We start from the raw sequence: 55324 nt of genomic DNA on the forward strand, positions 1-55324 counted from the left end.
CAGCGCGGTTCCCGCGCCCGCCAGCGCCGACAGCGCGAGGCCCGCGAGGATGAGGATCAGAAGGTTTGCGTTGCGCCCTGCCACCGCGAGCAGCACGAAGACGGACGCGAACGCCGCCGCGATCGCCGCCACCGGCAGCGCAAATGAAAGCGCATCGGCCAGCCCCGTCGCGATCACCACAACCGCACCGAAAGCCGCCGCCTGAGGCGCGCCGAACAGTGCGGGCGAGGCGAGCGGATTGCGCAACAGCCCTTGCAGCGCTGCGCCGGAAAGCCCGAGGATCGCGCCGATGGCCAGCGCCAGCACCGCGCGCGGTAGGCGGATTTCCTGCACGATGATGCGTTGCGGCTCGGTGCCCGCGCCGAACAGCGCGGCCGTAACCGTGTCGGGCGAAAGCGCGACCGGCCCCGCGCCGAGCGAGAGCACGGCGAGCACCGCCGCCAGCGCGATCAGCGCCAGCGTCGCCGCCGGCCACTTGCGGCGCGGCGCGGGCGCGGTCGCCGTTACGGCTGAATCCGTATGGGGAACCTGTAAAATGACATCCTCCGCCGACCCGCCGTCGCACGTTCGCGTTACAGCGCCGGCCGGTCTCCTGGCTCGCGGGTCGTCGCCGCCATCGCCTTCCCGAACGCATGCGTTCAGTGGCTTCGATTTCGGCTCGCCGCTTACAGTTGCGGGGGCAGCCGCGGAATTGGGATCGAGCGTCCCCCACCGCGTTCCCGTTTCACCCGCTTTCGCGGGCACCGGCGCTTGATGCGGCCTATCATAAAGGGAAAGCGACCGCAATGCGATGGGCTTCGCGTCGCGCGCAGGCGGCGGTTACGCGAGCCGCATAGGGCTTGAGCGCGGCACGGCGGCGCTGGTCCAGTGCCGGACGCCATGGCCGAGGATCTCCGCGCATGGCACTGGCGGCATGCCCGGCGGCACGTCCTGCCCGAGAAAGGCGAGCGCCTGCCACAAGAGGCCGCTATCGGCGGGCGTGGGCAACTCCTGCGCGTGCGTTTGCTTGGAGAGCTTGCTGCCATCGGCGTTAAGCGCGAGCGGCAGATGCATATAGCGCGGCGTCGGCAGGCCGAGCAGCCGTTGTAGCACGATCTGCCGCGCCGTGTTGTCGAGGAGATCCGCACCCCGCACGACATCGGTCACGCGCTGAAAGGCGTCGTCCACGACCACGGCAAGCTGATAGGCGAAAAGCCCGTCGCGGCGCCGCACCACGAAATCGCCCACTGTCTCGGCGACATCCTCTCGCTGTGAGCCGAACACGCGATCCGCGAACTCCACGGTGCCGGGGGGCACTCGGATCCGCACGGCGGCATCCGCGCGCGGAGCGGTGAAGGCGCGGCATGTGCCGGGATAGACCGCGCTTCCAAGGCGCGCTAGGTCTGCGCGTGAGCAATTGCACCAGAACATGTGCCCGCTCGCCCGCAGCGCGTCGAGCGCCTCGGCATAAGCATCGAGCCGCGTCGACTGGAACAGCACCTCGCCGTCCCACTCAAAACCATAAGCGGCGAGCTGATCGAGGATGCGGCGCGCGGCTCCCGGCATCTCGCGCGGCGGGTCGATATCTTCCATGCGCACGAGCCAGCGACCGCCCGCCGCGCGCGCATCGCAGTAGCTCGCCACCGCCGCAACGAGCGAGCCGAAATGCAAGGGCCCCGTGGGCGACGGTGCGAAGCGGCCGATATAGGTCATGCGTTTTTGTCTCTCACGCCGCGCCGCCGCGCAAGCCTGTGGAGCATTGCAGCCGCGCCGTTCGTCGGGCTTGCCAGCGCGCGCCTTCGACCTATTTTAAAGAGAGCTTCGGTGCCCGTGCAAAATCGGGTGAAACGGGAACGCGGTCGGCGAATTTCGCTCATGCCGCGGCTGCCCCCGCAACTGTAGGCGGATGCTTCGATCAAGAGTCACTGGGCCGGTGCGGTTCGGGAAGGCGGTCGAGGCGATATCCGCAAGCCAGGAGACCGGCCGGAGCCGCGCGTTATCAAAATCGCGCACACGCATTTTCGTATCGGCGGAGGGCCGAAACGGTGCCATGCCATGCGCTAGCCTGCCGCGCCTCGTCGCCGGTCGCTCGCCTGTCATCGCCGTCCGCCGCCTCCGATGACACTCGCAAAGGCCGCGGCATGGAACCGAAAGACACCACCACAAACGAAGGCTTCAAGGGCTTCACCAACGAGGCGTGTCCGTTCCTGCCGTGCCACAAGGGCGTTCGCGGCAAATTCAATTGCCTCTTTTGCTATTGCCCGCTAATCGCCTACGAATGCCCCGGCCCTTACAAGGTCTACACCGACGCGAACGGCATGCGGCGAAAGGATTGCTCCGATTGCACCCTGCCGCATAACGGCCATCGCGGAAGCTGGAACTTCATCCAGAAATGGCTGAAGAAGCCGGAGATCTGGGACGGGCACGATCAGACGCGCGAATTCCGGCTGAAAGCGCCGCCGGTAGAAAACGAAACGGAAGAATGACCGCCGACACGATCCCCGCGCAGGCCGCCGAACTCATCGCCCGCATCGCCTATAACCCCGCGCCCGCCGGGCTGCCACGCCGCGCGCGCTCGCTGATGATCCAGGGCACCGCGTCGGATGTCGGCAAGAGCATGGTCGTCGCGGGGCTGTGCCGGGCTTATGCGCGGCGGGGTCTCGTGGTGCGTCCGTTCAAGGCGCAGAACATGTCGAACAACGCGGCCGTCGCCGCAGACAGCGACCTGCCGCCCGGCCCCGGTGGCGAGATCGTCTATGGCGAAATCGGCCGCGCGCAGGCGATGCAAGCGCGTGCCTCGAAGGCCGCGCCGTCGATCCACATGAACCCGGTGCTCCTGAAGCCGCAGACGGATATCGGCTCGCAGGTGGTGCTGCGCGGACGCGTGCTCGGCAACTGCCCCGCGCGCATTTATCACCACATGCGCCAGCGGATGATGCCCGCCGTGATCGACAGCCTCGACCGGCTGCGCGCGGAAGCCGACCTCGTTATCGTGGAAGGCGCGGGCAGCGGTGCGGAGGTCTATCTTCGCAACTCCGACATTACCAACATGCACCTCGCCGAAGCGGGCGGCCTTCCGGTTGTCATCCTCTCGGACATCGACCGGGGCGGCACGATGGCGGCGATTGTCGGTAGCCACATGCTTCTTTCCGAGGCGGACCGCGCGCGGGTGAAAGGCTACATCGTCAACAAGTTCCGCGGCGATTTCTCGCTGTTCGAGCCGGGCGTGGTGACGATCACGGAAGCGACCGGCTGGCCGTTTCTCGGCGTGCTGCGCTGGTTCGACAGCGCGGAGCGGCTTCCGGCGGAGGATTCGCTGGCGCTGGAACGTCCCGCCGAGGGCGAAGGGCGCGGCGTCAACGTCGCGGTGCCGCGCCTGTCACGCGTGGCGAATTTCGACGACCTCGACCCGCTGGCGGCGGAACCCGGCGTTTCGTTGCGGTGGATTCAGCCGGGCAACCCGATCCCCGCCGATACCGACGTCGTCATACTCCCCGGTTCCAAGGCGACGCGCACCGATCTCGACGTGCTGCGCCGCGAGGGCTGGGACATCGACATCCTCGCGCATGCGCGGCGCGGCGGTCGCGTGATCGGCCTTTGCGCGGGCTTTCAGATGCTCGGCCGCGTGGTGCGCGATCCGCAGGGCATGGAGGGACCGGCTGGCGAGACGGCGGGCCTCGGCCTGCTCGACATCGAAACGGAAATCGGCGGCGAAAAGCGGCTGATCGACATCGACACGACCGACCGCGCGTCGGGCTGCCGCGTCACGGGTTATGAGATGCACATGGGGCGAACGACCGGCGCGGGGCTCGATCAGCCCTGGCTCGTGCTGGAAGACGATCGCGGCGGCGCACGACCCGAGGGTGCGCTCTCGGCGAACGGCCTCATCGCGGGCGCATACGTTCACGGCCTCTTCGGCTCGAACGAGTTCCGCGCGCACTGGCTTCAAAGCGTCGGTGCGGCGGCTTCCGGCCTTGATTTCGACGCGCGCACCGAAGCGGCACTCGAAGCGCTGGCGGACCATGTCGAAAAGAACCTCGACCTCGACGCGTTGCTCGCCCTGGCCGTTTGAATCGCGCTCGTTGCCTTCAAAAATCGGCGCGGACCCTGCGAAGACTTGAGCGGATGAACAAATCCTGATTTCCGCCGCAAACGAAGCCGTTGACCGCGCCGCGCGCCTCGCTTATCTGCTGAGCATGGCAATACGATCCATCATCACGATCCCCGACGCGATCCTGCGCGAAACATCGAAAACCGTCGAGACAGTCGACGACGAGGTGCGCGCGCTCGCCAACGACATGCTTGAAACCATGTACGCCGCGCCGGGCATCGGGCTCGCGGCGGTGCAGATCGGCGTTCTTCGCCGCCTCATCGTGATGGATGCGCAGAAGGGCGACGAGAAGGGCAAGAACCCGGTCGTTCTCATCAACCCCGAAATTCTAACACACGGCGACACGCCGCGCGTGCATGAGGAAGGGTGTCTGTCCATTCCGCAGATGTATGCCGAGGTGGAGCGGCCCGCGCTTGTGCGCGTTCGCTATGTCGACGCCGAGGGCAAGCAGCAGGAGCGGGACTTTTCGGATCTTGAGGCGACGCTCGTGCAGCACGAGATCGACCACCTCGAAGGGCGGCTGTTCATCGATCACCTGTCGCGGCTGAAGCGGACGCTGCTTATCCGCAAATACCACAAGCTGCAACGCGAGCGCGCCAAGGCCGACGTGCTGTAGGGCGCCACGCTTTCGCGCCGACGCGAATCGCCCGCCTCAAGCGCTGTGCCACGCTGCCAGCGTGCGCGCCATGAAGTCCGGCTGTTCCAGCGTGGACAGATGCCCGCAATCCGGCACGACCTCCAGTTTCGCGCCGGGGATCGCATCGGCCATTTCCTTCGCGAGTGCGGGCGGCGTCAGCTCGTCGCCATAACCGACAGCGATGAGCGTCGGGCAGCGGATCGCGCCGAGATAGGGCCGTGAGTCGCGCCGACCCATGATGGCGGTCTGCTGCCGGACAAAGACATCCGCGCCACCTTCAAACATCATGCTTTCGACGACAGCGCGCAAAGCCTGGTCATTGCGGCGGCTTGCATGCACGAAAACCGGAAACAGCAGGCCCGGCAAATCGCCGAACTTGCCGGTTTGCGCCATCTCGATCTGGGTCTTGCGGCGGGCCGTCTGCTCCGGCGTATCGGGGCGCGCCGTTGTGTCGAGCAACGCGAGCTTTGCCACGCGATCCGGCGCACGGCGCATGATCTCGAAAGCGATATAGCCGCCCATCGATAGCCCGGCGAGTGCGAAGCGCGGCGGCGCTGCCGCGAGCACATCGTCGGCCAGGGCGGCGATGGAGTCGCTACGGGTGTGGTTGGCAACCGTGACGGTCGCTCCCTGCCTGAACAGCGCAGGAAGCTGGCTGCCATAGAGCCGCGTGTCGCAGCCGAGGCCGGGAATCAACAGCGCTGGCAAGGCTTCCATGGTGTTCTCCGGTTCCCCTCGTGCGGTCCCGCGAGATTTATGCGGGTGCACGAGCCTGAGGAGTCACGTTGTTCTGTAAACGGTCCCGCTGAAGGAACGGTTTATCAGCGGGCGTCGGCTGCCGACTCCGAGGATTTCCGGGGAAGTTCGCCGTTGCCGTCCTTCACGCGCGAGCGCACCTGGAAGAACAGCGCCTGCCCGATGATGGCCTTGACGGTCTCGGCGTTGAATGGTTTCGCGATGAGGAAGGTCGGCTCCGGCTTCGCGCCGGTGAGCAGAAGTTCCGGGTGCCCCGTTATGAAGATAACCGGCAGTTCGAGTGAGCCGAGGATTTCGTTCACCGCTTCCACCCCCGAACTCCCATCCGCGAGCTGAATATCGGAGAGGATCAGATCCGGCTGCGTTTCGCGCGCGAGCTTGAGCGCGGCGGCGTGCGTGCGTGCTGTGCCCGTCACGTTGTGACCGATGCCCGTCACGATCTCTTCGAGATGCGCGGCGGTCAGCGGTTCGTCCTCGATGATGAGGATGTCGGCCGGGTCGATCTGGCTCGCGATTTCATGATCCGCCGCCGCGATCAGCACGGCGACTTCAGCCGTGTCGATGTCGAGAATTTTCGCGATCGCATCCGCGTCGAAGCCTTCCACCGACAAAAGTAGAAAGGCCTGACGAGGCTTTGGCGTGAGCGTTTGCAGGCCATGGATCGCCTCGGACGTTTCGCTGCTGATCCGGAAGTCGTTGGTGCCTACGGAATTCCAGATCTTCAGGAAAACGCGGTAGAGCGCGATCTTCGGCTCCAGTCCGGTCGGGAACAATGTGGGGTCGTCGACCAGCGCTTCCAGCAGGGCCACAACATAGGCATCTCCGCTCTCCTGCGAACCGGAAAGCGCACGCGCGAACCGCCGGAGCGAAGGCAGATGCGGAGCAATGGATTGCGAAACAGACATATGGCGTTCCCCAAGGATAATTGTCCAGGCGCAGTTGACGTGACTGCAACAAACGCCCGTAGCGGGTGTTCCAGTGCATTGATGATTTGTGAAAATTTACTCCCTGTCCAGAGCGGCCGGTGACTCCTCTCAACAACAAGGAACCATGATGAACGAAAACGATACGAGCGAGCGCGAAGCGAGCGCTCCTCTCCCGCAGTCGCCTCTGAAGGCCGATGAGGCCGGGTTGGTCGTAAAGCTGACCGAGATGCCTGAGGACAAAGGCGCCGCCGACGGGGCCGGCGATTCCGAGCAAAAGCCGCCGCTCGATCCCACATACGATGAAGCGAGGTTCGCGGCCGGTGTGGTGAAGCTCTACGAGAAGCTTCTCGCGGAACCGATCCCCAATGAAATGCTCGCCCTTATCAACAAGATCGAAAAGCAGGAGCGCAATTGAATGGGTAATCCCGCCGATGCAAGCCTGCGGCAGGAATTGGTCAAGTGGATCCCGAACCTGCGCGCCTTCGCGCTATCGCTCACGCAAAGCTCGCAGCATTCGGACGATCTGGTTCAAGATACGCTCGTGAAGGCGCTGTCGAACCTGGACAAGTTTCAGGAAGGCACGAACCTGCGCGCCTGGCTGTTCACGATCCTGCGCAACAGCTTCTACAACGACATCCGCTACAAGAAATATCATCAGACCGCGCCGCTCGACGATGTCGATCCGTCGAACCTCGAAACCCGCGCGACTCAGGAAAAATATATCGAGTTCAAGGACGTGCTGAGAGGGCTGAGCGGCCTCGTGCCAGAGCAGCGCGAGGCGATCATCCTCATCGCGGCGGAGGGGCTTTCCTATGAAGAAGCAGCGGCGGTCTGCAATTGCCCAGTCGGCACGGTCAAAAGCCGCCTCAGTCGGGCACGGCAGCGGCTTGAAGAATACGTGAACGGGGAGAAGGCGATTCCCGCGCAGGTCGATTGACCTCCATGAAGCCACATCGTGTATCTTACGTCGACGGTCGCGCTTCGGCCGCGAAGGAGAGCTTGGGTGTGATGGCTGGCTTTCGCGACATCTTCACATTGTTCCGCGAGAGTCGCCGCGAGGCCGCGCTTCTTGGTGCGGCCGCCAGCGTGCTCATCATCCTTATTACATCCTCCTTCTGGCTATCCCACCGTCTTGAAAGCGATGGGCGCATGGCCGCCGAGCTGAACCGCTATAACGCGAAGCTTGGCCGCGTCGCTCGCACTATGCGCACCGTGGAAAGCAGCCAGCGCGGCTACCTGCTCACGAGAACGGAACAATATTTGCAGCCCTATAACGAGCTGCATTCGCAGCTCATTCCGCAAACCAGAAGACTGATCGAAAGCGCCCCACCGCAGCTCGAACGAGCCGAGCGATTGACGGTGCTGCTCGATCTGATGACGCGCAAGGCCGACGAAATGGCCGGAACCGTTGCCTTGGCAGCAAGCGGGCCGCCGGAGGCCGCCATCGAACGTCTGAAAGAAAACTACGGAATCACACTCTCCGAACAGATCGAAGAGAACATCAACGCCCTACAGGACGAGACTGCAGCGGACCGCGAAGAAATAGAAAACAACGCGACCGAACTCCGCGAGATGAAGACCATAGTCGATGTCATCGGTGGTGTCGCCGTGCTGGGCTTTTCGTTTTTGAGCATGTGGTTTCTGATGAGGTCTAATGCGGCGTTGACGAAAGCCCACAAGGCGCTCGAAAAATCGAACAACGACCTCGAAGATATCGTCATGCATCGCACCGCCGCGTTGCAGCGGGCGAATGATGAAATTCAGCGCTTCGCCTATATCGTGAGCCACGATCTTCGCTCGCCGCTTGTCAATATCATGGGGTTCACGTCGGAGCTTGAAACGCTTCGCAAGGAACTGTTTGAACGGCTGGAGAAGGCGAACGCGCTGGCGGATGCGGACGTTCTCGGCAAGGATTTCGACGAGGCTTTCGGCTTCATCAAAAGCTCGATCGCCAGAATGGACCGGCTCATCAACGCCATCCTGAAGATTTCCCGGCAGGGGAGCCGTCCGCTTCACTCTGAATTGATCGACGCAAAGGCCCTCGTCGAAACCGTCGTTTCGAACGTCGCCCATCAAATACGCGAGAAGGATGGACGTATCACGGTCGGGGATTTGCCGCCGGTCCTGAGCGACCGGATGTCGATGGAGCAGATTTTTTCCAATCTCATCGAGAATGCCATCAAATTCCTTAAAAATGACGGACACGGAGAAATAAAGATAGAAGGCTACTTGCGGGGTGTTGACGTAGTATATTCGGTTTCCGATAATGGCCGGGGCATCGATCCCCGCGATCATCAAAGGATCTTCGAGCTTTTTCGGCGGGCTGGTCCTCAGGATGTGCCCGGCGAAGGAATGGGATTGGCATTCGTGTCCGCGTTGGTGCGGCGACTCGGCGGATCAATCGCCGTCGAATCGGCCTTGGGAATCGGGGCCACTTTCAAGGTGACCCTTCCGGGAACCGCAGCGCAGAACAGGGGGATGGCCGCGTGAACAAGCCTGTTGCAATCGTCATGATCGAAGACGATCATGGTCACGCTCGCCTCATCGAACGGAATATCCGACGGGCCGGCGTAACGAACGAGATCATTCATTTCTCGGATGGGGCGTCCGCGTTCGCCTATTTCAAGCGGATCGAGAGCGAACCGGCCGACCTGAACCCGATCCTCGTATTGCTCGACCTGAACCTGCCGGACATGTCGGGAATCGACATTCTCGAATATCTCAAGAACGACGGTCATCTTCGCGTTGCGCCCGTGATCGTGCTGACAACAACAGATGACCAACTCGAAATCCGGCGGTGTTACGATCTCGGTTGCAACGTCTATATAACCAAGCCCGTCGATTACGAGCAGTTTGCCGTTGCGATACGGCAGCTCGGTCTGTTCTTTTCCGTCATCAAGGTTCCGGACCCGCTGAATGCCTAACAAGAATCCGCGAATCCTGATCATCGACGATGATGAAGGCTTTTGCCGGCTGGTTTCCAATCGTCTGGAACGCAGCGGCTTTTCTGTCGTTTCGGCGTACTCCGCCGCGGCTGGCCTTGAGGAAAACGCGGCGTCCGAGTTCGACGTTATCCTGCTGGATCACGTCCTTCCCGAGCACGACGGTCTGTCGCTTCTCGCGGCGCTTCAATCGCGCTCGAACGCGCCCCCTGTCGTTTATCTTACCGGAACGCAGGATAGCCGTGTCGCGGTCGCGGCACTGAAGGCGGGCGCGGCGGATTATGTCGTAAAAGACCTCCACGGCGATTTCCTGCTGCTGCTGGAAAACGCGATCACCAACGCGATGTTCACGACCGCCCTCAAGCGCGAACGGGAACGGGCCGAAGCCGCCGTCCGCACCGCTCGCGACGAATTCAAGGCGCTGGCCGAGGAACGCGCGCTGCTGCTTCGCGAGGTCAATCACAGGGTCAGCAACAGCCTTCAGCTTATTGCGTCGCTTCTCCATTTTCAGGGAGACGTCAGCGGCAATGCCGACGTGAAGGCCGCGCTGAAAGAGGCGAACGGCCGCGTTCTAGCGGTCGCGCGGGTACATCGCTCGCTTTATACTTCGTTCGACGTGCGATGGGTGACGCTCTCGGAATATCTGGCGAGCCTCATTCGCGATCTGGAGGATGTGTCCGGCGGCGAAAGCTCGAACAGCGTCATTTCGTTCAGCGGCGCGCCGATCCAGATCTCGCCTGACGCGGCCGTCGCGATCGGCATCGTGACCACCGAACTCATTCTCAACGCGCTGAAGCACGCCTATCCGAACGGACGCGGTCAGGTGCGCGTGTTGATCCGCCTGCGCGAGTCGGAAATCGATCTTTTGGTCGAGGACGACGGCGTGGGCACCCAGGATATCCCGCCCGAAAAGAAGAAACGGCGTGGACTTGGCCAGCGTATCATCGCGGGCATGGCCGAAAAGCTCGAAGGCGCGTTGCGATACGAAAAGCTGTCACCAGGCACACGTGCTGTCCTGACCTTTCCCCTCGGCGATCATATTCGTGTTCTGGAAAGCGAAAAGGCGCTGACCTGAGGCGCCGACCCGGATGCAAGACCGGATCGTTAAGTCGGGGCGGCGGGTGACCGAAAAGCGCCGCGACGATAGCGAACGCGGCGGCTCGCTTGTCGTGGCGCTCCCGATCCCGGCGTCACGCAGCACTCATCCGTTCTGGCTCACCCGCGCTTTCAACGCCTCGAATTTCTCGACCTGCTCGGGATTGAGCGAGTAATCCGCCAGCCGCCCCACGAACACCTTGAACATGGCTTCGCCGTCGATATCGAAGAACTGCACGCCGCAGCTTTCCTTGCCCATGAACGGGCGTCGCACGAAGGCGATACAGGCGCAGCGCGACGCCTTGATGTGTCCGCCGATGGGGCTCTTGCCATGCAGGTTGAAGAAGCCGCGTCCGTATTCGCCCTTCGGAAGCGGACCCCGGCATTCGAGAACGAGGTTCTTCGTGTGAACCACAACGGTCACGTCACCCCATTCCGCGAGGTCGTTCATGATGTTGTCGAAGGCCGAGGCGGGCGCGAAGGTACAGTTCGCGCGCGGCAGGAGTTGCATCGCTTCGACCACGCTTACGCCGTGCGCCTCCGCCAGCGCCTCGATGACGCCATCCGGGTTGGTTTCGAGACGCGCGGCGAGTGCCGCCAGCGCTTCCTCTTTCGAGGCAAAGACGGTTTGCGTTTCGGTCATGCGATTTCCTCCGTTGCTGTGACTGTGTGCGGAATGGCGTCGAGCGCGGCGTAAAGGCCGCCGGTCAGGTTAGTGATCCAGAACGTGCCCGCGCGCGTGGCTCGGAAGACGCCTCCATCGACGCGGCCTAGTCCCGCCGCCGTCCAATTGTCGAGGAGCGGCGCGGCCGCGCGCGCGAAACCGGGCGCGATTGCGTCCACAACATCGATGGGGAGCGAGCCCGCTTCCAGCCCCGCCGTGATCGCGGCTTGCGCGGCATAGGCTGGCGGCATTCGCGACGCGCCCGCGATGGGGGCCTGACCCTCCGCCTTCGCGGCCTTGCGTTCATCGATGCTGACGAGATTGCTCCAGCGGACGCCGTGCGCCTGCCCGCCCGCGCCGGGGCCGAACGGAATGCATGGCACGCCGCGCTTTATCCCGCTGTTGTAGCGGTTCCGCTCGTGATCGCCGCGCGCGAAATGCGACTGCGACACCTGTCGAAAACCCTCCGCCACAAGGAACTCCGCAGCCTCGACATACATCTGCGCCTGCTCGCCGACGAGCGCCGCCGGGGGCAGTTTTTCGTCCGCGATGGACTTCGCGAGTGGGCCACCACGAAAGATGTTCAGCGCGTAGAGCGTGACGCCGTCGATGCGACTCGACGCGACGGTTTCGATATCGCGCCGCCAGATTTCGCGCGTTTGACCGGGCAGGCCGTACATCAGATCGCAGACGATGCTGGCGCGGTCGAGCGCGGCGAGGTCGTTCAGGAAGGCGAGCGTCGCCGCGCCGTCGAGCTTGCGTCCGAGACGCCGCCGCACCGCCGTGTCAAACGTCTGGACGCCGAGCGAGACGCGGTTCGCGCCCGCATCGAACGCCGCCACCGCCTTTTCGAGGCCGAAGCCGTAAGCGCGGCCCTCTACCGTAATTTCACACTCGGGATCGAGAGGCAGCAGGCGGCGCACATTGGCGATGAGACGCGCCAGCGGAGCGGAGAGAAGCGCGCTCGGCGTGCCGCCGCCGAGATAGACGGACTCGATGGGCGCGGTCGAAACCAGCGGCGTCGCGGCCATTTCTTCCATTTCGGCGACGACGTCGTTCACGTACGCATCCGAAAGCTCGGGGCGCCAGACGTTCTGGAAAAATCCGCAGAACAGGCAGCGGCTCTGGCAATAAGGCACGTTGATATAGACGGCGGCGGGCTCGGCGCGGGGCGTTGCGAAGGCTCGCGCGACCGCGCTTCCGGCTTCGGCGGGATCGATGGCGACGCTGCCGCGCCAGGGCGGCGAAAACTCCCGGCCCGAAAACGCCTCCGTCAGCGGATCGCGTCCAGCCGGAACAAAGAATGCGTCGATGGTCTTCGGCGCGGACATCGGGTGTCCGCCGGGATGACCGCCCGCGTGGCCCGGCTTGGCCGATTGACCTGCGCCGGTATTGCCAGCATGCGGGTGGCTGGCGTGAGGATGGCTAGCGCCATGGTGAGGGGCCGCGTCGTTGTGCGATGGCTCGGAGCGGCTTGCTATTTCGGCGTGCGGCGGCCTGCGGTGCATATGTCCTTCCCCAACTGTGCCCATCGCTGGCGCGCAGTTGCACAGCCCGCTTCGATCAGTCGAACGGATATGGCACGTGCGAGGCTCCAGCTTAAGTAAAAAAGCTAGACGACGCCGATCAATGTCGCAACAACATTTATTTATATTTCGATTAATTCTAAAAGTTTAACTTAACCTGGCCTCGTATAAAAGAACTTCGCTGATTTTAATTATTATAAGACTCATTCCATGTGAATACATTTGAGAAATATTCTAAATATATTCGACACACTCAAGTAAAAACCGAAATCGACTCGATCTTTCGCCTTGCGCGGCCTGTTTCCTTACCCCAACCTTGCGTCGGGCAATTTGGCACTTGACTGGGGTATGTTATGACATGGGGCAGTAGAGCGGCTTATGCCGCTGCAGTGGCGCTTTCCGCGTCCACTCTTCTTTCGGCGTCCGCATTTTCGCAAGATGAAGCGGGACAACGGGTCCAACTGGACGAGATTTCGATCTTCGCGACCCTCAATCCGATCGCGACATTCGACTATCCGGGGCAGGTCGACATAGTCGATCGCGACCAGATCCAGACCGAGCAGGCCTCTACGGTAGCCGAGACGCTGAAGAACGTCCCCGGCGTGTTCGTGAATGGCGGCGCGCGCATGAGCGGGCAGACGCCCAACATTCGCGGCTTTGATGGAGAGGACGTTCTTATCCTGCTCGACGGTGTGCCGCAGACCTTCCAATCGGGGCATGACGGTCGCCTCTTCGTCGACCCGGACCTCCTGAAGCGCGTTGAAGTGGTCAAGGGTCCGAACTCGTCGCTCTACGGTTCGGGTGCGCTCGGCGGTGTCATCGCAATGACGACGGTCGATGCGAGCGACTTTCTTGACGCGGGCGAAACGGCGGGCGCGCGCGTCAAGGTCGGCTTTCAGACGGCGGACGGCCAGCCGATTCTCACGACCACGGGCTTCGCGCGCACCGAAGACGGCAAGTTCGAAACGCTCGGCAGCTTCACCTATCGGCGCATGGGGTCGATCGAGCTTGGCAACGGCGACGACCTCAGCAACAAGGACAACATCAAGTCCGCGCTCGCGAAAGGCACGGCGCAGGTAACGCCGGACCTGAAAGCGACCGCGACCTGGGTACACTTTGCCGACGACGGCGTTACTCCTGCGAACCCGCAGTCCAACGGCGAAGTCAGTTCGTCGAACGCGCTCGTCAAGCGCGGCATCCTGAGCGATACCGTCTCCGGCAAGCTCAGCTACACCCCCGAAGGCAGTCAGTGGTTCAACGGCAACTTTCTCGCCTACTGGGCACAGAACAAAGTCACGGAGAATTACTACAACAGCACTCGCTATCAGACGCGCGATGTCGAAACGGTTGGCGTTAAGGCCGACAACCGCTCGTGGTTCGAGTTGGCCGACTGGCAAACCAAGGTGACGTTCACCTACGGCGTCGACTACCACAAGGACAAGCAGAAGGGCGCGGACAGCCTTCCCGTGGGCTACCAATATGGTAACACCATCTCCTCGATCCCGAGCGCCGAAGCCGATTACACCGGCTCTTTTGTGCAGGCTGAAATCAAGGTGCTTCGCCCCGCATCCCTTCCGGGCGAGCTTACGCTGACCCCGAGCGCGCGCTTCGACGCGTTTTCGATGGAGGCCAGCGGCGAGGAAGACTTCTCCGACGAGGCGTTCTCGCCGAAGATTGCAGCCGCATACAAGCCGGTGCCGTGGTTCCTGTTGTTCGGCAATTACGGAAGCGCCTTCCGCGCGCCGGACTACAACGAGCTTTACGCCATGGGCAACCACTTCTGCATGGGCCCGTTCTGCAACACGTTCGTACCCAATCCCGACCTCAAGCCGCAAACGGCTGAGACCGGTGAAGTGGGCGCGGGCTTCGAGTTCACCGATGTCGCGGCAAAGGGCGACGCCGTGAAGCTCAAGGGCTCCTACTGGCACATGGACGCGCGCGACTATATCAATCAGGAAATCGTGGGGGCGGGCGTCGGCGGTAACTCTGATATGGGTTGCTTCACGGGCCAAGGCGGCTGCTACACGCGGTTCTTCAACACGGACCACGCCATCTTGTCCGGCGCGGAAATCGCTCTCACCTATGACAGCGCTCGGTTCTTCGGCGGCGTCTCCTGGGCGACGATGACCGGCCGCGATGCAGATACCGACGAATACGTCGGTGCGCTCCAGCCCGACAAGGTGATCCTGACCGCCGGCGTAAAGCTGCCGGAATACTGGACTCGCGTCGGCACGCGCTTCACTTTCGCGGACGAGTTCACAAAAGGCGCCACTCGCGATGCTTATAACCTCGTCGACCTGTTCGCGGTGATCGAGCCGACTGAGGGGCCATTCAAGGGCCTCCGGGTGGATCTCGGCATCGATAACGTCACCGACGAAGCCTATGAACTGGTCGCCGCAGACGTGTACGAGAAGGGCATCAACTTCAAGGGCGCGGTGAGCTGGACCGTGAAGTGGTAGCCATCCGCGAGCAACGATTCACATGAATTAGACCCGGCGGGCCATCCGCCGGGTTTTGTTTTGCAAGGTTTTATTCTCGCGGACTTATATAATGCTCTCCGCATACTCACCGCTTTCAAACAAAACCTATAATAGTTATAAACTATTATTATTGCTTGTCTTTGCTAGCCGGACTATTGTTTTCGAGCGCGCAGGACACTGTCGACGGATGAATGCTGTGAAGACCGTCCCGCGCCAAGCCTATCTCATGACATGAGGGAGAACGGATGCAGTCGGAGGCCACGCCGCGGCGTCTGAATACCGTAAGCCGGATGATCGCCGTCGGGGCGATGCTTCTGATCGCAGCGAGTCCCGCTTTTGCACAGGATGAGGCACAGCAGCAGCCGCAAACGACGCAACTCGATGCGGGGCCAGTCGCCGAAGCACAAGCGCCCCTCGCGACGCCTGAAAGCGATCCGCTTCCGCTCCCGCCGGGCGACAAGCCGACGAGCAAGCAGCTTCCGCACGAACTGTCCCCGCTGGGAATGTTCCATGCCGCCGACGTCGTCGTGAAAACAGTGATGATCGCGCTCATGCTGGCCTCATTTCTCACATGGACGGTGTTCTTCGCGAAGACGGCGGAGCTCTGGGCGGCGCGGCGGGGATTGAAGGCGGCGATCATGAGCATCGATAGCGCGCCAAGCCTCGACGCGGCAGCGGAGGCGGTTGCGCAAACCAAAGGGCCGGGCGCGGTGGCCGTCGCGGAGGCCGTTCGCGAGGTTCAGCGCTCCAGAACGCTCGGCAATCCCGACAAGGACGGCGTCAAGGAGCGCGTCGCATCCAGGCTTTCTCGCGCTGAGGCGCGCGCGAGCCGTCACGTCATGGTCGGGATCGGCATAGTGGCCACAATCGGCTCGGTTGCGCCGTTCGTCGGATTGTTCGGCACCGTCTGGGGCATCATGAACGCCTTCATCGGCATTTCGAAAGCCCAAACCACGAACCTTGCCGTGGTCGCGCCCGGCATCGCCGAAGCACTCCTCGCCACCGCGCTCGGCCTCGTCGCCGCGATCCCGGCTGTGGTCGTTTATAACGCCTTCGCGCGGCAAATCACCGACTACCGCCAGCTTCTCGCCGATGCTTCGGCCGCAGTCGAAAGGCTCGTGAGCTTCGATTTGGATGCAAGATGCACGGCCCGGCCTCGCATCAAGGCGGCGGCGGAGTAGCGCGATGGCCGGTAGTTTTAAGCGGGAGCCGAGCGACGCCGTCGAGGAAAGCCACGAGATCAACGTCACGCCGCTGATCGACGTGATGCTGGTGTTGCTCATCATCTTCATGGTCGCCGCGCCGCTTTCCACGGTGGATGTGCCGGTCGATCTTCCGACATCGAACGCGCAACCCAGGCCGCGCCCGGCCGAGCCGCTCTTCATCACGGTCAAGGCCGACCTAACGCTCGCAATTGGCAACGATCCAGTCCCGCGCGAGGCGATCAAGGCCGCGCTCGACGCCAGGACGAAGGGCGACACCGAGCAGCGCGTCTTCGTGCGCGCGGACAGGAGCGTCGATTACGGCTCGCTGATGGACTCGATGAACCTTCTGCGAAGCGCGGGCTATCTGAAAATCGGGCTCGTCGGACTAGAGGCCGCGCCGCAGGCTGGCGCAGCGGCGGTGGGGAAGCCATGACCACAGCGGATTGGGGCTTCGACGCGACTGGCGGCATGGATGAGGGGCGGCGCGATGCGGTGCGCTGGACTGCTGCCGCCGCCGCAGCAGCAGCGCTCTATGCTGGTGTGACCGTTGCCATCCTCTTGCAGCCTGAAGACGCGGCGCCCGCATTGATCGATCCCGCTGGCGCGGTCATGGTCGAGCTTTCCCCGATCGTGGCCGCCCCTGATACGCCGATGCGCGATGTCGCAACGGGCGCAGAATCGGAAGCTTCGCCCGAACAGGAGGTCAGCGAGCCGAAGCCGAAAGAAAATCAATTGCAGGAAGAAGAAACCAAGCTTCCCGAGTTCGACAAAGCGGAAGCTATCATCGAGCAGGCGCGGCCGGAGCCTCAACCCGAGAAGCCGGTCGAAAAGAAGCCCGTTGAAAAGAAGCCGGAGGAGCAGAAGCCGCAGCGGCAAAAATCGACCGCGCGCGCCGCAGCTGCGCCCCGCCCGAACAAGGCCAGACATGCAGCCTTTAACGCCGCACCGTCCGCAGGCGTCTCTTCTTCGGCCTCCGCCGCCTCGTGGCGCAGTGCGGTCGTCGGCCACCTCAACCGCCACAAGCGCCATCCGGGCGGCGCATCGAACGGTACGGCGTCAGTCGCGTTCGCCATCGACCGGCAAGGCCGCGTACTCTGGGCGCGTCTCACCCGGTCGTCCGGCAGCTCCCAGCTCGACGCGGAGGCTGTCTCTCTCGCGAGGCGCGCGTCTCCCGTGCCCGCGCCACCTGCGGAAATGGCGCGAGGAACGATCACACTCTCGGTTCCGCTCCGTTTCACGCGCTGACCCGTGGAACGGCCGGGAGCGCTCGACCTTATCGGCCTTGACCCACCCCAGGACAAAAAAGGCCATGCAACAGCTCCACCAACTGCCGAGCGGGCTCGCTCGCGATGGAATAGAACACCGTCTGCCCCTCGCGCCGTGTTGCCACGAGCCGGTCTTTCCTTAGCAGCGCGAGATGTTGCGAAACGGTCGACTCCCGCGTCTGAAGGAGGGCCGCCAACTGGCCGACCGACTTTTCGCCATCGATGAGATGGCACATGATGAGAAGTCGCGAACGGTGGCCGAGCGATTGCAGCAGCTCGCTTGCGGCGTCGGCCGCCTTTTCCATGTCGTCAGCCAGCATGATCCCTTTTCCGTTATCTTCGTATATTCGTAGATACGACGTATTGCAATAATAGCACGCCGCGATTAAGCTTTCCAGCAACGAAGAAAGCCGCCACGACGGCGACGCTGACGAGGTTTCGATGAAACAACACTCTCCGCATGGAACGCCGCAGCGCGGGGCGGCGCTGTTCGCGCTCCTCGCCGTGTTGAGCGCGGTTGCCGCGCCTTCCCGCGCCGCCGATACGTTCGACGTCGGCGCGCGCGAGATCGACGACCTGAAGGCCGTCTATGCAACGGTACGCTCCACCGACGAGGTGGCCGCGCGCGTGCGCACTGGTGGCACTGTGGCTTCGCTCTCGATCCAGCGCGGCAGCGAGGTCAAGACGGGCGATGTCATCGCAACGGTAACGGACCAGAAGCTCGCGCTCCGCATCAAGTCGCTCGATGCGCAGATCGTGGGGCTTCGGTCGCGTGCCGAGACGGCGAAGGCCGAGGCTGCGCGTCAGGAGCAACTTGCGCAGCGCGGCTTCGCGGCCGGAGCAAAGCTCGACGAGGCGCGCGCGGTTTCCGAGGTTGCGGCGAACGCGCTCAAATCCGCCGAAGCCGAGCGCAGCGTGCTCATGAAACAGGTCGAGGAAGGCGAGGTGCTGGCACCCGCGCAGGGGCGTGTGCTTACGCTGCCCGTGACAGTCGGCGCTGTGGTGATGCCCGGCGAGACCATCGCCAAGATCGCGGCCAACGCTTATGTGCTGCGCCTTGAACTGCCCGAGCGGCACGCGCGCTTCATGAAAAAAGGCGATCCGGTGCTTGTCGGCGGTCGCGAGCTTTCGGGCGACGACCTTCCCACCGCCAAAGGTACGATCACGCTCGTCTACCCCGAGCTTCAGGACGGGCGCGTGATCGCCGATGCGGCGGCCGATGGCCTCGGCAAATATTTCGTGGGCGAGCGCGTGCTGACGTGGATTTCGGCGGGCAAGAGGCCTTCTATCGTGGTGCCGCCTGCCTTTTTGTTCCGCCGCTTCGGGCTCGATTATGCCCGTGTGGCGCATGGCGATGGCGCAGTCGATGTCGTAGTACAGCCGGGCCATCGCGCGCTGCTTGACGGCGGCGGCGAAGGCGTGGAAGTGCTCGCGGGGCTGAACCCCGGCGACAGGCTGGTGCGGCCATGACGAGCAGCAATAGCACGCGCGATCCGAGCGATCCGAAGCATGTCAGGCTCGGTATTTCGGGCTATCTCACACGCGCCTTCATCAACTCGAAGCTGACGCCGCTCATCCTCCTTGCGGCGCTCACGCTCGGCACACTGGCGCTTGTGGCGCTCCCGCGCGAGGAGGAGCCGCAGATCTCCGTGCCGATGGTCGATATCCAGGTGCGCGCGGACGGTCTCAAGGCGCAGGACGCCGAGCGCCTCGTTACCGAGCCGCTCGAAACCATCGTGAAGGCCATCAACGGCGTCGAGCACGTTTACAGCCAGACCTATGACGACCGCGTGGTTGTGACGGCTCGCTTCCTCGTCGGCACGAAGGCGGACGAAGCGATTCTGCGCGTGCACGAGAAGGTGAGGGCGAACCTCGACCGCATCCCGGTCGGCATCCCCGAGCCGCTGATCGTCGGGCGCGGCATCGACGACGTGGCCATCATGGTGCTGACGCTCTCGCCGACGCCGGAGGCTGCGCCGCGCTGGACGGAGATGGCGCTCTATCATCTCGCCGAGAACCTGCGCATCGAACTCGCCAAGGTGGACGAAGTCGGCCTCACCTATCTCTCGGGCGGCCGGCCGGACCAGATCCGCATCGAGCCCGACCCCGAGCGCCTGTCGCTCTATGGCGTGACGCTTGCGCAGCTCATCGACAAGGTGAAGTCGGCGAACCGCTCGTTCGTGGCCGGGCAAACGCGTGACGGTGGCCGGGCGGTGCCGGTGGTTGCGGGCCAGACGCTGGCCGGCGTGCCGGATGTGGGGCTGCTTCTGCTGACAACGCGCGATGGTCGCCCTGTCTATGTCCGCGACGTGGCGAAGGTCGTGGTAGACGGCAAGCCAGTCGAAGCGCGCTCGTGGCATTACGCGAAGACGGCGGACGGCAAGCTCGAACGGGTGCCGGCCGTTTCCATCGCCATCGCCAAGCGCGCCGGTGCGAATGCCGTGGTCATCGCGGAGCGGCTCGAAAAGAAGCTCGTCGCGCTGAAAGGCTCGGCCCTGCCGCCCGGCATCGACGTGAACATCACGCGCAACTACGGCGCAACGGCGAGCGACAAGGCCGACGAACTGCTGTTCCATCTCGGGCTCGCGACCGTCTCCATCGTGCTGCTCATCGTGTTCGCCATCGGCTGGCGCGAGGGGCTTGTCGTGCTCGTGGTCATCCCGACGACGATCCTGCTGACGATGTTCGCGTCGTGGATCATGGGCTATACCATCAACCGCGTGAGCCTGTTCGCGCTGATCTTCTCCATCGGTATTCTGGTGGATGACGCCATCGTGGTAATCGAGAACATCGCGCGGCACTGGGCGATGCGCGACGGACGAAACCGCATGACGGCGGCCATCGAGGCCGTGGCGGAGGTCGGCAATCCCACCATCATCGCGACGCTGACGGTGGTGGTCGCGCTCCTGCCGATGCTCTTCGTTTCGGGGTTGATGGGGCCGTATATGAGCCCGATCCCGGCGAATGCATCGGCCGCGATGGTGTTCTCGTTCTTTGTCGCGGTGATGGTGACACCGTGGCTGATGATGCGCATCGCGGGCCGCGCGCCGCTGCATGGCGACGACAGCCACGGGGTTGGCGTACGGCAGGGTTTCCTGGCGCGCGCCTATCTTTCCGCAGCCCGGCCGATCCTGAAAACGCGCGGCCGCTCCCTCGGCTTCCTCGTCGCTGTCGGCGTGGCGACAATCGCGGCCTGCTCGCTGTTCTATTTCAAGGCCGTGAGCGTGAAGCTCCTGCCGTTTGACAACAAGTCGGAGGTGCAGGTGGTGCTCGACCTGCCGGAAGGCTCGTCGCTCGAAGATACGGACCGCGCGCTGGCCGACGCGGCTCGGCGCCTTGCATCGCTTCCCGAGCTTGAGACGATCCAGGCCAATGCGGGCAGCGCCGCGCCGTTCAACTTCAACGGCCTCGTGCGCCATTATTATCTGCGGGCCGCGCCGGAACTGGGCGACCTTCAGGTGAACCTCACGCACCGCGACGAGCGCGACCGCACGAGCCACCAGATCGCGCTCGACATACGCGAGCGACTCGCGGGCCTCCCCTTGCCGCAAGGTTCGGCGCTGAAAGTGGTCGAGGTGCCACCCGGACCGCCGGTCATGGCGACGCTGCTTGCCGAAGTCTACGGCCCCACGCCGGAGGCGCGGCGCGAGACGGCGACGAAGCTGAAGGAGCTGTTCAAGAGCGTGCCGTTCATCGTGGACGTGGACGACAGCTTCGGCACGCCGTCCGAGCGGCTGCGCGTCGCCATCGATCAGGACAAGCTCGAATTTTTCCACGTCGAGCAAAAGGATGTCTATGACACGGTGCAGGCCTATCTGTCGGGCGTGACCGTCGGCTATTCGCATCGCGGCGAGGGGCGGCATCCGGTCGAGATCGCGGTGGCGCTGCCGAAACGCGACCTCGCCATCGACCAGCATACGCTGTCGACGCCCGTGCCCGCGAACGCCATTCCCGGCAATCGTAGCGTGGTCGAACTCGGCGATGTGGTACGGCTTGAGCGCGAGCGCGCGTCGTTCCCGATCTTCCGTCACAACAGCAGACCGGCGGAGATGGTTTCGGCGGATCTCGCGGGCAAGTTCGAGGCGCCGATTTACGGTATGCTCGCCGTGCGGGACGCCATCGACCGCGCCGATTGGGGGCCGGGGCAAAAGCCGGTCATCGCGCTTCACGGCCAGCCTGATGACGAGACGAAGCCGACGCTTCTTTGGGACGGCGAGTGGGAAGTGACCTACGTCACCTTCCGCGACATGGGGGCGGCTTTCGGCATCGCGATCCTCGGGATCTACTTCATCGTGGTGGGGCAGTTCGGCTCGTTCAAGCTGCCCCTCGTAATCCTGACGCCCGTGCCGCTGACGCTGATCGGCATCGTGATCGGCCACTGGATGTTCGGCGCGCCGTTCACGGCAACGTCGATGATCGGCTTCATCGCGCTGGCGGGCATCATCGTGCGCAATTCGATCCTGCTGGTGGACTTCATCCGTGAACGTCGTGACGCCGCCACGCCGCTCCGTCAGGTGCTGCTCGAAGCTGGCGCAATCCGCTTCAAGCCGATCCTGCTGACGGCGCTTGCCGCTATGATCGGTGCGGCGGTGATCCTCACCGACCCGATCTTCCAGGGGCTTGCCATCTCGCTGCTGTTTGGGCTGTTGTCATCGACGCTGCTGACAGTTCTCGTGATCCCGGCAATCTACATCGTCCTGCGCGACGACCGGTTGCCCGAACCGGAAGGCGGCTTCCCTTCAAAAAATTGAGGCTGCGTGCCCCCCGCGGCCCGCAGCCTCTCCCTCTACAACTGTTTTCCGGCAGACTGACCGAAGGAGCGTTAAAGCTCCTCCGCGATGCCCCATATCAGCCAATGCTCGGGAATACCTGCGCGCTCCGCGTATTTTTCGAGGAGGTCGATCATGGGTTCATCGATCTCAAGTTTTTTGCCCTCGCTTTTCGCGAGGTGCGCCTGGAGGTTGGAAAGCTCCAAGGCCATAGCTGCCGGCTGCGCGGCAGCGACCCGCAAGAGGCTAAGGCGCACCAGAACGGCTCCGGCTGAGAGTACATCCGGCAAAACATCGCCGTTCCAAACCTTGAGCTCAGGCTGCGCCTTGACCAAACCGCGCCATCCCAGTCTTATGAAAATATCGTCCCACAATGCTTCAGGGATCGGACCCGGATAGCGAACCGGGTTCGCAGCATCCTTCAATGTCGCGATTTGCCACTCACCAGCGACATAGCCTGCAGACAGCGGCCTTTGCCGCAAATGCGGCATCCATCCGGCGGCAGTGGCGCCCTCAATCCAGGCATCAGCATCGATCGCGTATTTGTTAACGCCGGAGCGGGTCGAGTGCACATAAAAGCCGACTTCGTCGGCGAAAGCGGAAATGCGGAGGGACATCTTTTTTTCGCGTGATTGAGCGACCGTGGTCGACATGATTGGGGCTTGTTGAACGCAGTACCGGTTTAGCAGCGGCAAGAAAAAATCCTCAAGTTTAGCGAACACATTCGTGAATTGTTTACTTCTCTTGCATTCTTGGGCGGCGCCGTTTCCTCTCTACTTGCTACATCTTCCGGTTGAGCACTATATTCGCACAATCATCGGCTCTAGGGGGGCAGTAGAGAACAAGGATGACGATTGCTCCATTTTCGGGGGTCGACGTTTCGCCTCTAACGGCGGCGTTGACGAACCTTCCGTTTCAGTCCATCGCCGTGCTTGCGGTAGGTGCCTATATCGTCGTGGCGACATTGAAGGTCCTGTGGGAGTGTCGAACGATCATATTGATGATAACGGTGCTTGGACTTTTGATGGCGAACGGTGATCGAGGGCAGATCCGGCTCGGTGATCTGAGCCAACACAACCTAGCCCAATTATGGGAGAAGTTAACGCGACCATGACGGTTTACCTCCTAGTTTGGCAATTGGTTGTAATGCGTATTGCACAGCTTAAGGTTGCTACCAAAAGTCCTAGTGGCGCGAACTTGACATTTGAGCCCCGGTTGCTTTGAGTTCGTGCTCAAATGTCGGGTTCGGACCACTAGTGGAAAGACCGGACCAGATTTCCGACCAGAAGATTCCAGCCGTCGATCAGTATGAAAAACAACACCTTGAACGGCAAGGAGACGGTCGTCGGAGAAACCATCATCATGCCCATCGCCATCAGCACCGTTGACGCGATGAGGTCGATAACCAGGAACGGCAGCATGATGAGGAAGCCGATTTCGAAGCCGCGTCGAAGCTCGGAGATCATGAAGGCGGGAATCAGCGTTCTGAGGGCGGTCGCCCCTTCGGCGCTTGCCTGAGGAGACATTCCCGCGAAGAGATCGATATCCTTCTGGCGCACGTTAGCCATCATGAACTCCCGAAATGGATCGGTGATCTTCTGAAAAGCCGCATCCTCTGAAAGCTTCTTGTCCATGAAGGGCTTCACGCCCGTTTCCCACGCCTTGTCGAACGTCGGTGACATTGTGAAGGCCGTCATGAACAGCGCGAGGCTCACGAGGATGATATTGGCGGGAGTGGACGGCAAACCGAGGCCGACTCGCAGAAAAGAGAGCGCGATGACGAAGCGAGTGAAGCACGTCACCATGATAAGGATCCCCGGAGCCAGCGACAGCACAGTAATCACGAGCACCAGTTGAATGATGCGCGACGACGTGCCGTCTGCTGTCTCCGGGAACAGCGAGGCGAGACCGCCGAACTGGCCACCAGTCTGCTGAGCGGCTGCGCTGGATGGCGCCAGCACCAGCAGAAGTAGCAGAAGTGCGGCGGTTGCCCACTTGCCTCGCCAAACCATAACAACGCTCATGCCTTCGTCACACCAATGCGAAGGCATGGCGGCCTCTCGATGGCTGATGGCTCCGTGCAATTGCGCCCGCATTTCACTGAACCACAAATGTGAGGATCAGCAGATCAAGGGTTGCGCCGTTACCAACCCTTGAAGCCCGCGTCCTGAGATCATTCTTGAGGAGCTGGAACCCGGTCGGCCCCTCTATCTCGCGAATCGAAACCGTCTTGAGGAACGTCACCAAGTCATCCGAAATCTTGGCGCAAATCTCCGCTGCATCAGCGATGTCCGGCTTGAGCACCACCGCCGCTTCGAGCCGCACCGAGAGGTCCGAGCCGTTCGCCAGATTGGCGACGATGGGCGCCAACACTCTGACCTCATTTCTGATTGTTACCGTCTGGTTTGGCGTCACGCTCGGAGCCGGTTGAAGGGCTCCCGGTTCGAGGAAGCCGAACGCGAATCCCGACGCGGCTGCCACGAGTGCGCCTGCAAGGGCTCCGAGGAGTTTTTTCGGTTGGCGTTGCGTCACGCTCGATCCTCTCGCGGCTAAAATGGCAGAAGCCAGTCGGTAACCTGCTGTCCCCAGGCCGGCTGGGCTACGTCCATGATGCGGCCACGCCCGCCATAGGAGATGCGCGCCTCCGCGATCTTGTCGTAGGAAATGCTGTTGTCGGTTGCGATATCGCGCGGCCGGATGATCCCCGAGATCAGCAGCTCCCTCAGTTCGAAATTCACGCGCACTTCCTGACGGCCTGCGACGATCAGGTTGCCGTTCGGCAGCACCTCCGTCACGACCGCGCCGATCAGAAGGTTGATGCTTTCTGCGCGGGAAATACCGCCCTTTGCGTCGGTGCTGGTAGTCGACTCCACCTTGGGGTCCAACTCGCCGCTGCTCTGTGTGTCCAGATGCTTGTTAAGCCCGGACCAGCTGAGATTGGCCTTGTTGGTGATATCCAGTTCGCGCGTCGAAGATCGCGAGCGACTGTTGTTGTTATCGATCGACGCCTTGTCCTTGATGGATATCTTGACGGTGATAACGTCGCCAACCTTGGTCGCGCGCGGATCCTTGAACAGATCGGCTCCGTTGTCCTGCCACAGCGACGCGCGAGTGACATACGAGGCGGGCGTTGCCGGCATCGTCCCGATCGCCGTATGAGCGGGCACAAGCCCCGCGCCTACGGGTGTAAGGCCCGGCTCCCGTCCAATCTCGTTCATCCGGTTGAAGCATCCACCGAGCATCAAGGTCGTTGCTGCTGCCGCCAGCGTGCAGATTTTCATGATTTATCTTCTTTCTGCCGAGACGGGCTGGCGGTCTTTGCAGCATCCTTCCGGGCGGCCTCATTGCTGACTGTAGCCGCTGGGGCGGGACCGTCCTGCTCCCTGAACGCGCCAATCATCACCGCCACGATACGGGCCGCCTTTTCCGGGGGCATTTCATCCAGAATTGCGCTGGATTTTTTTGTGCTCAGTTTGATCAGCAGAGCCGAGGCGGATTCTTCGTCCATGGCAGCGATCTGAGCCGCAGCCGCGTCGGGCTTCACCTTCGTGTAAAGCTCGACGAGGCTCTGCTCGGCCTTCTTCAGAAAATCATTACGGCGGCCGAGCCACTCCTTGTATTCGTTCGTTTTCTGTTCAAGGAGGGTCGTGCGGCGAGCAAGTTCGTCATCGAGTCTCATCAGTTCAGCTTTCTGACTCAGAAACCGCGCATCCGCCGCCGCATCCGCGATGTTTTCGCAGTAGGACTGCGCGGCTCGCGAATTGGCAGCAGGCGGGGTCGCGGCAGCAGCGGGCATCTTGACCGGTTCGGGTTCCTTCGGCCGGACTTCACCCGCCTTCTTCGCCGCCGAATCGACGGAAGCATCCCATTGGGGTTGCATGTCGGGGGCCACGCGAATCTTGCGCGCCACTCCGCCCTCGTCAGGCCAGCCCCACGCGTATTGCTGAGCAGTTGCCGGAATTGCCGACATCGGCCCTGCTGCGACGAGCGCCACGAAGCAACCTGCGGATCGGACCATGCGTCTCATCATTGCACCACCAGTTCTGCCTGCAGCGCACCAGCCGACTTGATGGCCTGGAGGATGGCGATAATGCCCTGCGGCTTAAGTCCCATGCGATTGAGCCCGGTGACAAGAGACTGAAGATTGGCGCCGTTCAGCACGAACAGCGTTCCATCCGGCTGCTCGGCGTTGACTGCCGTACGATCCTCGATCGCGGTTTCACCACGCGAGAAAGGTGCAGGCTGAACGACTTTCGGCATCTCGGTGACGCGCACCGTTATGTTGCCGTGTGCAACCGCGACGGTGCTGACCTTCACGTCACGGCCGATCACCACGGTGCCGGTGCGTTCGTCGATCACGATCCGCGCTGGAGTGTCCGGCTGAATGGGCAGCTCGCTGATCTCGCTGATGAAACGTGCCGCATCCAGCCTCGGCGGTCGGAGCAATTCGATCGAGCGCAGGTCTTTCGCGCGCGCCGAGCGTCCGCCGTAGGTTGATGTAGTGTAGGAGTTGATCACGTCCGCCGCTCGCGTCGCCGTTGAGAAGTCGGGGTTCAAAAGTTCCAGCGTGAAGGATTTAAAGCGTTCGAGTTCAATCGGTAGACGCCGTTCCACCAGTGCGCCGTTGGCGATGCGCCCGGCTGTCGGGACGCCCTGCGTGAGCTTTTCCGCGCGGCCGCCGGCGGTAAAGCCGGATACGCTGACCTGGCCCTGAGCAGCGGCGTAAATCACGCTGTCCGCGGCCGAAAGCGGCGTCATCAGGAGCGTCCCACCCTCAAGCGACGTTGCGTTACCGAGCGAGGACACAGTCACATCGATCCGGCCGCCCTCCCGGGCAAAGGCGGGCAATTCCCCCGTTACGATGACGGCGGCGGCGTTTTTGGTCTGAACCTGACTGTTGTTCATGAGGTTGTTGCGGATGTTCACGCCCATTCGGTCGAGCATCGACTGGATCGACTGACTGGTGAACGGGGAGCTCCTCAGATTGTCGCCGGTACCATTCAATCCCACCACAATTCCGTAACCCACGAGCTGGTTCGGCCGCACATTCTGGATGACAGCAATATCCTTGATCCGCGTCGTAGCATGCGCGGGCTGGATCAGCAGAAGTGCTATCAGAAGACGTTTCACGGCTCAGTTTACCCGCACGCTGCCGTCTGCCATGACCACACCGTGAATCACGACGCCCGAATCGGGATTGCGCGCGCTGATGGTTTCGCCAACGCTGCCGGATTGCAGCGCCATGGCGAGGCCCGTTATGCGCACTGTGTCGGACTCGTAGACGAGCGACACGGCCTTGCCTTGGCGAACAACCACAGGCTCCCGGATTGCAACCTTCGGAATTGGCAGCCCCGGCAACAAGGTTCGTCGCGAAGTCTTGCCAACTACGCCGCTGGCTTCGGTAATGAAAGCGCTAGCGTTCTCGTTTTCTGACAGTTGCTTCGACGTCAGCATTTCCTCGGTGATGACGTCCCCCGGATACAGCGCGCGCTTTGGCACGGGAACGATTCGCCCGCCCTCCTCCGCCAAGGATGGGGTGGCGAGGAAAAACGGGGCGGCCACTGCCGCAGTGATCATGACGCTTTTCATGATGCTACCCATCAAAGATTATTTTTCGTGAGGACTTGGAACATCTCATCCGCGGCCTGAATGACCTTGGAGTTCATCTCGTAATTGCGCTGGGCCGAGATCAGATTTGTAATCTCCTGAACCGGATCGACGTTCGAGCTTTCGACGTAATACTGCTGGACTGTCGCATAACCTTCGCTACCTGGCACCTGAACCTGAGCGCTTCCGGAGGATATCGTTTCCCGGAAGAGGTTGTTGCCAAGCGCCTCCAGTCCTGCATCGTTCACGAAAGTGGCGATGGTCAGCTGCCCGACCTGCGCCATGACCCCCGTCCCGGGGTCGACATAAACCGTTCCGTCGGTGTTGACCTGGATCGACGTGGTGTTGGTAGGGATCGTGATGCTCGGGATAACCGTGTAACCGTCCGGCGTCACGAGTTGGCCCGACGCGTTCTTGCTGAACGTGCCCGCACGCGTATAAAGCGTCTCGTTGTTCGCGCCGGTGATCTGGAACCACCCACGGCCGTTGAGCGCTAGATCGAGCGAGTTCCCGGTTTTGGTCAGCGAGCCCTGTGTATGCAAGCTTCTGATGGCGACTGGCTGCACGCCAAGGCCGATCTGTGAGGCCTCGGGTATAGCATCGGCGTCGCTTCGGTTAGGAACGCCTGCCGCCCGCTCCGACTGATAAAGCAGATCCGCAAACTCCGCCCGCGAGCGCTTGAAAGCGACCGTGTTGGCATTCGCGATATTGTTCGCGATAACTTCCACATTCGTTTGCTGAGCGACCATGCCGGTCGCAGCTACAGAAAGAGCGCGCATGATGGCCTCGCTAAATCGTCATCCGGGTGAGTTCCTGATAGGCCGAGACGGCCTTGTCGCGCACGGCAAGCGCCGCCTGCAGCGATAGCTCCGCCTTGGAAACGGCCTGCACAACCTCCTGTGTCGAGGCGCGGCCCTGAAGCCCCGCAGCGGCGACGCTTTCGCCAGCCTTGACATCGACGGCCGTCTGCTGCCCAAGCGCGGCCAGCACGCTGGAGAAATCGGTCGTGGCAGCGCCGGCGGAGGCAGTCTTCTTCTCCAGAGCGAACGACGCCGAAGGATCGAAGATGGCGAAAGAGGCAAGCGAAGAAATTGTCATGGTCAAACCTTCAGAATATCGATGGTGAGTGTTTCCAGGTGGCGCACCTGCTTGATAACCTGCAGGTTCGCCTCGTAACTGCGCGTGCCTTCGCGGATGTCCGCGAGTTCCACGAGAACGTTCACATTCGGGAGCTTGACATTGCCCTGAGCGTCGGCTGCCGGATGACCCGGAATGTTTTCAATGCGATAGGGAGACCGGTCCGCATCGACATCGCCGATGATCACCAGTTCCGCCCCCGTTGCGGCATCGAGTTCCTGATCGAAGCTCAGGATCTTGCGGGTATAAGGAAGCGCGCCGGGCGTCTTGCCGGTCGATTCGGAGTTCGCAAGATTCTCCGTCGCGACACGGATACGCTGAGACTGCGCCGAGAGACCAGAACCCGCGATGGCAAGAGAGGCCGACAGATTGTCCATCGTCATTACCCTTTCGCCGCCTGCGAAATCATGCTGTGAAAAGTCTTCACGACCGAAGCGTTCAGCGCGTAATCGCGCATGACTTCGGAACTCTTGAGCATCTCCTGATCGAGATTCACGTCACCGCCCGAGTAGAACGTCTCGCCGCCGGCGGCGTCTTCCTGCGCAGTAGAGCTAATCTGCGAGACTTCCGCCCGGAGGTGCATCGGACTTGTCGACGTCATCTGTAGCCTGATGTCGTGCATCACGGCCTCAAATGGGACGATGTTCGCCGCCTTGTATCCCGGCGTATTTGCGTTAGCGACGTTTTGCGCGAGAACTCGTTCCTTGGCGAAAAGCCATCTGCCCTGAAGGGATGCGATATCGAGTACGTTCGTCATGCAGGAAGCGCCCGTCCGTCGAGAATGGGTTCGACTCAAAAACGCTTTACAACCATTTAAGATAATAGGTTGCATTTCTTATCTGAAACTGTTCATACGTGTGTCGCTCGGTCGAATGGCAGCTTAACCATCTGCAATTTATGGATAATTTTAGCTGATTGGTCACGACTCTCGCGGCCAGGCTGATGCGCAAGCTTGCCGTAACGAGCTGTTAGCTGGGTTGGTCCAAAAAAGAAGCCACGCGGGATTCGGTGCTTCTTTCGCATGCGCGCCAAAGCGTTATGGCTTTGATTGGAATCAGAAGCGGCTCAGCCCGTTGTGCGCGCGATCTACACGCAAGGGGAGAACTTCCCGCGCCGCTTCCGTTCAGCGCTACCCCCCTTTTTTATTGATGTAGATGATGACTTCGGCCACCGCCTTGTAGAATTCGTGCGGAATAGGCTGATCGACGCGCACCGCGTCATGCAGCGATTTCGCGAGAGCCTTGTTCTCCACGACCGGGACATTATTGTCTTCCGCTATGCTTCGTATTCTCAGCGCGAGCTTGTTCTTGCCTTTGGCCAGCGTCTGCGGCGCTCGGTCCTGGCCTCGGACGTAGCGCAGCGCGACGGCATAATGGGTGGGGTTGGCGATCACCACGGTCGCGTTCGGCACGCTCGTCATCATGTTACGCCGCACGCGAGCGCGAGCGATCGCGCGCGCCCGCGCCCTCAGCATGGGGTCGCCCTCGGACTGTTTGTGTTCGTCCTTAAGGTCCTGTCGACTCATCTTGAGTTTTCTAAGCCATCGAAAGCGCGTCCAGAAGACGTCAGCAACCGCTAGCACAGCACAGGCTAAGGCGCAGATGAGAATGGCCTTGAACGCAAGCCGTTTGATCAGTTCGATCGTGCTCGCCGAGTCAGTTTGGAGCACGAGGAGCGCCGCAGCACCCCCCTGGAACGCAACGTAGAAGGCGATCGCGACAATGCCAAATTTGATGAAGCTCTTCAGAAGATCAACGACGGCGTCGAATGCGAATAGTCGCTTCAGCCCCGCCTGGGGCGAGATCCTCGCGAGATCGGGCGCGATCTTGTTGAATATCAACGTCGGCGGGTTCTGAGCGAAGGACGCCAGCAGAGTTGCTGCCAGCAGCATGAGAACAAGCGGCAACGCAAAATTGAAGATCGTCAGACCTGCCAGTTGCAGAATGAAGAACGCGTCTGCTCCGTTTTCGAGGCTAAAACCGGACGGATCCTCAATGAAGACGGACAGATTTTTGACGACCTCGCCGAAATCCGCCGGGGCCATCGTCATCAGAAAGAGCACAAGCGCGAACAGCGCCGCAGCGGAGTTCACCTCACGGGACGACGGCCCGCCGTCTTTGTCGAGGCTGTCGCGAAGGCGCTTTTCGCTCGGCGCCTCGGTTTTGTTGTCGGTTTCGGAGTTATCAGCCAAGAGTCCCACCTCCGACCACGGCAAGGCCGTTCACCGTGCACACCGGTTTTGCGAGGCTGGACTGCGCTTTTACGTCCATCAAGAGTAAAAACGGCTCAGCGTCATAGCTTCGTGTTGTCGATCATCTCGGTGAGCGTAACGCCGAAACGAGAGCCCTCCTCGTCGAGCACCACGATCTCACCCTTCGCTATAATTCTGCCGTTGATCATCACGTCGACGGCATCGCCCACCTTGCGGTCAAGAGGAATGACTGCCCCCCTGCCCAGTTTGGTCACCTGGTAGATCGGCATGGATGCGGAGCCCAGCAGAACCTTGAGAGAGAGCGGGATGCGCAACACCCTTTCGAGACTGCCTGGATCACCGCCCTTGCCAAGTCCTATCAGGCTCGCCGCCGCTCTTGTAACCTCTTCAGCGACATCGCCACCAACAGAGAGAACTTCATCTGAGATAATTTCCTGCATCATCGGTATCCCGTGTCATTCGGTTAAGTGCGAGGCGGGCGACTTCAGGCCGCCTTGGCCTCAGGCGTCCCTGTCAGGCTCTCCTCGACGCGATTGATGGTGGGGCGCTCATGGGCCGAGATCATTTTCCGCCCGTGTTCCACCGCGACGGAAGCCATCGCGCCATTCATGAAGGCGAGGAATGTCTGCTTTACGAGCATATAAAGGTGGAGCTGCTTTTCCCGCACCGTCTTGAGCTTTGTCGCGATTGGGGCGACGACCGCATAGGACAGGAAGATACCGGCGAAGGTGCCGACCATCGCCGAAGCGATGAGTTCGCCCAGCACTTCCGGCGGCTTGTCGAGTGCCGCCATGGCCTTGATCACCCCCAGAACCGCCGCGACAATCCCAAGTGCAGGGAAAGCCTCCGAGACGGCATGGAGCGCATGATAGGGCTTCAAGCCGTCGTGCCTGATGGTCTGGATTTCCTCATCCATCAGCGCCTCGATTTCTGCTGGCCGCGCGTTCCCCATGATGTGCAGCCGGGCATAGTCGCAAATGAATTGCGTCAGATCCGGCTTCGCAAGCACCTCGGGGTAATTGGCAAAAATCGATGATTTCGATGGATCGTCGATATGTTTCTCGACCTCGCTCTTGGGCTTGTTCTTGAATTCCCGCATCAACGCGTAGAGAAAACCGAGAACAGCGAGGTAATCCGATTCCTTGGGTTCCGAGTTTTTGAGTGCATCCACGATGCCTTTGCCTGTATCCTTGATGACCTTCATCGGATTCGCGACGATGAAGGTTCCAATGGCTGCACCGCAGATGATCAGATACTCGGCAGGCTGCCAGATGACGGCGACATGCCCGCCCATCCAGACATAGCCGGCGAGCATGCAACCCAAGGTGACGAATAGTCCAAGAGCGATGGTCACAATCTTAATCCTCTTCAGGTTGCATCATGGCTGAGTCGCTTGCGCCGGGCTGACCCCGCGTCGCTAGCGCCAAGCTCCGCCGAGCGAGAGACCTTGCACACTGGAAAGAAGGTCGACGCTGAACGACACCACGCCGTTGCTGGATGATGTCCCGAACAGCGCGCTGACATAGTCGCTGGCGGTGTTGTTGTTCTCCGAATCGTACAACGTGGAAAATTTGGCGATAAAGCTCGTCAGCTTCTGAGGATCTTTGAAGTCGTTGAGATCCAGTGCCTTGGAGAGAAGCGAGGCCTGCTTGTCGATATTCATCGCCGCCGTGTATTCGGAGAGGCCGAGCGCTGTATAGACGGTCTTCAAAAGCGTCTTGTCGGCGAGGATATCATACACACTGTCGATCTTCGACGCGTTCCGGTAGAAATAAAGCGCCATCTGAGCGCCTTCGTTTGTCTCGCCCTGCTTTTCTTCCAAAGTTTGGGCAAGATACAGATCTACGACATCGTTCTGGACCGCGTCTGAGGTCGTGGTCGATGTGCCGTTCTCCTCGAAGTTGAAGGTTTTGGCGAGTTCCGTGACTCCGAGCTTGCCAAGCTTGGACGAAAGGCTGCCTTTATCCGTGCCTTCGGACAGCACTTTTTTGTACAACGCCTTTGCGTAAACCTCGTCTCCGAGGCCATATGCAGTCAGCGCGTAGGAGAACAGCTTGTAGTCGCCGACGAGTTCATCAGCGGACGTGATATTGCCGATGTTGGCTTTGTAATATTCGGTCTGACTAGCCACGGAAGGTTCGGCCGCGGTGATCTCGGTCCACTTGCTGTAGTTATTTGAGATCGAAAGAAACGTCGTAAGTGTGGAAGTCATGATGCAAGCCTCCTAAAAGAGCTGAACCTGGCCGTCGCCAAAAGCCTCTGCGGATGGTTCCGGTTTGCTGCGGTCGATAGGGAGGCCGGTCGCGTCCGCGAAACGCTCGCGCATTCCACTCAGGCAGAATGTCCGGGCGACCTCTTCGAGCAGTGCCGTTGCATGCGGGGGAGCGGCGGAAACGCGCGTTTCAGCAAAGCCTTCCTTTACGAGGTCGGCGTTCTTCACGGCGAGAAGCGCAAGCGCGCCGCAGATATTCTGGATATGCTGCGTGACGCGGTCCTGGAATTGCAGCTCCCTCACCGCGCAGGCCACCGCCTCCTCGATATGGCGCGACGAAACTCCGGTTGTGGACAGATTGCTCGAAATCGCGGCGTTCTGATCGAGCAGCCTGTCGACCATGGCGCGGATGCGTTCCTGGGCTTTTTCCTTCTCGTGCGACATGTCGATGGAAGAAATTTCCTTGAGCAGCAGATCGCCGCGCTGAACGCCTTCCGCCACCTCGGACATCTGGCGCTTGATGGTGTCCGACAGTGTGTTGACGCTGCGCGCCAGGTCGCCAATCTCCGTTGCGACCACCACGAACCCCCGCCCGGCGCTGCCCGCGCGCGCCGCCTCGATCTTGGCGTTGAGCGAAAGCAGGTTCGTCCGCTTGTTGATTTTCTCGATCTGCGCCAGCGACTTCTGCATCGACTGCACTTTTTGCTGGACATCGTCGAGCGCCGACACGAGCGCCGTGGCCCCCGATGACAAGCGAATGATCTTGTCGAACAGCTGATTGAAGATCGAAGCGATGTTCGTCGCGAGTTCCGGGAGGGCGACGGTCGCGCCGTTCAGTTCGATGGAACTTTCGGCGTCCAGCAGTTCCTGAACGGACTGGATCTGCCCGCGCGCCGTCGAGGCGATGTCCTGAAAGCGACCGACGAGAGTTTGCACGGTCGTTTCGATGTCCCGCGAGGTATCGGACAGTTCACTGACGAGCGCCTTCAGCGACACCTCCTGCACGGCGGCGGAGTCGAGCGCTTTTCGAAGGAACCCGTCTTCATAGTCGGCGCCATCAGCTTCGAGCGAAACAAGTGTGGCGGGGCTGATGGCATGCGCGGTGGGGAGAGTCATTTCGCGTCTCTGCTGTTCGAGGAAATCCCATGAGGCTGAGCGGCGGCGGCTCGCTTTCGACGGCCTTCGCCGCTCAGGAGCGCCATGATCTGCCCCGCCATATCGGAGAGCGCGATTTCGGCCTCGACCGCACCGCGCTGGAAAGCTACTTTCGGCATGCCGTACACCACGCAACTCGCCTCATCCTGCCCGAGTGTGCGGGCGCCCATTTTGCGCATGGCGAGCAGTCCATCCGCGCCATCCCGGCCCATTCCCGTGAGGATGACGCCGATGGCCTCGGGCCCTGCCTTCTCGGCGACCGAGAAAAACAGGGTGTCGACCGAGGGACAGTGGCCGTTCACCCGGTCATTGCCATCGACGATGCAGACGTAGTGCGTCGCGGATCGCTTGATGCGCAGATGCGCGTGACCCGGCGCGATATAGGCATGGCCGGGCAAAACCACGTCGCCGGTCTCGGCCTCCTTCACCTTCACGGCGCAAACGTCGTCGAGGCGGCGCGCGAAGCTTGCCGTGAACTTTGGCGGCATGTGCAGCGTAATGACGATGCCCGGGCTGTCCGCTGGCATCGCCCGCAGGATATGGTTGATCGCTTCCACGCCGCCGGTCGATGCACCGATGGCGATGATCCTCTCGAGAGGATAAGGCCCGCATCGGACGGCTGGCTTTGAGGGCAACGGCATCTGCCGCACGCGCGATCTCGCCGCCGCCTTGACCTTGGCGATGATTTCGGCCTGCCTTTCCGCGAGCCCTATCTGGAGCGCCCCGTCAGGCTTGGTCAGAAAGTCGACCGCCCCCAGTTCGAGCGCCCGAAGCGTCACGTCCGCCCCTTCACGCGTGAGCGATGAGAACATCACCACGGGCATCGGGCGCAGCGACATGATCTTCTCAAGGAAAGCGATGCCGTCCATGCGCGGCATCTCCACGTCGAGGGTTATTACATCGGGATTCAGTTCCTTGATCTTTTCCCGCGCGGCGAAGGGATCGTTCACCGCGCCGACGACCTCGATTTCGGGATCGGACGAAAGAATGCTCGTGATGAGCCGCCGCATGAGGGCGGAGTCATCGACAACAAGAACACGTATGGGTTTGCGCTCGGCCATGGATTCGGTCTCAGTCAAACAATTGCACATCGCCGCCGACGTGCTGCCCTTCGAGGGTCACGCCAAAACGACGTTCCTCCTCGGCGACCTGCGCCTTCTGCGTGCCGCGCAAGAATAACCTTGCAACCTTGCCTGTGTATGGGGTGTAGCAAATCCAGCGCCCGAGAACGCCGCCGAGGTCGCTTGCTGCCACATGCAGCGCCTCATCCTTCACGTAGCGCCGCGCGAAACTCGCGTTCTTGTCGCCGATCAACGTCGCCCCGCCGAAGAAATTCGCCCCTCCGAACAGCTTGACCTCGAGTCGCGAGCGGTGACCTCCCGCCTTGAGGATCTTGTTGATCAGTTCCTCCATCGCGAAGTTCCCGTAGCGATTGGCCTCGCTCAGCATGTCGCCCCATTGCCCCGTCTCGCTTTCGGGGAGCATGAAGTGGTTCATGCCACCGATGCCCGCCGTAACGTCACGGATGCAGGCGGAGACGCAGGAGCCAAGCACGGTGACGATGGATTCATCCTTGTCCCCCGCGATGTAGGTCTCGCCTGGCAGGATGCGCACCGCATGGGTGCCGAGCCGGTGGACGTAAACCCGCGATCGCGGATAGTGAACGGCGCGCCTGAGTGCTGTCATTGTCCGATCTTTCGATAGACGGTACGTCCGCAGAGTTTGAAGCGCGTCTGATGGTCGAGCAGCGATTCGGAGTGGCCGACGAAAAGCCAGCCGCCCTCCTTGAGCTGCGCATGAAACCGTTCGATCAGTGCCGTCTTGGTCTCAGCATCGAAGTAGATCATCACGTTGCGGCAGAAGATCGCGTCGAACTTCCCGTGGAACGGCCAGGTTGTCAGCAGGTTGAGCTGCCTTATGGACACGAGATCCTGGATATTGCGTCGGACCTGCGATGAGCTGCGGTCTTCGGGACGCCGGTCGAAGAATGTCTCGCGCATCGTCGGCGGAACGCTTTCCAGGCTCGCCCGCGAATAGATGCCCGCCCTGGCCCTCTTCAGCACGTTCGTGTCGAGGTCGGTGGCAAGTACGCGCAGATCCCAGTCGGCCATCGTCTCCCGTTGAAGCGCGGCGGCGACCATTGCGATGGAATAAGGTTCCTCGCCGGAGGAGCAGCCAGCCGACCACAGGCGGATGTGCGGGCGCTCTCCGTTTCTGCGCTGCGCGGCCGGCGTGAGGATCTGCTCCCTCAGGAAATCGAAATGGTGCGCTTCCCGGAAGAATTTTGTGAGGTTCGTCGTGATGGCGTCGATCAGAAAACCGACCTCGCGGTCTCCTTCCCTGCCTTTCAGCAGTGCGCAATAGTCCCGGAAGGAGCGGAGACCCAGCACGCGCAGACGCCGCGAAAGCCGTGAATAGGTCATATCGCGCTTGTGCGTGTTAAGGACAATGCCGCTTCGCTCGTAAACGATGCCGACGATAGTCTGGAAATCGGCGGACGTGAAAGGAAACTCCGTGGCGGAGGAGGAACTCATCATTCCCGGCTCCATTAGCTCGGCTTTTACTCGCATGGCACTATCTGTGTTAGAGGCTGATGCCGCTTCACGTGGCTGGATACTGTCTGGAGGAAGTGCCGGGGCGAACCCCGACACTTCAGGTGGCGCGGATGTCAGGCTCCGCGACGGCATCGGCGATCAGAACTCGTGCCAGTCATTTTCTTCGGTGGCGGCTTTCGAGCGCGTGCCACAGTACTGGGCGCTTGCTCCATTGGCGCGATGAGCCCCGTTCGCCTTCGGTTCGCCCGCCCGGGGAGACCGCTTTTGCTGAACCGTCTTCGGAGCCACCGATCTTGCTGCGGCTGGCGCTCCCGCTTCGTTTTCAAGTCGGAACGCCGAAAGCCGCTCGAACATGGCCTCCGCCTCGCTCTGGAGAGTGCGGCTCGACGCGGCGGCTTCCTCCACAAGCGCGGCGTTCTGCTGCGTCATCTGATCCATCTGCGCCACGGCCTTGTTGATCTCGGAGACCCCAGTCGACTGCTCTTTTGTCGCCGCGGCGATTTCGGAGACGATATCGGCCGCGCCGTTGATGGAGACAACAATCTCCTGAAGCGCCGTGCCGGTATCCGCGACGAGCTTCACGCCATCCTTCACCTGACGTCCGCTCTCGACGATAAGCGCCTTGATGTCCTTCGCCGCGACCGAACTGCGCTGCGCCAGCGAGCGGACCTCCGACGCCACAACGGCAAAGCCCTTGCCCGCATCCCCGGCGCGCGCGGCCTCAACTGCAGCGTTCAAGGCGAGGAGATTTGTCTGGAAGGCAATCTCGTCGATGACGCTGATGATGTCAGAGATCTTGTTCGACGAGTGCTCGATGGCCGACATGGCGGTGACTGCCTTTGCCACCACGGAACCGCCATCGCTCGCAAGCGTGCGCGCATTTACGCTGAACTGGTTCGCCCGGCCGGCATTGTCGGCGTTGTTCCTGATGGTCGACGCCATTTCTTCCATCGAAGCAGCCGTTTCTTCCAGGCTCGACGCCTGCTGCTCCGTCCGCTGCGAAAGGTCGTTCGTGCCGGTCGCGATTTCGGCGGTGGCGGCGGCGATGGTCGACGAGGCATTCAGGATCGAGCCGATGATGGCCGACATCTCATCAAGAAAGCCATTGATTCCGATGGACAACTCATGCAGATCCCCGTTTTTCCCGTCGATCGGAACGCGGCGGGTCAAGTCCGATTCCTTTGCGGCCTGGATGACGCCGCGGATATCGGCCACGGTTTTGACGAGTTGAGCCTCGGTTATTTTCTGCTGGGTGATATCCGTGGCAAATTCAACGATCTTTATGGGTTTGCCATTGAAGTCCAGGACCGGGTTATAGCTGGCCTGAAGCCAGAACACGCGCCCGTTCTTGCCGATGCGGCGGAACTGCCCGCTGTAGGCTTCGCCGCGGCGAAGGCGATCCCAAATTGCCCGAACCTCGTTCGATCCCCGCAACTCCTGATCGAGAAACATGTCGTGGTCGTGGCCTCGGACTTCCTCAAGCGTATAGCCAGCCATCGTCAGGAAATTCTCGTTGGCGTGCAGAACCTTGCCGTCGAGACTGAACTCGATGACCACCTGATTCTTGTTGATGGCGGCAAGCTGCGCTTCGTAGTTGAGATTTGCCTTTTTCTGCTCGGTGATGTCCGTCACGTGAGCGACGATCTTCACTGGCTTCCCGTTGTGGTCGAAAACGGGATTGTAGCTCGCCGCGATCCAGACCTCCCGGCCGCCCTTGGCGATGCGCTTGCCTTCCCCGCGAAAGAATTCCGCCCGCTCGAATTTCTGCACAAAGCTCCGATAGGCTTCGGTGCCGCGAATTTCGGGGTCCACGAGCATGCTGTGATGCTGTCCCACGATCTCGTTCAGCGTAAAGCCCATGATATTGAGGTAGTTGGGGTTCGCCGTGATGACGTGACCGTCGAGCGTAAACTCGATGATCGCGCGGAGCCTTTGACTGGCTTCCTCCTCGGCCTTCGCGCGGGAGATGATGTCGCGGATTTCCGTCACATCGGCCCATTCGAAAACATTTCCGACATAAGCGCCATCGGCTCCGTGGATAGCGTTTATGCAAAGCTCGAAGGTATGCCCGCCGGCCTTGACGTCGGCCTTATGAGGCAGCCGCCACGGATCGTCGAGCAACCGCCGGATGTGCGTCGGCTCCTTGTGAAAGATGTCAGCGGAGACTCCCGTCATGTTATCGGGATCCAGATTTTGGGCGCGCGCTGGCAAGCGATCCCGCACCTTCCTGACAAGAGCCTTCGACGCGTCATTGACATAGATGATCTTGAAATCGCGATCGATGATCATCAGCGGATTGGAGGCGACATCTGCGAGGCGCCGCACCTGACTTAGCAACGCGTGTTCTTCCGCGATTTTCTTGTCTTTCCCGAACAGGTTTCCGGCGACTTTTTTGGCTTTGGTGCCGATATTAAACATGATGGAACCTTTTTCCGATGATTTTTGACTGCTTTTATCGCGGGAAGCGTTGCATTACTGGACTGAGGCTTCTTCGATTTCGAGTGTCGCGTCGGCGTAGTCTCGCTGGAAGAGGTGTTCGAGCGAGAGGACGACCACCATCGTTCCGTCTACGGACACGATGCCGGAAAGGAACTCCGCCACGACGCCGCGATCCATTTCAGGAACAGGGCGTATTTCCGAAGTCTCGATCGTCAGAATGTCGGATACGGCGTCCACGAGAAGGCCAACCGTCCGGTCGCGGATCGCCACGATGATGACGATTTTGGACTTGGCCGCTTCCGTCGCACCCGTGCCGAAACGCAATTTCAGATCGTAGACGGGGATGATCGTTCCCCTCAGGTTCATCACACCAAGAACGTAGTCGGGCTGATTGGGTAGCGAGGTCGTGCCGCTCCATCCGCGGATTTCGCGGACAGCGGTAATGTCGATGGCGTATTCCTCGCCGCCGATGGAAAAACTGATGAACTGCTGCGACGCACCGTCGCTTGACGATCCGTCTACGGATTTTTTTTTCGGGATTGCGGATGCCGCTTCGGTCATGTTCGTTTCTCTCTGCAACGATGTTCGGGATTTAGCCCTGCGCTTGCAAGACGGGCTCGATGGACGCTGACGCCCTTGGGAAAGCTGGCATCTGGTCGGGCATATCGGCCCCATGTTCGCGCTCAGATTTGGGATAGCGGTCCAGGCTGGCACTCGCGATCGAGCAGATATCCTCAAGGTTCAGGATCAGGGCGACGCGGCCATTGCCGAGGATCGTGGCGCCGGCAATGCCCGGCACGGGATCGGCATTCTCATTCAGGTTCTTGAAAACGAACTGCTGCTGGCCGATCAGTTCGTCGACCACGAGGCCCGCCTTGGTGCCGTTTTCCGTCTCGACCACGACAACGAGCGACGGATGCGAGTCCTCGCCTTCGCCCGCTACATTGAAAAGCCGGTGCAGATGAATGAGCCGGATGTACTCTCCGCGAATAAAGATGACATCGCCGCCAGCAACGGAGCGGATCTGTCGCCTGTCGGGACGCACGGTTTCCACGATGCTCGCCAGCGGGATGATGTACTTCTCCTCACGAACCGCAACGTGCATCCCGTCGAGCACCGCGAGCGTGAGCGGGATCACGAGTGTGAAGCTTGAGCCCTGGCCTTGCACAGAATTCGTGTGAATGCGGCCGCCGATGCTGGCGATATTGCGCCTCACGACATCCATTCCAACGCCGCGACCGGAAACCTCAGTCACCTTTTCGGCCGTGGAAAATCCGGGGGCGAAGATCAATTCGTGTATCTCTTCTTCGCTGAGCTTGGCATCATCGCGGACGATGCCCTTGCTGATGGCTTTCGCCAGTACCTTTTCCGTATCGATGCCCGCGCCGTCGTCCGCGATGGTGATGAGGATGTTGCCGGCCCGCTGCGTAGCGGAGAGGTGGATCACCGCTTCTTCCGGCTTTCCTGCCGCAAGGCGCAGTTCGGGCATTTCGATGCCATGGTCGATTGCGTTGCGGATCATGTGCGTGATGGGATCGACCAATTCCTCGACGATGGTCTTGTCCACCTCCGTCTCGTCACCCGAAGTGACCAGGCGCACCTTCTTGCCGAGCTTGTGAGACAAGTCGCGCACAAGCCGCCCCATGCGCGCGAAGACCGTGCGCGCGGGCTGCATGCGAATGGCCATCACGCACTCCTGCAACTCCCGTATGTGCGCTGCTAGCTCATCCGCTCCCTGCACGCGCTGGTCGCGCATATTCGTTCCGTGCTCGGAAAGCTGCTGGGTCAGCATGGCCTGCGTGATGACGAGTTCGCCGACCATATTGATAAGGCGGTCGACGCGAGCAAGGTCGACGCGGACGAAGCTCGGACTTTTCGCCTTGCGTTCGGAGCCATCGCGACCCGCAGCAGGAAGCGACTCGGAGAGCGCGCGCGGCGGCACTTTCGTTTCCCTCGGCGTCTCGGCAGGCTCCACTTCGACGACCAGATCGCAATCCTGATCCACGAACTCGAAGACTTCATCAATAGCGGCGCGCGAGGCCTTGGTCCGCAGCCTGAACGAAAACCCGAGATAGGACTCCTCTGGATCGAGGCGCTCCAGGTCGGGCAGTTCGCAGCGGTCGCAGCAAACGTCGAGTTCGCCGAGTCGTTTCAGTTCACGGATGATAAGCAGCGGCTCGTTGGCGTGGCGGAACAGCTCGCGGTGAGGCGTAAAGGTGATGCGCCAGATCCGCATCTCGCCGTCGTCGGTCGCGGCGGCAGTCGCTTCCGGAAAAGAGGCGCGGCCCACATCCGAGTTCATCAACCCCTCAACCTCGGCAAGGACGTCCGCCCCGAAGCCTTCGGGGATGGCGGTGTCCATCTGCGCGGCATCCACGAGGGCTGCAAGCACGTCACCAGCACGGAGGCAAACGCTCGCGACATCCGCGCTGAGTTCCATGCGATCATCACGCAGCCGGTCGAGCAGGGCTTCGAAGCCGTGCGCGAATGTGACGAGCGACCGGAAATTGAAAGCCGCCGCGCCAGCCTTGATCGAATGCACCGCGCGGAAGATCGCGTTCAGGTTCTCGGAATCGGCGGCGTTCGCATCCAGCGTCGAAAGGCGCGAATCCAGATCTGGCAGGACTTCGGCGCATTCGTCAAAGAATGTCGCCCGAAACTGGTTGAGGTCCAGCGCGGAAGTTGGGTCGGAAGACATCTGAGCCTCGCGTTACGGGCAAACCTTGTTTACAACTTGCAGCAACTTCTCGGGCGAGAACGGCTTTACGATCCAGCCAGTCGCGCCAGCCTCGCGGCCCTTCTGCTTCGTCTCATCGCTGCCTTCCGTAGTCAGCACGAGGATCGGGGTCGCTTTGAATTGGGGCTGGGCCCGCACATGCCTGATGAAGGTCATCCCATCCATATTCGGCATGTTGACGTCGGTTATGATGACGTCCACGTTGGCGCTGCCGAGCACGCTGAGACCCTTCTGGCCGTCTTCGGCTTCGACCACGTCAAAGCCCGCATTTTTGAGAGTGAACGCGACCATGTCGCGCATGGTCTTCGAGTCGTCGACGGTGAGGACGCGCTTAGCCATCGGCCTTGCTCCAATCTGTTATTAGCGAACTGCAACCGATGTCCGTGAATGCGGCCTGCAGCGTCTGGGACGGATCGACAAGGACCAGACTCCCACCCTGCTTTTCGGCAGAGCAGGCGGCAGACATCAGCAATTGCAGGCCGGGTGTCGTTGCGATGGCGACGTCGGAGCCGATGACGCGCAGGTCCGGTGAGACGGCCAGCATCGCGACGAGGCTCTCTTTAAGCTCGGGAACAGTCCTGATATCCAGGGTGCCCGGAAGTTCGAGTGTCTTCGCATCTGTGGATGTCAACGAAGCCCCCTTCGTACGGAGCCACTGGCTCTGACGCCGTCGCCCCTGTTTTTTTCAACCTGTAGGAGGTATACCGCGCACATATTAAGGGCTGGTTGCAACCGACTGCGACCTGCGGTTGTTATTTTTTGCGGCACCCCGCCGCTGGTTAGATATTGTTAAGGTATCGCTCTTATACCTATTTCCACAGCAGGTTGCATTCTGCAGGACGCGCTCGCATTGATGGCACCTCGGCCGATCATTCCCCGCAAGCGAGCATATTTTGATAACAGTTGCCCCTGTTGGGAAACGCCCCGTTGTGCGCGGGGCGTTTCCTTCGTTTGAGCGTGAAAATGTTTCGGGGCCTCAGGCGCAGGGCATTTCGCAATTCGCGGACAAATTTTTTTTGGGGTTCGTGCGGCGACGTGGGTTTTGCGCAAGCTGAATCATGTCTGGGTTGAGTGAGTCTCAACCGGTGGACCACGTGACCGACACGCTTATCATTGACCAGGAGCCCCCGCGACAATTGAGCGGGGCGGACAGGGCGGCCGCGCTTCTGCTTGCGGTTGGCGCTGAAAACGCGTCCAAGCTTCTTCCGCATCTCGGCGAAGAGGACATCCGTGCGGTGGCGCGCTCCGCGTCTCGTTTGGGCGCGGTGCCGCAGGCGATCATCAACCAGATTGCGGGCGACTTTCTCCTTCAGTTGTCGAACGAGGGCGGGCTCAAGGGCTCCGGCGACGCGATCGAGGGGTTGCTGAGCCGCGTCTTGCCCCCGGCGCAGGTGCGCCAGATCATGGCCGACGTTCGCGCCAGAATGAACGAGGCGGTATGGCCACGGCTCGAAGAGCTTCCGCCGCACGTCATCGGACAATTTCTGAACCGCGAGCACCCGCAGGTCATCACGTTCGTGCTGTCGAAGCTCAGAATTTCTTTCTCGGCCGAGATCGTGCCGATCATTCCTAACCGCAACGAAGTCATGCGGCGGATGCTGACGACAAAGCTTGTCACGCAGGGCGCTATACGGCTGCTCGAACAAACCCTCAGGGATGAGCTCATTCTCAAGGTTGCGAAGGCAACGGGCCAGAACAGTCACGAGCGCGTCGCGAAAATCGTAAACAGACTGAACCGCAAGGCGATGGAGGACGTGCTCCAAAGTCTTGAAACCTGCCGTCCGAAAGAGGCGGAAATGGTCCGCAATCTCATGTTCACCTTCTCGGACATCGCAAAGATGTCGGAGAAGTCGCGGATCGAGCTTTTCGAAAACATCGAAGCGGATCGAATCGCACCCGCTCTTATTGGGCTGGAGGAGGGCATCAAGGAACTCATCCTCTCCTCGATGCCCACCCGCACGAGGCGCAACATCGAGCAGGAACTGGCGAACCCGCCGAGACTGACCGAGGAAGAGATCGAGACCGCAAGACGGGAAGTTGCCGACGTCGCGCTCAAGCTTTCGGAGCAGGGCATTATCTCCCTTAATTTCGCCGACGGTTCGAATTGATCATTGGAGAACGCATGGCAAGCCAATCGCCCGATGCCGCCACCGGGGCGGGCGTCGAGATCATCGACAAGCTGAAAGAACTGAGCAAACTTTCGCTCGACCGCCTACCCGTACTCACATCGATCTTCGAGGGCATGGCACTCTCCTGCTGCGACGAGTTCCGCGAGTACTGCTCTCCGGCCGTGACCGCCTTCGTCAACCAGATCGTCTCGGGCGATTCGTGGGATCTGCTTGAGGCGTGTTCGGACGGAGTCTCGGTCATTTTTTACTGCCGTGAATGGGACGCGCGCATTGTGATCGGGGTGGAGCGGAGGCTCGTCTTTTCGATCGTCGATGCGATGTATGGCGGCGACGGCAGCGAACTGCCCTACGAGGACAAGCGCTCATTTACTGCGCTTGAGACGAAGATTGGCCGTGTCATCTGCGAATTTGGGGCGCGCTCTTTCACGGAGTCTTTCCGGACTGTCGGCGAAATCACGCTCGCTCCCGAGCGCACTGAAACTGCGCTCGATTTCGCGAGCCTCGGCCAGCACAACATGATGCTGATCCACGCGCAAATCCTGTTCCAGGTGCTGGACGTTGGTGGCGTCATGTTCGTGCTCATCCCGCAGAACGTGTTGCTCCCGGTGCGGCAAAAGCTTGAGCGGCAACGCGCTCCCATGCTTTCGTCAGTGGATCCAAGATGGACGAGCCTGCTGAGCCAGCGAGTTTCGCGCGCTGAGGTGACGATGGACGCCGTCATCCTCGGGAAGGAGATCGAACTTGGTCAGATGTTCAAGCTGGAGGTCGGCAAGACGCTGGAACTCGAAGGCACCGAACGAAATATCTTCTTCGAGTATGAGGGCGACCGTCTCTTTCGGGGGTGTCTCGGCCGAGAACGCGGCACTTATACAGTTACCATCGACGAAGCCTTGTCCGATATCGATGTTGAAGAGACAGAATCGCGTCATCGGTCCTGAGCGCGACGAGACCTGCGACGGCCGCTCGCGGGTCTCATTGCTGCCTGGATAGTTCTTCCTTGCCCAGAAAATGCAAACTCGAAATAAAGACCTCCTTTATGGTGTCGCCCCCGAGTTTCGAGTTCGCATTTTTTCGGATGTCGTCCGTAATTTTCGGGAGACTGTCCTTGGTGAGTTTCGAGAGAGCAAGTCTGTCCTTAAGGAAAAGCGCTTTCAGCGCCTCGTCGGTGACGGCAAGCTCGATATAATTGGACGTATGACCGCCCGACTTGACGTTAGCTACCACGGACATCTGAAGAAGCACGTAGCCCTGAACACCCCCGGTCTCAATCACCGGGATCGTCAACTGCTTTAACTTGATCGGAATTTCTTCGGCCACCTGCTCTGCGGGCGGCGAGGAGATGGCGCGGTTGGCAGCGATGCCCCCGGCAAAGACGGCTCCAAGAGTAACGGCAGCAATTAGCGCGGCAGTGGCAAGGTCTCTAAACACGAAAGCCCCCTTATCGGAGTATTGATCTGGAGTAGGTGCCATCCGATTCGGAATCGCAGATCGCGTGCATGATCGTCGCGGTAATGGCGCGCGCCGCTTCAAGATGCATCAGCAACAACCATTGGTTAAGGTCGAGCTTTTGCCTCGCAAGATCAACGAGCGGCCTAAGATCGTCCGGCAGGGTCTGCGCCGAGATCGAGATGCCAATATGATGAAGCTCAAGAAGAGACTCGGTTTTGGCCGCGCTGAACTCGCCGATATGCCTCGCGTCGAGCGCAACCAGAGCTTTGTTCTCCGCGTCGAGAGTACGTACGAGACGCTTCAACGCAACTCTGGCAACACCTATTGTTTTATCTCTGTCAATCATATGCTCCCCCTTGAGAAGCTGAGCCTTTTTTGGTGGTAGAGTTCATCAAGCGGATCGTGCGGCGGCACGCGCGCCAGCGATCTTCGACCGCTCTTCGAGGCGGTGCGCGATCCCAAGCGCCCCAGCGCGGCCGCACGCCTCCGCGAGCGATTGCGACATCATGGATTTCCAGACGTTGCCCGAAAATCCGGCACCGAAGGCCGTGGCGCTTTTCGGCAGCATGATCTCGAACAGCGTATTCAGCACGGAAATCTCGAACAGTTCGTAGGGAGATTTTCCCGTTGCGGCCGCTCCCGAAGTTGCCGGGTGAAAGGCCGCAAGAGACGCCGCCCCCTGACCTGCCATGCGCCTCGCCGCCTGCAACTGTGGCTCCGCCAGCAGTTCATCCATCGAAGGAACCGGCCCATTCGTTTCGGCCAGAAGCCTCAGACGGTCCGTGGATTCCCGTACGCGCTGCGGACTTGCCGCGCGCATTGCATCAACTATGAGGTCTGCCCCTTGATCGATCGTCATCTGTTTCTGTCCGCGGTGATTGGTTGAATCGTCTAATTGCGGCACTTCCCGCGAGCGACTTGGTCAAGAAAAGTATCGATTGCCTCAGCGAGCCACAGTCTCAATTCCAGTTTGGACTTGTCGTCCTTGCGCATCTCCAGACGCTTTTTGAGTAATGTCTCTATCTTTGACAGTTCCAGTGCTTTTTGAACGAGACCTTCGAGGAGAATGGTATTTCGCTCGACAGCGTTTTCACAGGCGGCCAACCTGCGGACCACGAGAAGAGGCGGAACACTTCCTTCGTCGGCCTCGCTCAAATAGCGTTCGGCGACTGCAACCTCTCTTTTACTGTCTTCAATGAGAGCACGCATCTGCTCTGCCTCAACCCGCGCTGCCAGCAGCAGTTGACGATGTGCATTCAGCAAGCGCTCGGTGCGTTCGAAAGAATTCTTCATGGTTCAGATCTCTTGGAGCCAGGACGCGAAGGCCCCCATGAACAGCAAGAACATCTCCCCCGCGGTGAAGTAAAAAATCAGCATTCCACCCCCGATGACGAACGGCATCGACAGGAAGTAGGCGGGCGTCTGAGGGGCGATGCGGTTGAGTACGCCGAACAGCAGGTTCACAAGGAAGGCGAAGACGAGGAGGGGAGCGACCACCTGAAGCGAGACGAGGCATGCGTCCCTCAGGGTGTCGACGACGCCGCTCAGGCTGGGAGCGAGTCCGATCCCGGTTCCGATGGGCAGAACCGTGTACGATTGCAGAAGCGCCTTAAGCACTTCGAGATGTTGGTCGGTCGCGAGGAACAGGAACGCGGCGGTCAAACTGACGAACTCGGCCAGCGGCGGCGTGGTTTCTCCGTCCTCTTCCACGGCATTGACCGGCATGGCGAGGCCGAGCGCGGCGGATCCCGCGACGGCAAGAAACTTGAAGCTCGCGAAGAAAAGGCGAATCATGATGCCGATGACGAGCCCCTTTGCTGTCTCCACCAGGACGAGCGACACGAGTGAAGGCGTCGAAGACAAGCTTTCTCGCGCGCTTTCGAAGTTCCCCAGCGCAAACGCAACCGCCACGCTGATCGCGAGGCACACCATCAAGCGCACGCGCACCGGAACTCGCGCGCCACCGATGGCCGGCAGAACCATCAGGCATCCGCCTATGCGGCAGAGCACGAGGAATATCGAGAGCACACCACCCGGCAGCGCATCGAGAGCTTGCGAAATCATGCGACCGAACCGAGCTGCACGATGGGGATGCCGCGTGCGATCTCCAGATGCGACAGAACCGGAAGGTTTGGGAAAGTGCGTTCGGTTATCATGCGCACGTAGAACCTGATGTCCGGCCCGGCAACCAGAACGAAGTTGCTCTTCTTGTCCATCAACTCGCGGACCTTCTCCGACAGCTCCAGAGCGAACTGCTCGATGAGGGCCGGACTGATGTCGAATTCGACGATCCCGCCCTTCACGTCACGGCGCAGCGCCTGCTGCATGGCCGTTTCCCAACGTTGGCCGAGACGGAGGATTCTGAGTGTGCCGCCATCGGAGAAATCCGCGCATATCTGTTGCGCGAGCCTCGACCTGACATGTTCGGCGATCAGTTCGACCCGCTTTGCATGCGGTGCGACTTCGGCCACTGCCTCGAGAATGAGGCTCAGATTGCGGATCGAAATGCGCTCCTGAAGCAGACGCCGCAGCACGGCGTGAAACGTCGAATTCGACAAGCTGGAAGGGACGATTTCGTCCATAAGGCGTTTGTATTCCGGATCCAGCGTGTCAACGAGCCGGCGGTAGTCCTTGAAGGAGAGCAGTTGCGAGAGATTGTTCCTCAGCGTCTCCGCCAGGTGGGTCAGGAGAACCGAAGTGCGGTCTACCGGCGTAAAGCCCTCCGCACGCAGCTTCGCCGAGAACCCATCCGGCACCCACACCGCCTTGATGCCGAAGGTTGGATCGCGCGTCGCTTCGAACGGGACCAGAGGCACCGGGCCGTCTCCCGTCAGCACGAGCACCTCTCCGAGGCGCAGTTCCCCGCTGGCCACGACGGCGCCGTGGATCTTGATCTGATAAGCTTTGGGCGGCATGAAAATGTCGTCCGTCAGCTTTATCTCGGGGACGATGAAGCCGTATTGTTTCGCGAAGTTGCGACGTATGATGGAAACGCGATGGCTGATTTCCTGGAAATCGGGCAGGAGGACGCTTGCGATCTGCTTGCCGAGGCAAAGTTCGACATCTGATAGCCTGAGCGACTCCCTGACTGACAACTTCGCCTGCGCCTCCGCTTCAACCCGCTGGCGATCGGTCGCGGCTGCCTGACGCGTTGCGAGACCGGCTTTTCGCCGCGGCTCCGAATAAGCCACAAACATCAGTGTCCCGGCGAGCAGGGCGAAGGGGAAAAACGGCAGGCCCGGCGCGACTGCGAGTACGCACGAAACAACGCCGGCGACAAAAAGCGCACGCGGATAATTACCGAGCTGGCTGAGAACCACTTTCTCCGCAGAGCCGCGCGTGCCGCCCTTCGAAACGAGCAGACCAGCGGCGAGCGAGACGATGAGCGCCGGGATCTGGGTAACGAGGCCGTCACCGACCGATAGCTTGACAAAGACATCGGCGGCCGATGCGAAACTCATGTCGTGCCTGACGACCCCGATTACGATGCCGCCGAAGATGTTAATGGCCGTGATGATCAGACCGGCAATCGCATCGCCGCGCACGAATTTCGACGCGCCGTCCATCGCGCCAAAGAACGCGCTCTCTTCTTCGAGTTCGCGCCTCCGCTCCATCGCCTCCTTTTCGTCGATGTTGCCCGCGGCGAGGTCGGCATCGATAGCCATCTGCTTGCCGGGGATAGCGTCGAGAGTGAAGCGCGCGCCGACCTCGGCGATACGGGTGGCGCCTTTCGTGATAACGAGAAAATTGACGGTGACGAGGATCAGAAAGACGATCACGCCGATCAGGAAGTCGCCGCTCATCACGAAGTCCGCGAAACCCGCGATGACGTAGCCCGCAGCCGAATAGCCTTCAGCGCCATGCGAGAGGATGAGGCGCGTTGTTGCGATGTTGAGTGACAGTCGAAGCAACGTCGAGATCAGCAACACAGTCGGAAAGGCGGAGAAATCGAGCGGCTTTTGTATCCAGAGCGCAACCATCAGGATGAGAACCGACAACGCGATCGAAATCGCGAGACCGATATCGATGATCACGGGGGGCAAGGGGACGAAAAGCACCGTGAGGATAAACAGGATACCGAAGGCGAACCCGACATCCTGATTGTTCATCCCGGCGGCAATGGGCTGCGCACCGGTCGTCTGGGGTGACGACACGCTCGATCTCCGTGGTGGTTTAGGGAAACCGGCTTCCCGTTCAGAAGCCGTGCTCGATACGCGAATAAGCTTGCTCGGAAATCCCAAGCAATACGCTTCCGATGAAGGACGCCGTCAGCATGGCTACGACGAAGACGGTCACGATTTTCGGGATGAACGTCAGGGTCGCTTCCTGGATCTGGGTCAGCGCCTGGAACAGAGAGATGGCAATCCCGACCGCCATCGCCGCGCCAATCATCGGCCCACTAGCCAAAATGACGACCCAGATGGCTGATTTCACGAGATCCATGGCGTCTGCCTGGTTCATGGCCGCCTACGAGATGACGACGCCGGAAGCCAGCTCGATGGTGCTCCCGTCGGCCAGTGTTGCGACTGAGCCCGAGGAACTGATTTCGATGGAGGCGATCGTGCCTGAAATGGTTCCGTCCGCCGACGTCACCGTCTTTCCGATGAGCGATGCCCCTTGCGAAATGGCAGTCTGCGTCAGCAACGTGTCCAACCGCGAGTTCGCGTTGACAAGCTGCTCGACCGACGAAAACGATGCCAGTTGCGAGATAAACTGTGTGGGGTCCGTCGGGTCCGTCGGGTCCTGGTTTTGAAGCTGCGCAACAAGCAACTGAAGAAAGCTGTTATAGTCAAGCGTGTTCGATTCACTTGTTGAGCTGGTTGACGTTGATGTCGTCGACGTTGCATTTGCTGATGAGGCGGTTGCCGAGACGGACATTGATTTGTTTCCCTGCGTCCTTGATTTTGCCCTGGAGACATTCGGCCACGAAAGGCCTTAGAACCTTCAACGCGTCGAAATATCGGCCACCATCGACCAGTTGCTCAACGTGATCCAGAGCGGCTCCCAACTCGCTAGATGCATCGACACCCAACTCCGACGCTATCTCAACCACGGATTTTCTGACGCTATCTGCACTTCCCGGATCGATCAGCATCGCCTGTATAAGGAAATACAGTTGACGGATCGGCGTCGTGGCCCGCTCAGCCTGCATGACGTATGCTTCCAGCAGGAACGCGACATCGTTGAGAAATTCGATCGAAACCTTCCGATCAGCCCGCAAAACCGCGCCGTTGATGAAAATCCGCTCGCCCGGCTTGAGGCTGACAGAAAAAGGACGGGTCATTTGAGGCCTTCTGCAACGGATCGGGACACATCGATGATGAAGCCAAAATCCTTGCTTTCGCCGCGCCGGATTGCCTCAATGCGCCGAAGCACCGCGATTCCGATCGAAATGAGATCCGCACGAAGCTTGTGCGGCAGTCTGTTATCGGGCAAGCCCAACTGCTCTATGAAGAAAACCCAAAGGCGCTTGGTGTAGAGGAGCGCTTCGATCGCTTCCGCCGATCGAGAGCCTGCCTCGGCGCCTCTTTGTAACAGGTTGATTGAACGCAGGATCGACGCGCGTTCCGTGCTGCGTGCCATCCTGACGTCTGTCGCCAACGCTTCCTGATACGGCGAATGATACATGGTGAAGTCCCCGGCCTTGATTAGACGCTGAGATAGTTGACGAGCGACAAGCTGTAGATACGGTTGGTCAGCGTATAGGACGTGTCGAGAAGCGTCTCAAGCTGCGCCAGCTTTGCCGATGCCTCGGTCGGATCCGAGTCGCCCAGCTCGCTGGACCAGTTATCGACCAGCGCTTTTTCCGTGGTGAGCCGGGCGTTTGTCGACGTGATCTGCGATTGCGACACGCCCAGCGTGGTTTGCATGCCACTGATGCCCGCCATCGCGCTGTTCACCTTTTCAAGCGCGGCTACTATGACAGTTTGCTGCGTCGTCGAATTGAGGTTGTCGAGGCCGAGGTCGGAGATCATCGTGTATGCTTCGGCGAGTTGCCGGAACGCCTCTTCATTGGCGGACACCGATGTTGTCGCCGTTTGCCCTTCAGAGATTCGCGCGGTGCCCCTCGTCGAAGAAGCGTTCGACCAGTTGCCCGACCAAGACGTGTCATCGAACAGCGTGGCGTAGTCGCCGGACAGGAAGGATGCCATGTCGCTGGACGTGATCGAACTTGCTGAGGTATCGGACTGCGTCATGCCGAATGCCGCGTAGAAGGCGCTCGCCGTGGCGGCTTGCGCGGCGTCCGAGTAGTCGTTCAGCGGGGTAACGGTTGTGTTCGAGCCGCCAAAGACGTAAGCGCCCCCGGTGCTGGTGTTCAAGGAGGTAATCAGGGACTCCACCATGCCCTTCGCCTGCGTGGCGAGGGCGCTCACATCCCCGGTGCTCTTTGCCGACAGGAGCGCGTTGCTGAGCGTCTCGGCATCGCTGTAAATCGCGGTGAGCGACGTGGTCGAGGCCTTGATCTTGTTCAGCACGATGGAATTGGCGTTGATCGTATTGGTCAAGCTTGTCGATTGCGCCTGCAGAGTTCGATAGAGCCCGTATTGACTTCCCAAAGCCGAAGCGGGATCGGAGATCTTTCCGCTTGAGGTCTCGGCCGTCACCTTCGCGATCTTGGCCTGCGTGTCCGCAACCGCGCCCGGCGCAATTGAATAGAGGACTGATGTGGAAACTGTGCTCACCAAGGTTCGCCCTCCGGCTAGATTGCGTTGAGAAGATCCGAGAACATCTGATCGACGGCCGAAACCAGCTTCGCCGAAGCGGCGTATGATTGTTCAAGCGCGAGCATCTTGGAGAGCTCGCTGTCGAGGTTCACCCCTGTGGCGTTCGAGAGCGCGGTCGCCGCAGTGCTTTTTACGGTCGCGCTGTAGGCGGCCGTACTCGATGCGCTTTGCGACTTGACGCCGAGCCAGGAGGCTGAGGCGGCGGCATAGTCGCTCAAGCTGATAGAGGTGCCTGCGCCGGCGCTGGTGTCGAATGTCATTTTGGAGCTGAGGCTATCGACCAGCCCATCCAGGCGGTCCGTGTAGCCGGATTGGCCGGGGCTCGGATTATAAACATAAGGGGCGGCTCCATTGGTGGAGATGCCACCATCCCTCAGCAGGGTCGGAGTAGCGATAACCGAAGACGCTAACGAAATCCTCGCCGCAAGCCCCTCGGAAACAGTCCCGGAAGTTGGGACCACGAGGCTCCCGCTGTCAGTAAACAGGCCAGCCTGCGCTGAGCCGGTGCCGGATGCGCTCTGATCGGTTTCCTGAAAAGCGGTAATCAGGCCGCGGGCGATTTCGTCGAGTTGATCCTGATAGGTGACCGCGAGATCGTCCCTTACCTCAACCAGCCCGGCGAGCTTCCCGCTCTTGATTTCATAGGACGCTCCCGACGCGGTGACGGGCACGCCATCGACATAGACGGCGTTTCCCTGCGTGGACGCTGCGAACGCATTCGTCGCCTCGAACGAGACGGAACGGGCGGCCTTGTCGAACAGCGTGACGCCGCTGTCCGTATAGATGGCCATGTCGTTGTTCGAGCGCGTCACGGTGGAGATGCCGATTTCGGCGCTCAGGCTTTGCAGGATAGCGTCGCGTTGATCGAGCGCATCAGTGGTGTCAGCGCCGGTGACCGTTCCCTTGACAATCGTTTCGTTGACGGTCTGGAACTGCGCCAGCAAGTCATTGATGGTCGAAACGGAGTCCGAGATGGCGGAGTCCGCATCGGCGCGAACCTGCTGCACGACATCGCTAGCTGCGTTGAGCGCGTCGGAAAGGTCGCTCGCAGCCTGCACGGCGGCACTCGCCGCAGCCGTAGATTCGGGCGATGCCGCGTAGGTCGACAGATCGTCCGACAGAGCCGAGATGAGAGCGGTTGGCGACGTGGTGTCATCGGTCGAGGTTGCCCCAACCGTGCTCTGAAGCCGCGCGAGCGCGTCCGAAACCGCTCCGTCGCGCGCGTCGTCGGCATTTGCCGCCAACAAACTTTTCAGAGCGGCGGCGTTCGACACGCGCGTAATGGAGACGACCGACGGCAAGCCGTTTATCGTGGCTACATTGGCGAGCTTGCGGCTTGCCCCTTCCGTGCTCTGATTCGCTACGTTGCGCGAAAGAACCGCGATCTGCGACGAAGCAACGGAGATGCCTGCGGTGGCGGTATCGAGCGCAGCAGTCAAGGACATCGGTCAGACCTTTAGGTGTTGAGATTGACCAGAACTTTCAGAAGGTCGGACCCTGTCTGAAAGACCTTGGCGTTGGACTGATAGATGTTCTGGGACTGGATCATCCGGGTTAGCTCCGTCGCGAGATCGACGTCGGAGTTTTCAAGCGTGTAGGAACCGATTGTCCCGAAGCCGTTAGTCCCGGCGGTGCCGATCTGAACGCTGCCCGAATCCTGATTGGGCAAATAGGCGTTTCCACTGATGACAGTCATGTTGTCGGGACTGGCAACCATCGCGAGCGGGATTGTGTAGGCGGCCACCGAAGAGCCGTCCTCATAAACAACCGACAGCGTGCCGTCGTCCGAAATTTCCACAGACTTCACGGCGCTCGCCGCGTTGCCGTTCACGTTCGCCGAGAACGTGTACTTGGCATCAAGCTGTGTCGATTTCGAAATGTCGAGCACCACCGTGGAGCCGTTTGGCACAGGAATTGAGAGGCTCGTTGGCGAAGTGAGCGCGTACGTTGTGGAGTCGAACGTCAGGGTTTCGGTCGCAAGCGCGCCGCTCGAATAGGGGAAGCCGCCAGCGGTTGCGTCCGCCTGATTATAGACAGAAACTTCCCATGTATTATCGGCCGTCTTCGTGTAATAGGCGTCGAGATTAACTGCGGTCCCGGCATTATTGTACGCGGTGAACGAGGTCTTTTGCGTATAGGTCGCGTCGGCCGCATTAGCCGAAGGCAGCTTGGTCGCATCCGTTACGGCCGTCGCCTGCAAAGGCAGATTGAAAGTGACCGTGCCTTCCGTCGACGGGACCGCCTTCATCGCCAGGTCGCTGATGTTGACCTCTTCGAGCCCCGCGTAGCTGTTTGCTGACGGCGTCGTGCCAACCGGATACCCAAGAAGCGTGTATCCGGCCGCGTTCTCCAGGGTGCCGTCAGCCTGCTTCTCAAATGAGCCCGCACGCGTCAGAGCCGGGGTGCCGTTCGGACCGGACACAATGAAAAAGCCGTTCCCGTCCACGGCGAGGTCCGTGGAGCTGCTCGTCGACGTCGTGCCCGACTGGCTGCCGATCGCCACGCGCGTATCGACATCCACGCCGCCCGACTGATAGTTGCCTGCCCCACTGCTCGCCACAAGGGTCGAGAACTCGGTCGAGGCACGCTTGTATCCCGTGGTGCTCACATTC

General features: G+C 60.9%; 60 protein-coding genes and 2 riboswitches (2 of these 62 cut by a window edge). Of the genes, 17 read left to right on the plus strand and 43 right to left on the minus strand.

All coding sequences use genetic code 11. From position 1 onward, the window contains the following. Together RVAN_RS12600 and gluQRS are read right to left on the minus strand one after the other, a co-directional pair. Positions 1-435, minus strand: the 5' end (the start) of a protein-coding gene (locus RVAN_RS12600) for a FecCD family ABC transporter permease (protein WP_013420094.1). The gene continues 522 nt to the left of window position 1, outside the view; 435 of the gene's 957 nt are visible here — the first part of the coding sequence; the start codon lies at positions 433-435; its stop codon lies beyond the left edge, outside the window. A gap of 130 nt (positions 436-565) precedes the next feature. Further along, positions 566-763: riboswitch (cobalamin riboswitch) on the minus strand. A 56-nt stretch (positions 764-819) separates the two neighbouring features. Beyond that, positions 820-1692, minus strand: a complete 873-nt coding sequence (gluQRS, locus tag RVAN_RS12605) for a tRNA glutamyl-Q(34) synthetase GluQRS (RefSeq protein ID WP_013420095.1) — start codon at positions 1690-1692, stop codon at positions 820-822. Between the two features lie 92 nt (positions 1693-1784). After that, positions 1785-1981: riboswitch (cobalamin riboswitch) on the plus strand. A gap of 139 nt (positions 1982-2120) precedes the next feature. Between gluQRS and RVAN_RS12610 the strand changes: the two genes are divergently transcribed. From RVAN_RS12610 to def, 3 genes are all read left to right on the plus strand, one after another. After that, complete coding sequence (locus tag RVAN_RS12610; RefSeq protein WP_013420096.1) at positions 2121-2465, plus strand: cysteine-rich small domain-containing protein; 345 nt, start codon at positions 2121-2123, stop codon at positions 2463-2465. After that, positions 2462-4051: a cobyric acid synthase gene (locus RVAN_RS12615; RefSeq protein WP_013420097.1), complete on the plus strand. Its 1590-nt coding sequence runs from the start codon at positions 2462-2464 to the stop codon at positions 4049-4051. The genes RVAN_RS12610 and RVAN_RS12615 overlap by 4 nt, the downstream gene beginning before the upstream one ends. A gap of 124 nt (positions 4052-4175) precedes the next feature. Continuing rightward, complete coding sequence (def, locus tag RVAN_RS12620) at positions 4176-4706, plus strand: peptide deformylase (RefSeq protein ID WP_013420098.1); 531 nt, start codon at positions 4176-4178, stop codon at positions 4704-4706. Between the two features lie 36 nt (positions 4707-4742). Here def and RVAN_RS12625 read toward each other — a convergent pair whose 3' ends face one another. Continuing rightward, on the minus strand, positions 4743-5444 hold the full coding sequence (locus RVAN_RS12625) for an alpha/beta fold hydrolase (protein ID WP_013420099.1): 702 nt from the start codon (positions 5442-5444) through the stop codon (positions 4743-4745). A 104-nt stretch (positions 5445-5548) separates the two neighbouring features. Continuing rightward, a complete protein-coding gene (locus tag RVAN_RS12630) occupies positions 5549-6388 on the minus strand; it encodes a response regulator (RefSeq protein ID WP_013420100.1) in 840 nt (279 codons plus the stop codon). 145 nt (positions 6389-6533) lie between these two features. On the opposite strand from RVAN_RS12630, the gene RVAN_RS12635 reads away from it, so the two are divergent. The 5 genes from RVAN_RS12635 to RVAN_RS12655 all read left to right on the plus strand — a co-directional run bounded on the left by RVAN_RS12635 (position 6534) and on the right by RVAN_RS12655 (position 10426). Next, entirely contained in the window at positions 6534-6824 is a 291-nt protein-coding gene (locus RVAN_RS12635; RefSeq protein WP_041787579.1) for a hypothetical protein, read from the plus strand. After that, the gene (locus RVAN_RS12640) at positions 6825-7346 is read left to right on the plus strand and encodes a sigma-70 family RNA polymerase sigma factor (protein ID WP_013420102.1); all 522 of its coding nucleotides are present in this window, start codon (positions 6825-6827) and stop codon (positions 7344-7346) included. It abuts the gene before it with no gap. A gap of 212 nt (positions 7347-7558) precedes the next feature. Further along, a complete protein-coding gene (locus RVAN_RS12645) occupies positions 7559-8899 on the plus strand; it encodes a sensor histidine kinase (protein WP_169309549.1) in 1341 nt (446 codons plus the stop codon). Next, a complete protein-coding gene (locus RVAN_RS12650; protein ID WP_013420104.1) occupies positions 8896-9333 on the plus strand; it encodes a response regulator in 438 nt (145 codons plus the stop codon). Before RVAN_RS12645 ends, RVAN_RS12650 begins: the two co-directional genes overlap by 4 nt. Next, positions 9326-10426, plus strand: a complete 1101-nt coding sequence (locus RVAN_RS12655; protein ID WP_013420105.1) for a response regulator — start codon at positions 9326-9328, stop codon at positions 10424-10426. Before RVAN_RS12650 ends, RVAN_RS12655 begins: the two co-directional genes overlap by 8 nt. Before the next feature lie 126 nt (positions 10427-10552). Here RVAN_RS12655 and hutX read toward each other — a convergent pair whose 3' ends face one another. Continuing rightward, positions 10553-11089 (minus strand): heme utilization cystosolic carrier protein HutX, encoded by a 537-nt coding sequence (gene hutX / locus RVAN_RS12660; RefSeq protein ID WP_013420107.1) that lies wholly within the window; start codon positions 11087-11089, stop codon positions 10553-10555. Beyond that, on the minus strand, positions 11086-12618 hold the full coding sequence (gene hutW / locus RVAN_RS12665) for a heme anaerobic degradation radical SAM methyltransferase ChuW/HutW (protein ID WP_245257986.1): 1533 nt from the start codon (positions 12616-12618) through the stop codon (positions 11086-11088). The genes hutX and hutW overlap by 4 nt, the downstream gene beginning before the upstream one ends. A gap of 371 nt (positions 12619-12989) precedes the next feature. Here hutW and RVAN_RS12670 point away from each other — a divergent pair, with 371 nt between their 5' ends. The 4 genes from RVAN_RS12670 to RVAN_RS12685 all read left to right on the plus strand — a co-directional run bounded on the left by RVAN_RS12670 (position 12990) and on the right by RVAN_RS12685 (position 17566). Continuing rightward, positions 12990-15095: a TonB-dependent hemoglobin/transferrin/lactoferrin family receptor gene (locus RVAN_RS12670; RefSeq protein ID WP_013420109.1), complete on the plus strand. Its 2106-nt coding sequence runs from the start codon at positions 12990-12992 to the stop codon at positions 15093-15095. Positions 15096-15361: 266 nt separating this feature from the next. Beyond that, positions 15362-16297 (plus strand): tonB-system energizer ExbB, encoded by a 936-nt coding sequence (gene exbB, locus RVAN_RS12675; RefSeq protein ID WP_013420110.1) that lies wholly within the window; start codon positions 15362-15364, stop codon positions 16295-16297. Between the two features lie 4 nt (positions 16298-16301). Continuing rightward, complete coding sequence (gene exbD, locus RVAN_RS12680; protein ID WP_013420111.1) at positions 16302-16754, plus strand: TonB system transport protein ExbD; 453 nt, start codon at positions 16302-16304, stop codon at positions 16752-16754. Next, positions 16751-17566 (plus strand): energy transducer TonB family protein, encoded by an 816-nt coding sequence (locus tag RVAN_RS12685; protein ID WP_013420112.1) that lies wholly within the window; start codon positions 16751-16753, stop codon positions 17564-17566. The genes exbD and RVAN_RS12685 overlap by 4 nt, the downstream gene beginning before the upstream one ends. 28 nt (positions 17567-17594) lie before the next feature. On the opposite strand, the gene RVAN_RS12690 is transcribed toward RVAN_RS12685, so the two are convergent. Beyond that, positions 17595-17906: an ArsR/SmtB family transcription factor gene (locus RVAN_RS12690; protein ID WP_013420113.1), complete on the minus strand. Its 312-nt coding sequence runs from the start codon at positions 17904-17906 to the stop codon at positions 17595-17597. Positions 17907-18027: 121 nt separating this feature from the next. Between RVAN_RS12690 and RVAN_RS12695 the strand changes: the two genes are divergently transcribed. Both RVAN_RS12695 and RVAN_RS12700 read left to right on the plus strand, forming a co-directional pair. Continuing rightward, on the plus strand, positions 18028-19056 hold the full coding sequence (locus RVAN_RS12695) for an efflux RND transporter periplasmic adaptor subunit (RefSeq protein WP_013420114.1): 1029 nt from the start codon (positions 18028-18030) through the stop codon (positions 19054-19056). Beyond that, on the plus strand, positions 19053-22337 hold the full coding sequence (locus RVAN_RS12700) for an efflux RND transporter permease subunit (RefSeq protein ID WP_013420115.1): 3285 nt from the start codon (positions 19053-19055) through the stop codon (positions 22335-22337). Before RVAN_RS12695 ends, RVAN_RS12700 begins: the two co-directional genes overlap by 4 nt. A gap of 71 nt (positions 22338-22408) precedes the next feature. On the opposite strand, the gene RVAN_RS12705 is transcribed toward RVAN_RS12700, so the two are convergent. From RVAN_RS12705 to RVAN_RS12825, 24 genes are all read right to left on the minus strand, one after another. Further along, the gene (locus RVAN_RS12705; RefSeq protein WP_041787587.1) at positions 22409-23008 is read right to left on the minus strand and encodes a hypothetical protein; all 600 of its coding nucleotides are present in this window, start codon (positions 23006-23008) and stop codon (positions 22409-22411) included. 600 nt (positions 23009-23608) lie between these two features. Further along, a complete protein-coding gene (gene fliP / locus RVAN_RS12715) occupies positions 23609-24379 on the minus strand; it encodes a flagellar type III secretion system pore protein FliP (protein ID WP_049779635.1) in 771 nt (256 codons plus the stop codon). Positions 24380-24452: 73 nt separating this feature from the next. Then, positions 24453-24887: a flagellar basal body-associated FliL family protein gene (locus RVAN_RS12720; protein ID WP_013420119.1), complete on the minus strand. Its 435-nt coding sequence runs from the start codon at positions 24885-24887 to the stop codon at positions 24453-24455. Positions 24888-24904: 17 nt separating this feature from the next. Beyond that, complete coding sequence (gene flgH / locus RVAN_RS12725; RefSeq protein WP_013420120.1) at positions 24905-25636, minus strand: flagellar basal body L-ring protein FlgH; 732 nt, start codon at positions 25634-25636, stop codon at positions 24905-24907. After that, positions 25633-26349, minus strand: coding sequence for a MotE family protein (locus tag RVAN_RS12730; protein ID WP_155942452.1), 717 nt, complete (start codon positions 26347-26349; stop codon positions 25633-25635). Before RVAN_RS12730 ends, flgH begins: the two co-directional genes overlap by 4 nt. 32 nt (positions 26350-26381) lie before the next feature. Then, a complete protein-coding gene (locus tag RVAN_RS12735; RefSeq protein WP_013420122.1) occupies positions 26382-27485 on the minus strand; it encodes a flagellar basal body P-ring protein FlgI in 1104 nt (367 codons plus the stop codon). 3 nt (positions 27486-27488) lie between these two features. After that, on the minus strand, positions 27489-27932 hold the full coding sequence (gene flgA / locus RVAN_RS12740; RefSeq protein ID WP_169309550.1) for a flagellar basal body P-ring formation chaperone FlgA: 444 nt from the start codon (positions 27930-27932) through the stop codon (positions 27489-27491). A 23-nt stretch (positions 27933-27955) separates the two neighbouring features. Then, a complete protein-coding gene (gene flgG / locus RVAN_RS12745; RefSeq protein WP_013420124.1) occupies positions 27956-28741 on the minus strand; it encodes a flagellar basal-body rod protein FlgG in 786 nt (261 codons plus the stop codon). Positions 28742-28751: 10 nt separating this feature from the next. Beyond that, complete coding sequence (locus RVAN_RS12750; RefSeq protein WP_013420125.1) at positions 28752-29060, minus strand: flagellar hook-basal body complex protein FliE; 309 nt, start codon at positions 29058-29060, stop codon at positions 28752-28754. Between the two features lie 2 nt (positions 29061-29062). Beyond that, positions 29063-29482 carry a flagellar basal body rod protein FlgC gene (flgC, locus tag RVAN_RS12755; protein WP_013420126.1) on the minus strand — a complete coding sequence of 140 codons (420 nt, stop codon included), beginning with the start codon at positions 29480-29482 and terminating at the stop codon, positions 29063-29065. Further along, positions 29482-29856, minus strand: a complete 375-nt coding sequence (locus RVAN_RS12760; RefSeq protein ID WP_013420127.1) for a flagellar basal body rod C-terminal domain-containing protein — start codon at positions 29854-29856, stop codon at positions 29482-29484. The genes flgC and RVAN_RS12760 overlap by 1 nt, the downstream gene beginning before the upstream one ends. A 372-nt stretch (positions 29857-30228) precedes the next feature. Further along, positions 30229-31299, minus strand: a complete 1071-nt coding sequence (locus tag RVAN_RS12765; RefSeq protein WP_245257987.1) for an EscU/YscU/HrcU family type III secretion system export apparatus switch protein — start codon at positions 31297-31299, stop codon at positions 30229-30231. 92 nt (positions 31300-31391) lie between these two features. Beyond that, entirely contained in the window at positions 31392-31754 is a 363-nt protein-coding gene (locus RVAN_RS12770) for a FliM/FliN family flagellar motor switch protein (protein ID WP_013420129.1), read from the minus strand. 41 nt (positions 31755-31795) lie between these two features. Further along, positions 31796-32665: a flagellar motor stator protein MotA gene (motA, locus tag RVAN_RS12775; protein WP_013420130.1), complete on the minus strand. Its 870-nt coding sequence runs from the start codon at positions 32663-32665 to the stop codon at positions 31796-31798. A 63-nt stretch (positions 32666-32728) separates the two neighbouring features. Next, a complete protein-coding gene (locus RVAN_RS12780; protein WP_013420131.1) occupies positions 32729-33523 on the minus strand; it encodes a DUF1217 domain-containing protein in 795 nt (264 codons plus the stop codon). A gap of 12 nt (positions 33524-33535) precedes the next feature. Next, a complete protein-coding gene (locus RVAN_RS12785; RefSeq protein ID WP_013420132.1) occupies positions 33536-34639 on the minus strand; it encodes a methyl-accepting chemotaxis protein in 1104 nt (367 codons plus the stop codon). After that, entirely contained in the window at positions 34636-35739 is a 1104-nt protein-coding gene (locus tag RVAN_RS12790; RefSeq protein WP_013420133.1) for a protein-glutamate methylesterase/protein-glutamine glutaminase, read from the minus strand. The genes RVAN_RS12785 and RVAN_RS12790 overlap by 4 nt, the downstream gene beginning before the upstream one ends. A 10-nt stretch (positions 35740-35749) precedes the next feature. Further along, positions 35750-36364, minus strand: a complete 615-nt coding sequence (locus tag RVAN_RS12795; RefSeq protein ID WP_013420134.1) for a protein CheD — start codon at positions 36362-36364, stop codon at positions 35750-35752. Further along, the gene (locus tag RVAN_RS12800) at positions 36361-37215 is read right to left on the minus strand and encodes a CheR family methyltransferase (RefSeq protein ID WP_041789153.1); all 855 of its coding nucleotides are present in this window, start codon (positions 37213-37215) and stop codon (positions 36361-36363) included. Before RVAN_RS12800 ends, RVAN_RS12795 begins: the two co-directional genes overlap by 4 nt. Positions 37216-37371: 156 nt before the next feature. Next, on the minus strand, positions 37372-39651 hold the full coding sequence (locus RVAN_RS12805; RefSeq protein WP_013420136.1) for a methyl-accepting chemotaxis protein: 2280 nt from the start codon (positions 39649-39651) through the stop codon (positions 37372-37374). Positions 39652-39705: 54 nt separating this feature from the next. Beyond that, positions 39706-40233: a chemotaxis protein CheW gene (locus RVAN_RS12810; RefSeq protein ID WP_013420137.1), complete on the minus strand. Its 528-nt coding sequence runs from the start codon at positions 40231-40233 to the stop codon at positions 39706-39708. 31 nt (positions 40234-40264) lie between these two features. Beyond that, positions 40265-42370 (minus strand): chemotaxis protein CheA, encoded by a 2106-nt coding sequence (locus RVAN_RS12815; RefSeq protein ID WP_013420138.1) that lies wholly within the window; start codon positions 42368-42370, stop codon positions 40265-40267. Positions 42371-42382: 12 nt separating this feature from the next. After that, positions 42383-42748 (minus strand): response regulator, encoded by a 366-nt coding sequence (locus RVAN_RS12820; protein WP_013420139.1) that lies wholly within the window; start codon positions 42746-42748, stop codon positions 42383-42385. Further along, positions 42741-43040 (minus strand): STAS domain-containing protein, encoded by a 300-nt coding sequence (locus RVAN_RS12825; protein WP_013420140.1) that lies wholly within the window; start codon positions 43038-43040, stop codon positions 42741-42743. Before RVAN_RS12825 ends, RVAN_RS12820 begins: the two co-directional genes overlap by 8 nt. A 427-nt stretch (positions 43041-43467) precedes the next feature. Between RVAN_RS12825 and RVAN_RS12830 the strand changes: the two genes are divergently transcribed. Both RVAN_RS12830 and RVAN_RS12835 read left to right on the plus strand, forming a co-directional pair. Then, positions 43468-44517 (plus strand): flagellar motor switch protein FliG, encoded by a 1050-nt coding sequence (locus RVAN_RS12830; protein ID WP_013420141.1) that lies wholly within the window; start codon positions 43468-43470, stop codon positions 44515-44517. A 14-nt stretch (positions 44518-44531) separates the two neighbouring features. Further along, the gene (locus tag RVAN_RS12835; RefSeq protein ID WP_013420142.1) at positions 44532-45476 is read left to right on the plus strand and encodes a FliM/FliN family flagellar motor switch protein; all 945 of its coding nucleotides are present in this window, start codon (positions 44532-44534) and stop codon (positions 45474-45476) included. Between the two features lie 34 nt (positions 45477-45510). On the opposite strand, the gene RVAN_RS12840 is transcribed toward RVAN_RS12835, so the two are convergent. Continuing rightward, positions 45511-45966 carry a hypothetical protein gene (locus tag RVAN_RS12840; protein WP_013420143.1) on the minus strand — a complete coding sequence of 152 codons (456 nt, stop codon included), beginning with the start codon at positions 45964-45966 and terminating at the stop codon, positions 45511-45513. A gap of 64 nt (positions 45967-46030) precedes the next feature. Between RVAN_RS12840 and RVAN_RS20520 the strand changes: the two genes are divergently transcribed. Further along, on the plus strand, positions 46031-46372 hold the full coding sequence (locus RVAN_RS20520; RefSeq protein WP_169309551.1) for a hypothetical protein: 342 nt from the start codon (positions 46031-46033) through the stop codon (positions 46370-46372). Between the two features lie 6 nt (positions 46373-46378). Here the strand turns inward: RVAN_RS20520 and RVAN_RS12850 are convergent, their stop codons facing one another. From RVAN_RS12850 to RVAN_RS12900, 11 genes are all read right to left on the minus strand, one after another. Beyond that, positions 46379-46846: a hypothetical protein gene (locus tag RVAN_RS12850; RefSeq protein WP_013420145.1), complete on the minus strand. Its 468-nt coding sequence runs from the start codon at positions 46844-46846 to the stop codon at positions 46379-46381. A gap of 32 nt (positions 46847-46878) precedes the next feature. Beyond that, entirely contained in the window at positions 46879-47280 is a 402-nt protein-coding gene (locus RVAN_RS12855) for a hypothetical protein (RefSeq protein WP_013420146.1), read from the minus strand. A gap of 3 nt (positions 47281-47283) precedes the next feature. After that, a complete protein-coding gene (locus RVAN_RS12860) occupies positions 47284-48051 on the minus strand; it encodes a flagellar biosynthetic protein FliR (RefSeq protein WP_013420147.1) in 768 nt (255 codons plus the stop codon). Then, positions 48048-50096, minus strand: coding sequence for a flagellar biosynthesis protein FlhA (gene flhA / locus RVAN_RS12865; RefSeq protein WP_049779411.1), 2049 nt, complete (start codon positions 50094-50096; stop codon positions 48048-48050). The genes RVAN_RS12860 and flhA overlap by 4 nt, the downstream gene beginning before the upstream one ends. 85 nt (positions 50097-50181) lie before the next feature. Then, a complete protein-coding gene (gene fliQ, locus RVAN_RS12870; protein ID WP_013420149.1) occupies positions 50182-50448 on the minus strand; it encodes a flagellar biosynthesis protein FliQ in 267 nt (88 codons plus the stop codon). A gap of 6 nt (positions 50449-50454) precedes the next feature. Next, positions 50455-50865, minus strand: coding sequence for a flagellar hook assembly protein FlgD (gene flgD / locus RVAN_RS12875; protein ID WP_041787599.1), 411 nt, complete (start codon positions 50863-50865; stop codon positions 50455-50457). After that, a complete protein-coding gene (locus RVAN_RS12880; protein WP_013420151.1) occupies positions 50792-51271 on the minus strand; it encodes a flagellar biosynthesis repressor FlbT in 480 nt (159 codons plus the stop codon). Before RVAN_RS12880 ends, flgD begins: the two co-directional genes overlap by 74 nt. Continuing rightward, a complete protein-coding gene (gene flaF / locus RVAN_RS12885) occupies positions 51268-51615 on the minus strand; it encodes a flagellar biosynthesis regulator FlaF (protein ID WP_013420152.1) in 348 nt (115 codons plus the stop codon). The genes RVAN_RS12880 and flaF overlap by 4 nt, the downstream gene beginning before the upstream one ends. A gap of 20 nt (positions 51616-51635) precedes the next feature. Then, positions 51636-52670, minus strand: coding sequence for a flagellar hook-associated family protein (locus RVAN_RS12890; RefSeq protein WP_013420153.1), 1035 nt, complete (start codon positions 52668-52670; stop codon positions 51636-51638). A gap of 17 nt (positions 52671-52687) precedes the next feature. Further along, positions 52688-54157 carry a flagellar hook-associated protein FlgK gene (gene flgK, locus RVAN_RS12895; RefSeq protein WP_013420154.1) on the minus strand — a complete coding sequence of 490 codons (1470 nt, stop codon included), beginning with the start codon at positions 54155-54157 and terminating at the stop codon, positions 52688-52690. Positions 54158-54168: 11 nt separating this feature from the next. Beyond that, a protein-coding gene (locus tag RVAN_RS12900) for a flagellar hook protein FlgE (RefSeq protein WP_013420155.1) crosses the window boundary here: on the minus strand, positions 54169-55324 show its 3' portion. Its footprint extends 86 nt past the window's final position; the window shows 1156 of its 1242 coding nt (coding positions 87-1242); its start codon lies beyond the right edge, outside the window — the gene reads right to left on this strand; its stop codon occupies positions 54169-54171.

The organism is Rhodomicrobium vannielii ATCC 17100 (assembly GCF_000166055.1).
GTDB classification, from domain to species: domain Bacteria; phylum Pseudomonadota; class Alphaproteobacteria; order Rhizobiales; family Rhodomicrobiaceae; genus Rhodomicrobium; species Rhodomicrobium vannielii.

Excerpts from the sequence above, each read along its gene's own strand:
- RVAN_RS12815 (WP_013420138.1), bottom strand. The coding sequence starts at position 42,370 with ATGTCTTCCGACCCAACTTCCGCGCTGGACCTCAACCAGTTTCGGGCG.
- flhA (WP_049779411.1), bottom strand. The coding sequence starts at position 50,096 with ATGAACAATCAGGATGTCGGGTTCGCCTTCGGTATCCTGTTTATCCTC.
- RVAN_RS12640 (WP_013420102.1), top strand. The coding sequence starts at position 6,825 with ATGGGTAATCCCGCCGATGCAAGCCTGCGGCAGGAATTGGTCAAGTGG.
- RVAN_RS12855 (WP_013420146.1), bottom strand. The coding sequence starts at position 47,280 with ATGAAGAATTCTTTCGAACGCACCGAGCGCTTGCTGAATGCACATCGT.
- RVAN_RS12690 (WP_013420113.1), bottom strand. The coding sequence starts at position 17,906 with ATGCTGGCTGACGACATGGAAAAGGCGGCCGACGCCGCAAGCGAGCTG.
- RVAN_RS12810 (WP_013420137.1), bottom strand. The coding sequence starts at position 40,233 with ATGACCGAAGCGGCATCCGCAATCCCGAAAAAAAAATCCGTAGACGGA.
- hutW (WP_245257986.1), bottom strand. The coding sequence starts at position 12,618 with ATGCACCGCAGGCCGCCGCACGCCGAAATAGCAAGCCGCTCCGAGCCA.
- exbD (WP_013420111.1), top strand. The coding sequence starts at position 16,302 with ATGGCCGGTAGTTTTAAGCGGGAGCCGAGCGACGCCGTCGAGGAAAGC.
- RVAN_RS12645 (WP_169309549.1), top strand. The coding sequence starts at position 7,559 with ATGGCCGCCGAGCTGAACCGCTATAACGCGAAGCTTGGCCGCGTCGCT.
- RVAN_RS12790 (WP_013420133.1), bottom strand. The coding sequence starts at position 35,739 with ATGGCCGAGCGCAAACCCATACGTGTTCTTGTTGTCGATGACTCCGCC.
- hutX (WP_013420107.1), bottom strand. The coding sequence starts at position 11,089 with ATGACCGAAACGCAAACCGTCTTTGCCTCGAAAGAGGAAGCGCTGGCG.
- flgK (WP_013420154.1), bottom strand. The coding sequence starts at position 54,157 with ATGTCCTTGACTGCTGCGCTCGATACCGCCACCGCAGGCATCTCCGTT.
- RVAN_RS12850 (WP_013420145.1), bottom strand. The coding sequence starts at position 46,846 with ATGACGATCGATCAAGGGGCAGACCTCATAGTTGATGCAATGCGCGCG.
- fliP (WP_049779635.1), bottom strand. The coding sequence starts at position 24,379 with ATGAGCGTTGTTATGGTTTGGCGAGGCAAGTGGGCAACCGCCGCACTT.
- RVAN_RS12705 (WP_041787587.1), bottom strand. The coding sequence starts at position 23,008 with ATGTCGACCACGGTCGCTCAATCACGCGAAAAAAAGATGTCCCTCCGC.
- RVAN_RS12820 (WP_013420139.1), bottom strand. The coding sequence starts at position 42,748 with ATGGCTAAGCGCGTCCTCACCGTCGACGACTCGAAGACCATGCGCGAC.
- flaF (WP_013420152.1), bottom strand. The coding sequence starts at position 51,615 with ATGTATCATTCGCCGTATCAGGAAGCGTTGGCGACAGACGTCAGGATG.
- RVAN_RS12830 (WP_013420141.1), top strand. The coding sequence starts at position 43,468 with ATGTCTGGGTTGAGTGAGTCTCAACCGGTGGACCACGTGACCGACACG.
- RVAN_RS12685 (WP_013420112.1), top strand. The coding sequence starts at position 16,751 with ATGACCACAGCGGATTGGGGCTTCGACGCGACTGGCGGCATGGATGAG.
- RVAN_RS12695 (WP_013420114.1), top strand. The coding sequence starts at position 18,028 with ATGAAACAACACTCTCCGCATGGAACGCCGCAGCGCGGGGCGGCGCTG.
- flgD (WP_041787599.1), bottom strand. The coding sequence starts at position 50,865 with ATGTCCGTCTCGGCAACCGCCTCATCAGCAAATGCAACGTCGACGACA.
- RVAN_RS12615 (WP_013420097.1), top strand. The coding sequence starts at position 2,462 with ATGACCGCCGACACGATCCCCGCGCAGGCCGCCGAACTCATCGCCCGC.
- RVAN_RS12635 (WP_041787579.1), top strand. The coding sequence starts at position 6,534 with ATGATGAACGAAAACGATACGAGCGAGCGCGAAGCGAGCGCTCCTCTC.
- def (WP_013420098.1), top strand. The coding sequence starts at position 4,176 with ATGGCAATACGATCCATCATCACGATCCCCGACGCGATCCTGCGCGAA.
- RVAN_RS12805 (WP_013420136.1), bottom strand. The coding sequence starts at position 39,651 with ATGTTTAATATCGGCACCAAAGCCAAAAAAGTCGCCGGAAACCTGTTC.
- exbB (WP_013420110.1), top strand. The coding sequence starts at position 15,362 with ATGCAGTCGGAGGCCACGCCGCGGCGTCTGAATACCGTAAGCCGGATG.
- RVAN_RS12800 (WP_041789153.1), bottom strand. The coding sequence starts at position 37,215 with ATGATGAGTTCCTCCTCCGCCACGGAGTTTCCTTTCACGTCCGCCGAT.
- fliQ (WP_013420149.1), bottom strand. The coding sequence starts at position 50,448 with ATGAACCAGGCAGACGCCATGGATCTCGTGAAATCAGCCATCTGGGTC.
- flgA (WP_169309550.1), bottom strand. The coding sequence starts at position 27,932 with ATGATCACTGCGGCAGTGGCCGCCCCGTTTTTCCTCGCCACCCCATCC.
- RVAN_RS12700 (WP_013420115.1), top strand. The coding sequence starts at position 19,053 with ATGACGAGCAGCAATAGCACGCGCGATCCGAGCGATCCGAAGCATGTC.
- RVAN_RS12670 (WP_013420109.1), top strand. The coding sequence starts at position 12,990 with ATGACATGGGGCAGTAGAGCGGCTTATGCCGCTGCAGTGGCGCTTTCC.
- RVAN_RS12835 (WP_013420142.1), top strand. The coding sequence starts at position 44,532 with ATGGCAAGCCAATCGCCCGATGCCGCCACCGGGGCGGGCGTCGAGATC.
- RVAN_RS12750 (WP_013420125.1), bottom strand. The coding sequence starts at position 29,060 with ATGACAATTTCTTCGCTTGCCTCTTTCGCCATCTTCGATCCTTCGGCG.
- flgG (WP_013420124.1), bottom strand. The coding sequence starts at position 28,741 with ATGCGCGCTCTTTCTGTAGCTGCGACCGGCATGGTCGCTCAGCAAACG.
- RVAN_RS12655 (WP_013420105.1), top strand. The coding sequence starts at position 9,326 with ATGCCTAACAAGAATCCGCGAATCCTGATCATCGACGATGATGAAGGC.
- RVAN_RS12780 (WP_013420131.1), bottom strand. The coding sequence starts at position 33,523 with ATGACTTCCACACTTACGACGTTTCTTTCGATCTCAAATAACTACAGC.
- RVAN_RS12770 (WP_013420129.1), bottom strand. The coding sequence starts at position 31,754 with ATGATGCAGGAAATTATCTCAGATGAAGTTCTCTCTGTTGGTGGCGAT.
- RVAN_RS12760 (WP_013420127.1), bottom strand. The coding sequence starts at position 29,856 with ATGACGAACGTACTCGATATCGCATCCCTTCAGGGCAGATGGCTTTTC.
- gluQRS (WP_013420095.1), bottom strand. The coding sequence starts at position 1,692 with ATGACCTATATCGGCCGCTTCGCACCGTCGCCCACGGGGCCCTTGCAT.
- flgH (WP_013420120.1), bottom strand. The coding sequence starts at position 25,636 with ATGAAAATCTGCACGCTGGCGGCAGCAGCAACGACCTTGATGCTCGGT.
- RVAN_RS12880 (WP_013420151.1), bottom strand. The coding sequence starts at position 51,271 with ATGACCCGTCCTTTTTCTGTCAGCCTCAAGCCGGGCGAGCGGATTTTC.
- RVAN_RS12785 (WP_013420132.1), bottom strand. The coding sequence starts at position 34,639 with ATGACTCTCCCCACCGCGCATGCCATCAGCCCCGCCACACTTGTTTCG.
- RVAN_RS12860 (WP_013420147.1), bottom strand. The coding sequence starts at position 48,051 with ATGATTTCGCAAGCTCTCGATGCGCTGCCGGGTGGTGTGCTCTCGATA.
- RVAN_RS12610 (WP_013420096.1), top strand. The coding sequence starts at position 2,121 with ATGGAACCGAAAGACACCACCACAAACGAAGGCTTCAAGGGCTTCACC.
- RVAN_RS12625 (WP_013420099.1), bottom strand. The coding sequence starts at position 5,444 with ATGGAAGCCTTGCCAGCGCTGTTGATTCCCGGCCTCGGCTGCGACACG.
- RVAN_RS12630 (WP_013420100.1), bottom strand. The coding sequence starts at position 6,388 with ATGTCTGTTTCGCAATCCATTGCTCCGCATCTGCCTTCGCTCCGGCGG.
- RVAN_RS12795 (WP_013420134.1), bottom strand. The coding sequence starts at position 36,364 with ATGACAGCACTCAGGCGCGCCGTTCACTATCCGCGATCGCGGGTTTAC.
- flgC (WP_013420126.1), bottom strand. The coding sequence starts at position 29,482 with ATGACGATGGACAATCTGTCGGCCTCTCTTGCCATCGCGGGTTCTGGT.